Annotated in this window: 37 protein-coding genes (1 of these 37 running past the window's edge); 14 read left to right on the top strand and 23 right to left on the bottom strand. The window is 45.0% G+C overall.

Annotated elements, in window-relative coordinates:
* The 7 genes from BT112_RS16635 to BT112_RS16605 form a co-directional block, all read left to right on the top strand.
* On the top strand, positions 1-1072 hold the 3' end of the coding sequence (locus tag BT112_RS16635) for a glycosyltransferase family 117 protein (RefSeq protein WP_072318516.1). The gene continues 2177 nt to the left of window position 1, outside the view; the window shows 1072 of its 3249 coding nt (coding positions 2178-3249); the start codon falls outside the window, past its left edge; its stop codon occupies positions 1070-1072.
* 79 nt (positions 1073-1151) lie between these two features.
* Positions 1152-4418, top strand: a complete 3267-nt coding sequence (locus BT112_RS16630; RefSeq protein WP_072318515.1) for a glycosyltransferase family 117 protein — start codon at positions 1152-1154, stop codon at positions 4416-4418.
* Between the two features lie 105 nt (positions 4419-4523).
* On the top strand, positions 4524-4940 hold the full coding sequence (gene mscL / locus BT112_RS16625) for a large-conductance mechanosensitive channel protein MscL (RefSeq protein ID WP_072318514.1): 417 nt from the start codon (positions 4524-4526) through the stop codon (positions 4938-4940).
* 229 nt (positions 4941-5169) lie between these two features.
* Positions 5170-6162 carry an aspartate-semialdehyde dehydrogenase gene (locus tag BT112_RS16620; RefSeq protein ID WP_072318513.1) on the top strand — a complete coding sequence of 331 codons (993 nt, stop codon included), beginning with the start codon at positions 5170-5172 and terminating at the stop codon, positions 6160-6162.
* A gap of 725 nt (positions 6163-6887) precedes the next feature.
* Positions 6888-9302 (top strand): TonB-dependent receptor, encoded by a 2415-nt coding sequence (locus tag BT112_RS16615; protein ID WP_072318512.1) that lies wholly within the window; start codon positions 6888-6890, stop codon positions 9300-9302.
* Positions 9303-9321: 19 nt separating this feature from the next.
* Positions 9322-9942 carry a hypothetical protein gene (locus BT112_RS16610; RefSeq protein ID WP_072318511.1) on the top strand — a complete coding sequence of 207 codons (621 nt, stop codon included), beginning with the start codon at positions 9322-9324 and terminating at the stop codon, positions 9940-9942.
* 618 nt (positions 9943-10560) lie between these two features.
* Positions 10561-12708, top strand: coding sequence for a prolyl oligopeptidase family serine peptidase (locus BT112_RS16605; RefSeq protein WP_072318510.1), 2148 nt, complete (start codon positions 10561-10563; stop codon positions 12706-12708).
* A gap of 63 nt (positions 12709-12771) precedes the next feature.
* Here the strand turns inward: BT112_RS16605 and BT112_RS16600 are convergent, their stop codons facing one another.
* The 4 genes from BT112_RS16600 to BT112_RS16585 form a co-directional block, all read right to left on the bottom strand.
* Complete coding sequence (locus BT112_RS16600) at positions 12772-13068, bottom strand: thioredoxin family protein (protein WP_072318509.1); 297 nt, start codon at positions 13066-13068, stop codon at positions 12772-12774.
* A gap of 43 nt (positions 13069-13111) precedes the next feature.
* A complete protein-coding gene (locus tag BT112_RS16595; protein WP_072318508.1) occupies positions 13112-14341 on the bottom strand; it encodes a metallophosphoesterase in 1230 nt (409 codons plus the stop codon).
* A 135-nt stretch (positions 14342-14476) separates the two neighbouring features.
* Complete coding sequence (locus tag BT112_RS16590; protein WP_072318507.1) at positions 14477-16168, bottom strand: SusD/RagB family nutrient-binding outer membrane lipoprotein; 1692 nt, start codon at positions 16166-16168, stop codon at positions 14477-14479.
* 12 nt (positions 16169-16180) lie between these two features.
* A complete protein-coding gene (locus BT112_RS16585; RefSeq protein WP_072318506.1) occupies positions 16181-19276 on the bottom strand; it encodes a SusC/RagA family TonB-linked outer membrane protein in 3096 nt (1031 codons plus the stop codon).
* A gap of 369 nt (positions 19277-19645) precedes the next feature.
* Between BT112_RS16585 and BT112_RS16580 the strand changes: the two genes are divergently transcribed.
* The gene (locus tag BT112_RS16580; RefSeq protein WP_072318505.1) at positions 19646-20704 is read left to right on the top strand and encodes a sensor histidine kinase; all 1059 of its coding nucleotides are present in this window, start codon (positions 19646-19648) and stop codon (positions 20702-20704) included.
* A gap of 12 nt (positions 20705-20716) precedes the next feature.
* Here BT112_RS16580 and BT112_RS16575 read toward each other — a convergent pair whose 3' ends face one another.
* The 4 genes from BT112_RS16575 to BT112_RS16560 form a co-directional block, all read right to left on the bottom strand.
* Entirely contained in the window at positions 20717-21442 is a 726-nt protein-coding gene (locus BT112_RS16575; protein WP_072318504.1) for a copper homeostasis protein CutC, read from the bottom strand.
* Positions 21443-21562: 120 nt separating this feature from the next.
* Entirely contained in the window at positions 21563-23233 is a 1671-nt protein-coding gene (locus tag BT112_RS16570; RefSeq protein WP_072318503.1) for a beta-N-acetylhexosaminidase, read from the bottom strand.
* 225 nt (positions 23234-23458) lie between these two features.
* A complete protein-coding gene (locus BT112_RS16565; protein WP_072318502.1) occupies positions 23459-25762 on the bottom strand; it encodes an NADP-dependent malic enzyme in 2304 nt (767 codons plus the stop codon).
* Positions 25763-25885: 123 nt separating this feature from the next.
* Positions 25886-27688: a glycoside hydrolase family 15 protein gene (locus BT112_RS16560; RefSeq protein WP_072318501.1), complete on the bottom strand. Its 1803-nt coding sequence runs from the start codon at positions 27686-27688 to the stop codon at positions 25886-25888.
* A gap of 309 nt (positions 27689-27997) precedes the next feature.
* On the opposite strand from BT112_RS16560, the gene BT112_RS16555 reads away from it, so the two are divergent.
* Both BT112_RS16555 and BT112_RS16550 read left to right on the top strand, forming a co-directional pair.
* The gene (locus BT112_RS16555) at positions 27998-30205 is read left to right on the top strand and encodes a bifunctional alpha,alpha-trehalose-phosphate synthase (UDP-forming)/trehalose-phosphatase (protein ID WP_072318500.1); all 2208 of its coding nucleotides are present in this window, start codon (positions 27998-28000) and stop codon (positions 30203-30205) included.
* A 286-nt stretch (positions 30206-30491) separates the two neighbouring features.
* A complete protein-coding gene (locus tag BT112_RS16550; RefSeq protein WP_072318499.1) occupies positions 30492-31529 on the top strand; it encodes a LacI family DNA-binding transcriptional regulator in 1038 nt (345 codons plus the stop codon).
* Positions 31530-31531: 2 nt separating this feature from the next.
* Here BT112_RS16550 and queG read toward each other — a convergent pair whose 3' ends face one another.
* Both queG and ruvB read right to left on the bottom strand, forming a co-directional pair.
* Positions 31532-32467, bottom strand: a complete 936-nt coding sequence (gene queG, locus BT112_RS16545; protein WP_072318498.1) for a tRNA epoxyqueuosine(34) reductase QueG — start codon at positions 32465-32467, stop codon at positions 31532-31534.
* A 286-nt stretch (positions 32468-32753) separates the two neighbouring features.
* Entirely contained in the window at positions 32754-33776 is a 1023-nt protein-coding gene (gene ruvB, locus BT112_RS16540; protein WP_072318497.1) for a Holliday junction branch migration DNA helicase RuvB, read from the bottom strand.
* A 134-nt stretch (positions 33777-33910) separates the two neighbouring features.
* On the opposite strand from ruvB, the gene BT112_RS16535 reads away from it, so the two are divergent.
* On the top strand, positions 33911-36178 hold the full coding sequence (locus BT112_RS16535; protein ID WP_072318496.1) for an acyl-CoA dehydrogenase family protein: 2268 nt from the start codon (positions 33911-33913) through the stop codon (positions 36176-36178).
* A 48-nt stretch (positions 36179-36226) separates the two neighbouring features.
* On the opposite strand, the gene BT112_RS16530 is transcribed toward BT112_RS16535, so the two are convergent.
* The 8 genes from BT112_RS16530 to BT112_RS16495 form a co-directional block, all read right to left on the bottom strand.
* Positions 36227-38047: a cytochrome c oxidase subunit I gene (locus tag BT112_RS16530; protein WP_072318495.1), complete on the bottom strand. Its 1821-nt coding sequence runs from the start codon at positions 38045-38047 to the stop codon at positions 36227-36229.
* Positions 38048-38104: 57 nt separating this feature from the next.
* Positions 38105-39169 carry a cytochrome c oxidase subunit II gene (locus BT112_RS16525; protein WP_072318494.1) on the bottom strand — a complete coding sequence of 355 codons (1065 nt, stop codon included), beginning with the start codon at positions 39167-39169 and terminating at the stop codon, positions 38105-38107.
* 32 nt (positions 39170-39201) lie between these two features.
* A complete protein-coding gene (locus BT112_RS16520; protein ID WP_072318527.1) occupies positions 39202-40518 on the bottom strand; it encodes a quinol:cytochrome C oxidoreductase in 1317 nt (438 codons plus the stop codon).
* Between the two features lie 99 nt (positions 40519-40617).
* On the bottom strand, positions 40618-41181 hold the full coding sequence (locus tag BT112_RS16515; protein ID WP_072318493.1) for a c-type cytochrome: 564 nt from the start codon (positions 41179-41181) through the stop codon (positions 40618-40620).
* Positions 41182-41258: 77 nt separating this feature from the next.
* Complete coding sequence (locus tag BT112_RS16510; RefSeq protein WP_072318492.1) at positions 41259-41783, bottom strand: DUF3341 domain-containing protein; 525 nt, start codon at positions 41781-41783, stop codon at positions 41259-41261.
* Positions 41776-43167: an NrfD/PsrC family molybdoenzyme membrane anchor subunit gene (nrfD, locus tag BT112_RS16505; protein WP_072318491.1), complete on the bottom strand. Its 1392-nt coding sequence runs from the start codon at positions 43165-43167 to the stop codon at positions 41776-41778. Before nrfD ends, BT112_RS16510 begins: the two co-directional genes overlap by 8 nt.
* A 92-nt stretch (positions 43168-43259) precedes the next feature.
* The gene (locus BT112_RS16500) at positions 43260-46379 is read right to left on the bottom strand and encodes a TAT-variant-translocated molybdopterin oxidoreductase (RefSeq protein WP_072318490.1); all 3120 of its coding nucleotides are present in this window, start codon (positions 46377-46379) and stop codon (positions 43260-43262) included.
* A gap of 62 nt (positions 46380-46441) precedes the next feature.
* Entirely contained in the window at positions 46442-47722 is a 1281-nt protein-coding gene (locus BT112_RS16495; RefSeq protein ID WP_072318489.1) for a c-type cytochrome, read from the bottom strand.
* 200 nt (positions 47723-47922) lie between these two features.
* On the opposite strand from BT112_RS16495, the gene BT112_RS16490 reads away from it, so the two are divergent.
* Complete coding sequence (locus BT112_RS16490) at positions 47923-48324, top strand: SPOR domain-containing protein (protein WP_245777058.1); 402 nt, start codon at positions 47923-47925, stop codon at positions 48322-48324.
* Between the two features lie 150 nt (positions 48325-48474).
* Positions 48475-48972, top strand: a complete 498-nt coding sequence (locus BT112_RS16485) for an NRDE family protein (RefSeq protein ID WP_072318487.1) — start codon at positions 48475-48477, stop codon at positions 48970-48972.
* 320 nt (positions 48973-49292) lie between these two features.
* Here the strand turns inward: BT112_RS16485 and infB are convergent, their stop codons facing one another.
* The 4 genes from infB to aat all read right to left on the bottom strand — a co-directional run bounded on the left by infB (position 49293) and on the right by aat (position 55570).
* Entirely contained in the window at positions 49293-52172 is a 2880-nt protein-coding gene (infB, locus tag BT112_RS16480; protein WP_072318486.1) for a translation initiation factor IF-2, read from the bottom strand.
* A 156-nt stretch (positions 52173-52328) separates the two neighbouring features.
* Positions 52329-53561: a transcription termination factor NusA gene (nusA, locus tag BT112_RS16475; RefSeq protein ID WP_072318485.1), complete on the bottom strand. Its 1233-nt coding sequence runs from the start codon at positions 53559-53561 to the stop codon at positions 52329-52331.
* A 16-nt stretch (positions 53562-53577) separates the two neighbouring features.
* Complete coding sequence (gene rimP / locus BT112_RS16470; RefSeq protein ID WP_072318484.1) at positions 53578-54042, bottom strand: ribosome assembly cofactor RimP; 465 nt, start codon at positions 54040-54042, stop codon at positions 53578-53580.
* Between the two features lie 859 nt (positions 54043-54901).
* Positions 54902-55570 carry a leucyl/phenylalanyl-tRNA--protein transferase gene (aat, locus tag BT112_RS16465; RefSeq protein WP_072318526.1) on the bottom strand — a complete coding sequence of 223 codons (669 nt, stop codon included), beginning with the start codon at positions 55568-55570 and terminating at the stop codon, positions 54902-54904.
* Positions 55571-56205: 635 nt separating this feature from the next.
* On the opposite strand from aat, the gene BT112_RS16460 reads away from it, so the two are divergent.
* Complete coding sequence (locus BT112_RS16460; RefSeq protein WP_072318483.1) at positions 56206-57408, top strand: site-specific integrase; 1203 nt, start codon at positions 56206-56208, stop codon at positions 57406-57408.
* Between the two features lie 33 nt (positions 57409-57441).
* Here BT112_RS16460 and BT112_RS16455 read toward each other — a convergent pair.
* The coding region (locus tag BT112_RS16455) for an ATP-binding protein (RefSeq protein WP_175545815.1) at positions 57442-57671 on the bottom strand (230 nt) is incomplete at its 5' end.

The raw sequence follows: 57671 nt of genomic DNA, 5'->3' as shown, positions 1-57671 counted from the left end.
AAAAGCACACCAGAGCACCCCCATACCTTCGCAGATGACACATGCAAAATATGTATACGGAACGAGAGATGTGCTGTACCATCAGCCCCTGACAGAGGAACGCTGGGACATCAATCGTTTTATGGACTGGATTGCCAATGATGAACATACCGTAGCTAACCTCATCAAAAAACAGGGAGGTTCTTTAGACGAATATCCCGCTTCTTTCGCAGAAGCCATCTTCTACCCTACTTACAGGATCCGGGTCCCCGTGGATAAAGAAAAGGTTATACGGACCGGACTGGTAAACCCTGAAGACAAAGAATTTATTGCCGACCACATCGATATTGACCTACCCCGAGGCGGCATCACCAAAAGCCAGATGATGATGCTCGATATCCTGGCCAACAACCATTGGGAACGCCCACTCTATTTTACCGGGGGAAGTTTTGATCCCGCAGACTATCTCTGGCTCAGAGATTATATGCAACTGGATGGAATGGCCTACAAACTCGTACCTATACGCACCCCGGTAACCGAAGAGCATCCGTATGAGATGGGCAGGATAGACAGCGAACTCATGTACAACAAGGTCATGCAATGGGACTGGGGTAATTCCGATGAGGAAGGCATTTACCACGATTCCATAATCCGCAGACGGGCAATCTCCTACCGGATCAACATGGCACGGCTTGCCGAGACCTTATTGCAGGAAAACCAAAACGAAAAGGCCGTCAGAGTTATTGATCTGGCCATGCAAAAAATGCCCCTGGACGATTACGGGTATTACACCTTCCTCGAGCCGTTTATTACCGGGTATTACCAGGCCGGTGAAACCGCCAGGGCACGCGAACTCTTTTTGAGGACCAGCAAAAAATACCGGGAAAATATGGAATACTACCTCTCGGCCGGAGAACACCCGTTGACAGCTTCCGAAGACATCCTTTTCGGTATTCAGCGATACCGGGCACTGGTAGATATCGTTTCCGAAAATGACAGTAAACCTTTTGCAAAAACCCAAAGTGATATGTTCAACGGATACCTGGACCGGATGGAAAACCTCTATGCATCCAGGCAGGCCGGAAGGCTCTGAAAAGCTTTAAATGTGGATAAAAACAAGTTTTATATAGCGAATTATTATTAAATTCGCCCTTTTAGAGAAAATCAAGTTCATGACGACAGATATATTTAAACGATGGAATACCATTACCGGATGGATCGTGTTTGCCATCGCTTTACTGACTTATGTACTCACCGTTGAACCGACAGTGAGTTTCTGGGATTGCGGGGAATACATTTCCACTTCGGCACGGCTCGAAGTAGGGCACCCTCCCGGGGCGCCTCTTTTCCAGATGCTGGGCGCTTTCTTTGCCATGTTTGCCCCAAGTATGGAATATACGGCTTTGATGGTTAATTTCATGTCGGTACTTTCCAGTGCTTTTACCATATTATTCCTGTTTTGGACGATCACCAACCTGGCCGGAAAAATGATAGTCCGTGAAGGGGAAGTATCCTTTCCTACAGCTATCGCTATACTCGGCAGCGGTGCAGTGGGCGGATTGGCCTATACATTCTCCGACAGCTTCTGGTTCAGTGCAGTAGAAGCAGAGGTCTACGCCATGGCGAGTTTTCTCATGGCACTGCTGTTATGGCTCGGTCTGAGATGGGTAGACGAAATGCATTCTCCGAGAGGTAACCGCTGGCTGATCCTCATAGCTCTGGTCACCGGATTGACTTTCGGGGTCCAGTTTATGGGATTCCTGGCCATCCCTTCGATAGGGCTGCTTTATTACTTTAAAAAATACAGGACAACCACGATAAAGAACTTTTTGCTGGCCAATATCATCGTAGTGGTCGTGCTTCTGCTCGTCTATAAATTCTCCCTGACCTATATTCTTAAATTCTTCGGGTGGAGTGAGATTTTCTTTGTAAATACTATCGGGCTCCCGTTCAATTCCGGAACGATCATCATGGGGCTTATCTTTATTGCCGTCTTTTACTTTGCCCTGAACTATACCAGGAAAAATCAGTTGTACAAGGTCAATACCATCGTACTGTGTTTCCTGTTTATGTTTATCGGCTTTTCGTGCTGGTTAATGCTGCCCATAAGGGCTAATGCACATACCCCGATCAACGAAAACGATCCGGCCGACGCCCGGGCACTTCTCGCCTACTACAACCGGGAACAATACCCGGGAGTTGACAGCCCCGTTTACGGTGCGATGTATTCCGACATGTTTGCAGGTCAGGACCCGGATAATCCTTATAAAGATGACAAACCCAAATACGAGCAGGACAAAAAAACCGGGAAGTATGTTATCGTAAACCATTACGAAAACTCCATTCCCAACTCCAACAGTAAACATGTAGGGCTACTGCCCAGAATGTGGAGTACCGAGCACGCTGCAAACTATATGCGTTTTACCCGACCGCTCGATTTCCGTATCAAATCGGAATACATTTCCAATACCGAACTCAAAAGTGCCACCAATCAGTTCCGCAAAGACTTTTCCAACGGAAAAATCGATGAAGATGGTTATGTAAATTTCCTGCAACAATTCGGGCAGTACATCGAAGTCGACCCACCCACGTTATCAGACAATATACAATTTATGCTGCAATACCAGTTCGGTTATATGTACTGGCGGTATTTTATGTGGAATTTCGTAGGACGTCAGGATGACATCCAGGGCAAAATGGACAATCACGGTAACTGGCTGAGCGGTATAAAATTTATAGACGAATGGCACCTGGGGCCACAGGACAACCTGCCGTCGGACGAACTGAATAACAAGGGAAGAAACACCTATTACTTTCTACCCATGATCCTGGGGATTATCGGTCTTGTGTTCCAGATACGGAGAAACCCCAAACAATTCTGGGCACTCTTTGTTTTCTTCATGTTTACGGGAATAGCTATACAGTTTTATACTAACGTAAGACCTTTTGAACCCCGGGAACGCGACTATTCTCTCGTCGGGTCATTCTACATCTTTGCCATCTGGATAGGTATCGGTGTACTCGGTATTTACGAGGAACTGAAAAGACGGATAGCTCCGAAAATACTTGCCCCTGCCGCTACGCTGATATGCCTGCTGGCCGTTCCTACGGTTATGGCTTATCAGAACTGGGACGACCACGACCGCTCGGGCAGATATACCGCCGAAGCCATTGCGCGGAATTACCTGAATTCTATTCAGGAAGATGCCGGGGCCATTATATTTTCTATAGGTGATAATGACACCTTCGGTTTGTGGTACATCCAGGAGATCGAAGGGCACCGTACGGATGTACGCGTCATCAATTCAAGTCTCTTTGCTACGGATTGGTACATAGACCAGATGAAGCGAAAAGCATACGAAAGCGATCCTATTCCTTCTCAGCTCACGCATGCCCAGTACGCTTACGGGGTAAGGGATGCCATCTATTACCAGAAGCTTACCGAAGAACGCTGGGACATCAAACGGTTTATGGACTGGGTAGCCAATGACGACAACACCATAGGAAACCTGATCCGACGGCAGGGTGGCGATGTAAGGCAGTATCCGGAAAACACCAAGAGCACCATATTTTATCCTACCAATAAGATCAGGGTACCCGTGAATAAGGAAAATGTTCTTAAAAGCGGCCTGGTCAAAGCCAAAGACAGTGCGCTGATCGTTGATTATATCGATATAGACCTACCCCAAAATGCCATAGGTAAAAACCGGATGATGATGCTCGACATCCTCGCCAATAACGACTGGACACGTCCCATCTATTTTACCGGGGGAAGTTTCTCCGCAGCAGAATATCTGTGGATGAAAGACTATCTCCAACTGGATGGTATGGTTTATAAACTGGTACCTATAAAAACCCCGGTGGAGCAGGGCAATTTTGAAATGGGCCGTATCGACAGTGACCTGATGTACAGCATTGTCCAGAAATGGGCATGGGGTAATTCCGGTTCCGGCGACATCTATCACGATCCGGAAACACGCAAAAACAGTATTTCCTACCGAAGCAATCTGGCACGTCTCACCCAGGCACTCCTGGAAGAAGGTCAGGAAGGAAAGGCAAAAGAGATCATCGATCTTGTCATGGAGAAATTTCCGTTCGAATACTACGGCTATTATGTTTTCCTCGAACCTTTTGTCGATGGTTATTACAAAACGGGACAAACCGAAAAAGCACGGGAACTCTTCCTGAAGATCGCAGAGAAATACCAGGAAAACCTGTCCTACTATCTCTCTTCCGGAAAAGCCTTTACGTCACAGGACAATGTCATCTATGACATTCAGCGGTACCGAAGTGTTCTGGATGTAGTCGTCGATAACGACGAGGAAAGCTTTGGCAAGAAACAAACGGATACCTTCAACAGTTTCCTCGATCGTCTTGAGAAGTCATATAACGGCCCTGCCAATGATTCCCTGGAGATTATGGAAGAACCGGTAGAATAATCACAATTGTCGATTTTCAATATTATTCTGTTAATAAAATGACATTTTTGTATATTAGCACGATAACACCGTATTTCAAATTGTATAATTTATATTAGAACAGCTATGGGTTTTTTCAAAGATTTTAAATCGTTCTTACTGAAAGGAGATATCGTAAATCTGGCCACTGCGGTAATCGTAGCCGGGGCATTCGGTAAAATCGTATCTTCCTTTACCAATGATATCCTGATGCCTCCTATCGGATTGCTGTTGGGTAATGTCAACTTTTCGGATCTCAAAATCGAACTAAAAGACGCAGTAACCGATGCTTCGGGGGAAATAACCCAGGCAGCAGTGACGATCAATTACGGGAATTTCATACAGTTTATCATTGATTTCATCATCATAGGATTCTGTATCTTCATGATCCTTAAAACCTATGAAAGAACAAAGAAGAAAGAAAAACCGGCACCTGCAGCTCCAAAAGGGCCTACCCAGGAACAACTGCTTGCCGAAATCAGGGATTTGCTGAAGAAACAATAGACCGCTTCACTATATATTCTAAATTAAACCCTCCCGAAACGGAGGGTCTTTTTTTACCTGCAAACCGGGCTCCTACATCACTCCCTCAATCAGCGAAAACAATGAAATGTTTCAAATAAAACATTTTGTTTTAAAATTATATTTCTTTTGTAAAGAACTTGCCTGTACGGTTTTTATACCTACTTTTGCTAACTCAAAATTGTTTAACCATTATTGTTGATATAAGCGTATGAAAATCGCAGTCGTAGGAGCCACCGGAATGGTAGGCGAAGTCATGTTACAGGTGCTTGCAGAGCGCCGTTTCCCGGTAACCGAGTTGTTGCCCGTAGCCTCGGAGAGGTCCGTAGGAAAAGAAATTCTTTTCCAGGGAAAAACCTATAAGGTCATCAGCCTTGCCGATGCCGTAGCTGCCAAACCTGCGATTGCACTATTCTCCGCAGGCGGCGCTACTTCTCTGGAATGGGCCCCGAAATTTGCTACTGCCGGAACTATTGTTGTCGATAATTCTTCGGCGTGGCGGATGGACCCTGGTAAAAAGCTTGTTGTTCCGGAGATCAACGCCTCCGAAATCACCGCAGACGATAAAATTATCGCCAACCCCAATTGCTCCACCATACAAATGGTCATGGCTCTGGCTCCTTTGCATTCCAGGTACGGGATCAAAAGGGTGGTAGTATCTACCTACCAGTCTATCACAGGTACCGGTGTTAAAGCCGTACGCCAACTCGAAAACGAATACGAAGGCGTACAGGGCGATATGGCTTATCCATACCCCATTCACCGCAACGCATTACCCCATTGCGACGTTTTTGAAGAAAACGGGTACACCAAAGAAGAAATGAAACTCGTTCGGGAGACTCGGAAAATACTAAACGACGACAGCATAGCCGTGACCTCAACGGCCATTCGGATACCTGTAGTTGGCGGACACAGCGAATCGGTAAACCTGCAATTCGAAAACGACTTCGAAGTCGAGGATATTCGCCGTATTCTCAACGAAACTCCCGGAGTAACCGTACAGGACAACCCCGACACCAACACCTACCCGATGCCCATATATGCACAAGGGAAAGACGATGTGTTCGTAGGGCGCATACGCCGGGACCACTCTCAACCCAATAGCCTGAATATGTGGATCGTTGCTGACAACCTCAGAAAAGGAGCTGCAACCAATGCTGTCCAGGTCGCAGAGTACCTGCTTGCCAACGGGCTTGCCAAATAATCTCAAGATTTTCCGACCATGATAAAAAAGTGTGCTGGACCCCGGTTCAGTACACTTTTTACATCATATAGCACCGTGGTTTTCGCCTGCACTTCGTAAGAATAACACGGAACTTTCCAAGATTTTGTTAAAGGCAGCTTCAGGTCTGTTTTGTTTTTTATACTTTTGCCTCGGATGAAGGCATTTAAGGCACATATCAGTTTTTCTATTGTTGCCGCAGTATTATTCGCAATACTGTTTCAGGCTTATCACATTATAGATCACGCTGCCGAAACATCTTCTTCTTCACCAGATAAACATAGTTCCATTACCGCTTCGGTAACGAAATGTCCGCTATGTGAATTTAAGTTCTCTGCATTTGATACGCCGGAAATTATAAGTTGTACCCCGGTAGATCCAGTTTGCTACGCCACTTACAATAACACTTACACCCCTGTTTTCTTTACAGCAACCAGGGACGTGCGATCTTTAAGGGCTCCTCCCTTAGCTTAAGCGGCACGTCCGGATCTTCTATTCACTATTTTATACTGATTACAGTATCGCAGGCTATTACGTCCATACTGCGAATAGTAGTCTGTTCCAGACCACAGCGAGATACCATTAACCCGATCTCTGACGATCCGGTCACGTTACCTTCCAGATCAGGAAGCCGCATTACCCCTTCTTAGCGAGGACAGTTTTCTTTTCCCCGCACCCACATCTAATTTAAAATCCGTTAAAGGCTTATGAAGTTTCCATTTCCTTTAATCCTGTTGTTATTCGTGTTCGGAAACACAGGAATTTTATGCTCGCAGAACTGTCAATCCGGCTTTTCGGGAACTGTTGTAGATTTTCACGACGGTACACCGTTAGAGAACGCCATGGTTCACATCCTGGGTACCGATAACATTACGGTTACCGATATCGACGGGAAGTTTGCCATGCAGAACATCTGCCCGGGCAGCTATGAGGTCGAGATCTCTCATGAATCCTGTACTACACGGATCATGCGCATCGAAATTTCCGGCAACACCGAACAACGCATTACGCTGGAGCATCACCTTGAAGAACTCAAGGAAGTTGTCGTACAGGGCGACAGGAACCATCCGGTGACCAATTCCGGTACCGAACAGGTCCTTCATGAGCAGATCATTGAAAAATACAGCAGTGCTTCGCTCGGGGATGCCCTCAAGGAAATAAGCGGTGTTTCTTCCCTGAATACAGGTAGCGCTATAGTAAAGCCTGTGATACAGGGATTACACAGCAGCCGGATTATCACTATGAACAACGGCGTAAGGTTACAGGACCAGGAATGGGGTATGGAACACGCTCCCAATCTCGACCTGAATGCAGCCGGGAGCCTCACGGTGGTAAAAGGTGCTGCAGCGCTTCAATACGGAGGAGACGCCATAGGAGGTGTTATCATTGCAGACCCGATGAGAATCCCGGTCAAAGACACTCTTTACGGTAAAACACTGGTATCGGGTGCCACTAACGGTCGCGGGGGATCTTTAATGTCTTCTCTGACCAAAAGCTACGAAAACGGATGGTACTGGTCTGCGCAGGGAACGGCAAAGCGTTTCGGCGATTTTAAGGCGCCGGACTACTCCCTGACCAATACCGGATATGCACAGCAGGCTTTTACCACTTCCTTCGGGCTCAATAAGTTCACACACGGATTCGATGTGTATTACAGCTTTTATCGTAACGAGATCGGTATCCTGAGGTCTTCCCACATCGGTAGCCAGGAAGATCTGCTCAATGCGATCAACAGCAGACAACCTTATGTGGTAGAGCCTTTTTCGTACGATATCAATGCGCCTAAACAGGAGGTAACCCATCACCTTGCCAAAATCCGCTATTTTCAGCGTTTCGAAAAATTGGGAAGGCTGAACGTGCAATACGATTTTCAGCACAACAACCGCCAGGAATACGACATCCGAAGAGGAAGCCTAAAGGGCGTCCCTGCCATGGATATGGAGCTGACTACCCATACGCTGTCTTCCGACTTTAAGTTCGATGCCCATAGCGGCCGGAAGATCAATGCCGGGATACTGCTTCGTTACCAGAATAACATCCCCGATCCGGAAACCGGTGTACGAAGGCTTATCCCCGATTACAAAAGATACGAGGCCGGGGCTTTTGCCTCCATATCCCAGTATCTCAACGATGCGCTCGTACTCGATGCCGGTATCCGGTACGATTATTCCCATCTCGATGCCAAAAAGTACTATCGCAAAAACCGCTGGGAACAACAGGGCTATGATGAAGATTTCGGAGACATCATTACAGAGGATTACGGAGACCAATGGCTGACCAATCCGGTATTTGATTTTCACAATATCTCCGGAACCGCAGGTCTGCATTATAAAACAGGAAATAACGATATCCTTTTCAACTATGCACTGGCCAGCAGAGCTCCCAATCCGGCAGAACTCTTCAGTGACGGACTACATCATTCCGCTGCGGCTATAGAACTCGGGGATTTGCGTATGAATCCGGAAGTCTCACACAAGTTTTCCTTTTCTTTTTCGAGAAACAACGAAAAACTACATGTTACCGTCGTTCCTTATGCCAATTACATACACGACTTTATCTTACTGGAACCTTCGGGGGGAGAACTCACCATACGGGGAGCTTTTCCGGTCTGGCAATACAAACAGGTCAACGCGCGCTTCTTCGGAATTGATTTCGACTTCAGCTATCATCTTTCCGAAAACTGGACGTACACCAATAAATCGGCATACGTTCACGCCAGGGATGTTACCCGGGACAGACCACTTATAGACATCCCCCCGGCCAATACATCAAACAGGATCACCTTTTCCAAACCGGAATGGAAGAACCTGCAACTCACAGTCCGAAGCGACTATGTATTCAGACAAAACGAATATCCGGACAATAACTTTGACCTTCGGGTTGTAGAGAACGGAGCTTATGTAGACCGTGAAGTGGATATCAGTACACCTCCCGGGGCTTATCACCTGCTGGGGGTCGATGCTTCCGCAAGTTTTCCTTTTGTAAAAAAATCGGAAATAACCTTCGGGCTTTCCGCAAATAACATTTTCAATACAAGCTACAGGGATTATCTGAACAAACTCCGGTTTTTCTCGGATGACCTGGGGCGGAACTTTCAATTACAGATCAAGATTAATTATTAATTTATAAACCATTTTCACTATGAAAGCAATCAAATTACTTGCCTTATTCTTTACAGGAATATTAGTTTTCGCTTCCTGTTCCAGCGATGACGACAATCCCGCTCCGGTCAACGAGGAAGAACTCATTACATCGGTTACCATCACCTTACGGGCAGAAGGCGAAGAAGATGTGACCATGACATATTCCGATGAAAGCGGTTTGGGCCATGATCACGACCACGAAGGAGAATCGGACGACGAGGATGACCATGACCATGAAGGTGTCCAGGGTGTCGTATCCGGTGCTTTGAAACCTAACGTTACCTATACAGGCGCTATCGTATTATTGAATGAGTCGGTATCTCCCGTTGAGAATATCACAGCGGAAATCGAAGAAGAAGCCGATGAACACCAGTTTTTCTTCCAACCCATAGGAAGTGAGCTGAGCATCACCGCAACATATGCGGATACGGAAAACGACTACTTATCTAACGGATCGGACAACCCTGTAGGACTTAAATTTTCGTTGACCACAGGTGCAGAGGGCCATGGAGATTTCCGTGTCATCCTTCGCCATCAACCGAAAAAACCCAATACAGGGCTTGATGATGCCGGTGGGGAAACCGATATGGACATCAGCTTTCACGTGCATGTAGAGTAGAAATAAAGCGCTATTTATTGCAATACCCTATAAACATAAAAAAACAGGCTATTTTTCACAGCCTGTTTTTTTTGTATAATCCACAAAGGAGGGTGACAGCATACATTGCTTATCCTGAACACCACCCCTTTGTGGTCCCCCTAAAACCTGAAAATCTTTATATATAAGCACAAATTAAATACGGTAACATAACACCTCAAAATATTAAAAGCTACTTGCAAATGCCTCTTTTTTCAGACAGGGTAAAAGTAAAATGTTCGATTCATCCCTGCAACAAGTTGTAGCGTGGATTTATGAATTGAGGGTTATAATTCTTTAATTCGGACTACATCAAAAACAAGTTAAAAAACTGATTAATAAAACATTAAAAAAGAACTTATTGTTAAAATCGGTGCTTTTGTATATATCAGGTAAAAGAGTGATTTTCTCCGAAAAAATCTCTCCATATCAGCTGATTTCAGCCCATATACTATTTCCACCTCCAGACCAAACAATTTTTCACCACTCATTTCACATAGATTTAACAACTATAATCTTCAAAAGCATCCGTATGGTTTTCTTTTACCTCTCATTTTACCTTATTTTTGAAATTCAAAGACTACATTAACTACAAACGAAATGAGAAAATTAGTAATACTGACTATCGCAGCGCCGCTCCTTTGGTGTTCCTGTGAAGAAAAAGAAGAGAATAAAACCATGAAGTTGACGTATCCCGAAACCAAAAAAACCGATGTTTCCGATGTGTATTTCAATACGGAAATAAAAGATCCCTACCGCTGGCTGGAAGACGATCGATCTGAGGAAACTGCCGGGTGGGTAAAAGCAGAAAACAAACTCACTCATGAATTTCTGGAGAAAATCCCGTTCCGCCAGCAACTCAAAGAACGCCTTGAAGAACTATGGGATTACGAAAAAATATCAGCCCCACGAAAAGAAGGTGATTACACCTATTATTACAAAAATGACGGACTACAGGACCAATCCGTATTGTACCGTAAAAATGATGATGGCAAGGAAGAAGTTTTCCTCGATCCCAACACCTTCTCCGAAGACGGTACGGTTTCGCTCGGTGAAACCGATTTTTCCAAAGACGGAAGTCTTTTTGCCTATTCTATATCTGAAGGAGGAAGCGACTGGAGAAAGGTTATCATAATGGATGCCGTTTCCAAAGAGATTAAAGAAGATACACTGGTGAATATTAAGTTCAGTGGAATATCCTGGAGGAACAATGAAGGGATCTACTACTCCAGTTACGACAAACCGGACGGCAGCGAACTCTCGGCAAAAACCGATCAGCACAAACTGTACTTTCACAAACTGGGAACTCCGCAAAGTGAAGACACTGTAGTTTTCGGAGGTACCCCGGAACAAAAAAACCGTTACGTAGGGGGCGGCATGTCCGAAGATCAGCGCTATCTTATCATATCCGCTGCAAACGCCACGTCTGGTAATAAGCTTTTTATTATGGACATGGAAGCAGCTAAGCCGGAACTTACTACCATCACCGATACGGAAGACAGCGACTCGTATATCCTGGACAATAACGGCTCCCAGCTGTACATCGTTACCAACCTCAATGCACCTAACAAAAAAGTAGTTACTGTCGATGCAGCCGATCCGAAACCGGAAAACTGGAAAGACCTCATTCCCGAAACCGAGCATGTGCTGAATATTACCAAATGTGGGGGGTATCTGTTTACCAATTATATGGTCGATGCAATCTCCAGGGTGTACCAATACGATTATGAAGGCCAACAGGTACGCGAAATGGAATTACCGGGAATAGGCACTATAGGTATTTACGGAGGTAAAGAAGACCAGGAAAAACTCTATTATTCTTTTACCAATTACAACGTTCCTGCCACATTGTACACCTACAGCATCGAAAACGGCTCATCTGAACTGTATTGGGAACCCAAAATCAATTTTAATCCGGATGATTACATATCCGAACAGGTCTTTTACAACTCCAAAGACGGCACCCGTGTTCCCATGATCATCACCTACAAGAGAGGGATAGAATTCAACGGTAAGAACCCGACCATACTTTATGGTTACGGAGGGTTTAACGTAAGCCTGCAGCCCGGCTTCAGTACTCCCAATGCCATCTGGCTGGAACAGGGCGGTATTTATGCGGTTCCCAACCTTAGGGGTGGTGGTGAATATGGCAAAAAGTGGCATGATGCAGGGACGAAGATGCAAAAACAGAATGTATTTGACGACTTTATAGCTGCTGCCGAATACCTCATCAAAAACCAGTACACTTCACCCGATTACCTGGCTATACGGGGAGGTTCCAATGGCGGACTGCTGGTCGGTGCAACCATGACACAGCGCCCTGACCTCATGAAAGTAGCATTACCTGCCGTAGGAGTTCTGGATATGCTCCGTTACCATACCTTTACGGCGGGGGCCGGATGGGCTTATGATTACGGGACTTCCGAAGACAACGAAGCCATGTTCAAATACCTAATGGGGTATTCTCCGCTGCACAACATCAAGGAAGATACCGAATATCCGGCAACGCTGATCACTACTGCAGATCATGATGACCGGGTAGTGCCGGCACACAGTTTTAAGTTTGCAGCGACGTTACAGGAGAAACAAAAAGGAGACAACCCTATACTCATCCGTATAGAGACCGATGCCGGTCACGGTGCCGGAACACCGATAAGCAAGACAATAGAGCAGACCGCGGATGTCTTTGGTTTTACACTGTATGAAATGGGGTATAGAAAACTGCCCTCCGACACGGAACAACAATAGAAGAAAAGATCAAAAAGCTATTATTTTCCTCTCCGTTACTTTCAGGCGGAGAGGATTTTTTTTTCAGATATGTCCCTGCAACAGTCCTATCAGGGTATTGGCATCCTGCTCGCCACTATGGCGCCAGACCATCTCCCCTCCTTTGTAGATCATAAGAGTGGGCAGGCCTTTTACACGAAGTGCATTAGCCAGTTCCTGGTTTTTATCGACATCGATCTTAATGATCTTTGCCTTATCTCCCATCGCAGCAGCCACGTCGCGAAGCACGGGATGCATAGCCGTAGATGACTCATTCCAATCGGTATAAAAATCCAACAAGACCGGAACATTGATATCTATTAATTCACCGAATTTTGACATTTTAATACGGAATTAGTAATACAAATGTAATATTTTATATGAATTATGCGGTTTTTCCGGCTTTTTTTAGTTCTATTACTGTAATTTCCGGCCATATTCCAAATCTCCCGGGATACCCGAGGTATCCCAATCCGCGGTTTACGTTGATATACTGTCCCATCTCTTTATAGATACCTGCCCAGTATTTATAGCGCCATTTTATAGGGCTCCATTTTATCCAGCCCGGAATTTCTACCCCAAACTGCATACCGTGTGTATGTCCGCTTAAGGTGAGGTGATAGTGGTACGGATGATCTATAACCTCCTGCTCCCAATGCGAAGGATCGTGGCTCATCAGGATTTTAAAGGCATCTTTATCGACGCCTTTTACAGCTTTGTCGAGATCTCCCGCCTTTTTAAATCCCCCGGCTCCCCAATTCTCCACACCGATAAGCGATATATGGTCTTTTCCTTTACTGATTTGCCTGCTCTCATTCAGCAAAAGATCAAAACCGAGCTGTCTCTGCAACTTTTTGAGCTGCTCCATATTCGCTTCTTTCTCCGCATCACTGTCCCATTGTGCATAATCTCCGTAATCGTGATTGCCCAAAACGGAATACAAACCGTCCCTGGCTTCCAAACGGGAAAATATATCCATCCACGGCAATAATTCTTCAGATTTGTTATTGACGATATCTCCGGTAAACAACAACAGATCCGATTCCTGACCATTGATCAGGTCTATAGCATAGGCCACCTTTTCCTTATCGTCAAAACTTCCGCTGTGGATATCGGAGATCTGGGTTATCCGGTAACCGTCGAATGCTTCCGGAAGGTCATCGAATTCCAGGGTATGACGAAGCACCTGAAAATCGTACTTCCCCTTGTACATCCCGTATAACAATCCGGCAAAAGGTATGGATGCCACTCCCAGGGCTACAGCACTGAGAAATTTTCTCCTTGAAGGAACAACTGCTCCGGAAGGTTTGCCCATCCACTTGCGAAAACCGCCTATAATCAGCCGGGCCAGGTCTTCTCCCAGTAAGAAAATAATAACGATAAGCTGAAACACCATTAGTATCAACAGATAGGCCAGGGCATAACTCCGGTCGCCACTAATCCCTTTTTCGCCCTGATAGAAAGCGAAGTGATACATAAAATTGACCACAACCACTAATGTCAGTACAACATAAGCCAGGAGAATATAAGGACTCCGGGTAAAAACCCGTATGGCCTGAAAAGCATAAAATCCTGTCAGCACATAAATAAAAACAAAGAGAATCCAATTCCACATGGGCAACTTATTAGTTTATAAGGGTATAAAAGTAATGTATTAAAACACTATCCGTTGTTAGCGGAATGTTAAAGAAAAACGGGGATGTGGCAGCATCCCCGTATATTACTATTACAAAATATCGCTGTAGTCCTGTTATTTGGCCCACCAGAGTTTTGTTCGCTGTTCATCCGGTCCCTGTGCCTGATTGGCCATTTCGGTATTGGCCCCATTGGTATTATAAGCCCCGGTGCCGTATCGCATTCTTTGCGGGTATGCCCCGTTGAGGGTTCCTGCACTGTAGATATCATAGTCGGAAACTCCCTGGTATAATTCCGAAGGGTACCCACTATCCCGTACGATAGCCCAGGCTTCGAAACCATCGGTATAAGCAGCTATCCATCGCTGAGTAGCTATTTTCTCCAGGTTTTCCGTTGTAGAACCATTGAGCAAAGCCATCTCTTCGGTGGCCAGGAAATTTTCTATCTCGGCCGGATCTACTTCCCAGACCAGCATAGCCTGCCTGATCCCTTCCTGATACAACGACTGTGCATCGCCGGAAGCCAGGCCTTTGACAATAGCTTCGGCTTGTAAAAAATTGCCTTCGGCAGCCGTAAACACAATTTCGGAAAATATAGGTAATCCCTGATTTTTCGGATTGATAATGATTTCAGCCGGGCGGCAAAAAAGTGCTTCTTTGACATGTGTATAAATATCGGCATTCAGCCTTGTGGGCTGTCCAACATAATAAGTACCTTCGGTTATGGTAACCGTAATTGTGCCATCTCCATCAACCCTGGTATAGGGTACTCCGGCATCATCCAGCTGTTCCATGATAAAAGCTACATGCTTATCGAACAATGCTGCTCCCTGCCCGGCGGACGGCTTCGTAAATACCACTTCCCCTCCGTCTATAGGTTGTGCATACTTAAAAAGCCTCGGATCGTTATTATTCCGCAGGTTATCAATGAGCGTCTTCCCTACCGTCCAGTTAGATCCGACATCAAAATTATACCATACATCCCCGTATGCGGCATTCTGAAACTGATCGATTTCCGTATCTTTTTCCATAAGCACGTTATCACCGGAAGTCGTCAGTAATTCGTTCTGCAAAGCCGTAGTAATGGCACTTTCGGCAAACGAAGCTCCCGGGGCGCCCTGTGCGCGTAATCCCATTCGCAATTTCAGACTATTAGCCAGTTTCTTCCACTGTTGAAGATCCCCGTTAAAGAAAAGATCGTTTTCTGCAAGCAATTCCACCCCCTGTCCGGTATCTGCAGCATCTCCTATGATAGTCATGGCTTCGTCGAGCTCGGCTATGACACCGGCATAAATCTCGGCCTGACTGTCGTATTTCGGCGTAATGATATCGGGATTCAGTGCTTCCGAATAGGATACCATTCCGAAAATATCCGTATACATCTGGTAATACATACCTTTCATGATCAGCCCTATGGCATAATACTTGTCGTTCTCGAGTTCTCCGCCTTCCTGAACAAAATTCATATAAGCACTGAGCTTTACAATATAGCCGGCGATCCAGTCATAGGCCGCATCGGTATAACCGATATCATACGTATAGCACAAACCATCATTCCACCAGCAACCGTTAAAACCAAAGGTAAACTGCCCCGCATAACGGTCGGCATGGATGAGTTGGGCCCTCCAGTACGGATAGCGGTTGGGTGCATAAAGCTCGATCTGAAGCCCGGTCAGAAAGAATTTGGCACTGACTTCATCGGACGGAAACTGATCCGGCCTGTCATTAATCTCTTCAAAGTCGGAACATCCTGCAGACAACAATAAGGTAAACAGGATGATATATATCTTGGTAATGACCTTTTTCATGATATTTTCTTTTTAAAATTTAAGATTCAGATTGATCCCGAGACTCCTTACCGTGGGCACGTTGTTCAAGGAAATCCCTTGCCCGCTCAAACCGGTTCCCAATGCGGCATCCGGATCTATATCTTTGGCCTTTTTGTACAGAAAGAAAAGGTTTCTGCCTATCAACCCTACCGAAGCCCCGTTGATCCCCAATTTCTGTGTAAAACTTCCGGGAATGGTATAACTCAGTGCAAATTCGCGTAACCTGATATTGGTCTGATCATAAATATAATGTGCCGCAATCCCCGAGTAGTTACTCCAGTATTCCTGGGCTGTGATACTCTCCGTATTCTGGGCTCCGGTACCTTCGTTAATGGCGTCGATAACCACACCTTCTTCGCGGTACAGCAAACTCCTTTCGGAAACCCCGTTATTGTCGAGTGCCGAAGAAGTAGCCGAGTAGATCTCTCCGCCTATACGTGCGTCTATAAGAAAGCGGAAAGAAAGGTTTTTGTACGTAAAGGTATTCATGAGTCCTCCTGTCCAGTCGGGCTGGGAGTTACCGAGATATTCCTGTCCGGTAGACTGTATCGGCCGCCCTTCTGCATTTACCAGCAGGTTTCCGCTTTCGTCCCTTTTCCAGGTGGTACCGTAAATATCTCCGATACCTCCGCCCACCTGGGCCCGTATAGATACATTTCCGCTGTTGCTCCTGTTGAACTCATAAGATTCGAGTCCTTCAATCAGCTCGTTCAGCCTGTTCCTGTTCCTGGCGAAGTTAAAAGACACGTCCCAGCTAAAGTTTTCAGTTTTCACGGGGATTCCTCCCAGGAGGAGCTCAACCCCTTTATTTTCGGTTTCTCCGATATTCTCCCGATAGAAATTGTATCCGGTTGCCGGATTTACGGGAACATCAAAGATCAGATCGTTGGTGGTGATTCGATATATCGAGGCATCGAAATACAAACGGTTTTTCAGCAACCTGGCCTCTATACCGAATTCCATAGACGTTACACTCTCCGGTTTCAGGTTTTCATTGGCTTTGACATTCGGAGGATCCAATACGGTTAATCCCAAATACCCCTGCTGACTGATACTGAACGTTTGCATCAATTGATACGGGTCGGTATCGTTACCTACTTCAGCCCAGCCCGCACGTACTTTCAGCATATCAAATGTGTTTTTTCCGGGATCGAGGAATTTATCGGCCAGCACGGAAAGGCTCGCAGAAGGATAGAAGAAAGACCTGTTGTCTTTGGGAAGTGTGGACGACCAGTCATTCCTCGCGGTCAGATCCAGGTACATAAAATCGTCATATGCAAAACTCATGGAACCGTATAACGAATTTACCTTTTTCACCGCCATAGGATTATGTACACTCGTCTGTACAGAAGTATTTGCGAGTAAGGCTCTGGTAGGGATCTTAAATTGTCTTCCCGATACCGTCATGCTTTCGGTAGTTCTTTTGGAAAGGTTCCCTCCCAGGTTTGCAGACAGGTTAAACTTTTCCCCGAGATCTTTTTGAGCAGACAACAGGAAATCGGCATTGAGCTCGGTATTTTTCGCTGTTCCGAAAGACAGGTATCCGTACCTGTTGAAATGATGCCCCACCTGGTTAACCATATCGGTATTAATATTGGTAATGTCGCTCCCGACCCTGACGAAAGCCGTCAGCCAATCGTTGAACTTATAATTGACTTTAGCAAATCCGAGGAACCTTGCCCTGCGCTCATCGTTCGTGTCTTTATAGAGCATCCAGTACGGGTTTCCCGTACTCTTACCCTGTCCGGCATAGCTAATCACATCATAATCACTGACACCATTTTTCGGATCATATACACTCGGATTAGCCATCTGGTAGTTTTTCAACCCCTTCACCCGTATATTTCTGGGCATATAATAAACATAAGCCAGCACCCCTTCGGAGCCGAGAGACACCCTGTTGTTGAGTTCCTGGGTAAAATAGGTCGCCTTTCCGTCAAAACTCCACTTATCCGACAAATCCACCAGGGCCCTGAGATTAAAGCTATGACTGTGTAATTTGGAATTGGGAATTACCGAGGTCGTACTATTGTTGGTGTACGAAAAGCGGACACTATAATTTTCTCCCCCTTTATCGATAGACAGGGAATTGATACTTTTTATACCTGTCTCAAAGAAATCTCTCACATTATCGGGTTGTGCCGTATAAGGCATCTGTTCGCCCGTGTAATAGAGCTGATCCGAACCGTCCAGTCGTCCTCCCCATGATGCTCCTGCCATGTCACTCAAATCGGGATATGGGGCTCCATCCCTTCCCTGTCCGTAAGTATTCTGGTAATCCGGTAAAAACATGACATCCTCCAGGGTGATGTTGGAATTCAGGGAGATCCCGAGGCCTCTGCCCCTGCTTCCTTTTTTAGTCGTTATCAGCAGCACTCCGTTACCAGCTCTGGAGCCGTAAAGTGCTGCAGCATTGGGGCCTTTCAGTACGGAGATCGATTCTATATCTTCCGGGTTGATATCCGTGATCCCTCCTCCGGTAACCGTACTGCTGTACACATCACCTCCGGAGTTGGACCCGTTGGCATCTATGGGAATCCCATCCACGACAATGAGAGCCTGGTTATTACCGGTAAGGCTGTTGTTTCCACGGATGGTGATCCTGGATCCCGAACCTATTCCTCCGGACTGGTTTACTACAACTCCCGCTACCTTTCCGACGAGGGAATTTGCAGCGTTATGATCTTTAATCGTATTAATCTCTTCCGATTTCAGTTCCGTCACCGCATAACCCAATGCTTTTTTCTCCCTGGAAATCCCCAGTGCAGTTACAACAACCTCATCGAGTTTTGAAGTGTCTTCCTGTAGACTAACGTTTATCACATTCCCCGAACCGACAGTGATGGTCTGCGCAACAAAACCCATATAGGAAAACTGTAGTTGCTGCCCCTCTGAAACCACGATAGTGTAATTTCCGTCAAAATCGGTTGTTGTACCGGTGGATGCACCTGCAACCAGGATATTCACCCCGGGCAATGGTACTTGATCTGCCTCTGATGTCACCGTCCCGGTGACCGTCTTTTCCTGGACATAGCCAAATACGGACACAGACATGAAGCACAGGCACAATACTAAAATTCTCTTCATTTGTTTTGGTTTTTAGTTTGACAAAGAACACCGCATTGCAAAATCATAGCGTTACACGGCCACTCCGGGGCTTTAAATGAGCGTTAAGAACAATCCGCCTGAACCTTACAATGAATGACTTATTTTTATTGGTGATCCTAATCTATATATATTAAATTTTTGTTAAAAATTATTTATATCAACGACATCACTTCGACAACATACAACATGATTTCACATATAAATAACTTAAAAAATTACAATAAACCACATATTAACATAAATAAGTGTACTTTTATCACATAAAAACAAAACGACAGACTCCATGCAAATGTTAAATATAACTTAAAAATTATATTATATTTTAGCGCTTTAAAACCTGGTCCCAGCATGAATACAACACCCGGCCCTATTACCTATAATTATAAGATCCCTTTGAAATTTCACCTGTTGTTCTGGCTCGTTTACTATATATTCAATACGGTCCGCTGGGGTGGTTATTTTGACGACTACCTCTATTCGGCCAAATCCAATCTGGTTAGTTTTTTCGTGAGTATCCTCTTCTGTTACTGGCACATCTACGTGTTGATCCCCACCTATGTTTTAAAGAAAAGGGTACTCCCGTATATTATGTGGATTATCGTATCATCTGTGTTTTTTTATTTTCTCAAAACCGGGATGATATATGTCTTTATCGACAAAACGATATGGCCCGAAGCACCGGTAGGACAGACAGCTCCGGGCTTTAATCACTTCACAACCGTAGTACTGGGAGAGTGGTATGTAGTAGCCTTCGTATCGGCCATCAAGCTTACGGTAGACTGGATATCCATAAAAAATCAGCGAGACGAATTACAGCACTTACAATTACAGACAGAGATTAAATATTTAAGATCCCAGATACAGCCTCATTTTTTCTTTAACACACTGAACAGCTTGTATGCACTGACCTTGCAAAAATCGGACAATGCGCCTAAGGTTGTGGTTAAGCTGTCGGAAATTATGCGGTATGTGCTTTATGAAGTCCAGGAATCGGAAATACAACTTACCAGGGAGATCCGGTATATCAATAGCTATATCAACCTGGAAGAGTTACGGTGCGATCATATCCAATTTTCTTTGAACATCATCGGAAACATAGAAGATATCCGAACACCTCCTTTATTATTTCTTCCCTTTATAGAAAACTGCTTTAAACACGGTGGAAGTACCGGGGAGGGCGTACAGATCGATATTACATTAAAATCACTCCCAGGAGACAACAGTCTGCATTTTCTGGTCAGGAATACGATAAATCCCGAGGACAGGTCTATTACCGCAAAAGGAGGAATTGGTTTACAAAATGTAAAAAGAAGACTGTATTTGCTTTATCAAAACAATTTTACGCTGCAAACGGGCATCAGAAGAGGTTGCTTCGTCGCTTATCTTAAAATCCCGGTTGCAGCATAAAACACATAAATACTAACGTATTTTTTTTATGATAGCCTCTATTTTGGCCTTATCCGCATATGCTACCATGGTTTCATCCTGAAATTTCAGGCTGTTCATGGAGATCCGAGGAGTTTTGCCTAAAACCTGGAGAAATGTTGTAGCAGAAAAGTGAACTTCCGTAAACCCATGTTTTGCGAAATCACTGATATTATCCGGATTTATTCCACCACCAGGCATAATTATGGGATCTCCCTTACCATGTTCATGCAGCGCCTTCAGGGTTTCTAAACCTTCCGCAGCATTGCTTTTTTGTCCGGATGTAAGAATCCTCTTTACACCAAGTGCAGCTAAGCGTCGGGTGGTCTCAAAAGGGTCAGACACCCAATCGAAAGCACGGTGAAAGGTAAATGGCATTGTACCTGAAATCTCCACGAGCTTTCCGGTTTTATCTTCATCCAGCACATTGCCGGGAGTCAATACCCCGGAGACAATACCGGCACAGCCGGCCTCTCCGCAAAATTCGATATCACGTTTCATAATATCGAGTTCTGCTTCATCATAGCAAAAACTTCCGCTTCTCGGGCGGATCAATACATATACCGGAATATCCAATTCTTCCGTTACTTTTTTCACAAGACCGTGAGAAGGTGTTATTCCTCCTACTCCGAGCTCCGTACAAAGCTCGATACGATCTGCTCCGGCGAGCCGGGCATTGCGGGCAGACTCATAAGAGTTCGCACAAATTTCTACAAGCATATCACTACTCTTTAATTATCGATCGGATGTATTGCGGCAATAAAATCAGTAGGGCACCTTGATACCAAAGTGCCCTGTATGATACATAACCCTGAAAAGGCCGTATGCCAAAAAATATATTTACTTAGCCTCCGGAAGCGGTTCCCCGTCTTCATTTTTGTCTCCGTAGTTCACTCCCATGGCGTCCAGTCTTCGCAGAACGGGCTCCAGTCGGTACAGAAAATCGTCAAAATCCTTTCTCTCCTTCGCACTCCAGGCTACTTCTCCCATAGCAATAGCACGCGGATACTCCATGTATTCCACTTTCTCGGGCGAATCGATGTATTCTGTCCATAGGTTTACCTGGCTTCCCAACACGTATTTGGCTTCTTCCGCCGTCAGTTCTTCGGGTATGGGCTCAAAGCTGTAAACTTTCTTCATGGGCAGATACCCACCGATAGCCAATGGCTCTTTCTTTTCTTTATCTTCTTTGTACTGATAGTAATCCAGATAGCAATAAGCAGTAGGGGTCATGATCACATCATGATGTTGTTTTGCGGCTTCGACCGCACCTTCTGTACCTCTCCAGGACATTACGGTAGCGTTGGGAGCAAGCCCGCCTTCCAGGATTTCATCCCAGCCTATGATCTCTCTTCCCTTACTATTCAGGTATTTTTCGATACGCTGGATAAAATAGCTTTGCAGTTCGTGCTCATCGGCAAGACCTTCACTTCGTATGAGCGCCTGGCACACATCACATTGTTCCCATTTATCTTTAGGTGCCTCATCGCCTCCTATATGGATATACTTGCTCGGAAACAACGCCATGACTTCATCCAGAACGCCTTCGAGGAACGTAAAAGTTTCCTCTTTCGTACAGTATATATTGCTGTGTATGCCCCAGATACCCTGCACCTGGTAAGGCCCACCTGTACATCCCAGTTCGGGATAAGAAGCCAGTGCGGCTTCGGAGTGCCCCGGCATTTCTATTTCGGGAATCACCGTAACATAACGTTCCTGCGCATACTTAACAACCTCTTTAACTTCTTCCTGGGTATAAAAACCACCATACTTCCTGGTATCCCATTCTCTGGGTTCGTCATAGTAATGCCCGATGATCGTACTATCGCGATACGCTCCTACCTCCGTAAGCTTCGGATACTTTTTAATCTCTATGCGCCACCCCTGATCTTCGGTGAGATGCCAATGAAATTTATTGAATTTGAACATCGACATCAGATCTATATATTTTTTGATAAACTCCACGGGAAAAAAATGCCTCCCCACATCGAGCATCTGACCGCGATAAGCAAAACGCGGCTCATCATATACTTCTACCGTAGGAATCGAGATCTCCTTATCGCCGTCTTCCTTATAATTTCCCTCTTCGAGGGCCACCGGCATGAGCTGACGTAGACTTTGCACCGCATAAAAAGCCCCTTTCGGAGACGATGCCGAGATTATTATTTTTTTGGGTTGCACACTCAGTTTATAGCCCTCTTCATTATCTATACTGCTATCTTCCTTAAAAACTATAGTATTCTTTGCATCTTCCGGGGTTTTCTCCATCCGTATCGCCGAAAGGTTAGCTACGTAATCGGAGAAAAAGCCGGCTACCCGGGCAAAAGATTCCGGATATGAAATTTTGGTGTCTTCGTCCATGACAAAGACATCATTTTTGAATTCCATCTCCACAGGTTGTGGGATTATACCTACTTTTTCAACATTCCTCTTTTCCTTTCCGCAAGCGGAATAGAGAAGAACCAATGTCATTAGTAGGCAAAACCGGGTCGTTGGTCTAAAGATACGCATAAAGGTTATTTTTTGTTATTAAAATGCTTTAAATCAAATATATAAAAATACATTAAATAAACCTGGAAAATCTTTTTCCGGAGAGTGTTAACGATACCATCTCACAATCATCCTCCGATATTTCAGGGCCGAAACACGGAGATATAAAAACAGCCGGAATATCGTAATGATGATCTTCCGGCTGTAACATTATTCCTAATGGTTTTCGGTCATCTCCCTACGGTTTCAGATTTCCGCAGCGAGTTGTTTTTCTCTTCTTTCTTTTTCCTGGGCATCAACTACGGTGATCGCGGCTATATTCACCATTTCTTCGACACTTGCACCTAATTGTAAAATGTGTACCGGTTTTCGCATTCCCATTAATATCGGTCCTATGGAGTCGGCTTTATAAAGTTCCTTCATAAGTTTGTATGTAATATTAGCGGCATCGAGGTTAGGGAATATCAACGTATTCACTTTTTTACCGGCCAGCTTGGAGAACGGAAATTTATCCTGAAGCATGTCTTTATTCAACGCAAAGTCTGCCTGTAATTCACCATCTACGATAATATCCGGATAATACTTGTGCAGATAACTCACTGCTTCGCGCACTTTGGAGGCTTCCGGGAAGCCCGATGAGCCAAAGTTCCCATAGGAAAGCATAGCTATGGCCGGTTCAAAACCGAACATTTTTACCGTATGGGCGGTCATTTGTGCTATTTTGGCCAGTTCTTTTCCGGTGGGGTTGATATTTATGGAGGTATCGGAAAGGAACATGGGTCCTCTTTCCGTGACCATAAGGTTCATTGCGGCTACTTTTGTAGTGCCTTTTGCTTTGCCGATAAGTTCCAGCATGGGTTTTACTACAGACGGATAACTTCTCGAATATCCGGTAATGAGGCCGTCAGCATCTCCTTCATTGACCATCATGGCCGCGAAGTAGTTACGTTCCCTCATTTTCTTCTCCGCTTCATACAGGGTTATTCCGCTGCGTTGCCTGCTTTCCCAGTAACGCCGTGCGTAATGGTTTTTCTGATCGTTGTACTCATCTGTTTTCGGGTCTATGATCGGAACATCAGCATCGAATTCCAATTCCTTTTTCAGGTCCCGGATAATATCTTCCCGGCCCAACAGGATCGGGTGTGCTATTCCTTCTTCATAAACGATCTGGGCAGCCTTCATTACATCGAGCTGGTCGGCTTCGGCAAAAACCACGCGTTTCGGATTGGTTTTGGCCCTGTTATGGAGCAGACGAACAATTTTATTGTCGTTGCCCAATCGCTGCATCAGTTCTTCTTCATATTTTGCCCAATCGTCTATAGGTTCGGTAGCTACCCCACTTTCCATAGCAGCTTTTGCAACTGCCGGAGGCACCTTGGCGATCAGTCTGGGATCGAACGGCTTCGGAATAATATATTCCCGTCCGAAATTGAGCCTTGTTTCTCCATAAGCGATGTTCACCTGTTCCGGAACATTCTCCTTGGCCAGTTCAGCAAGGGCTACTACGGCAGCCTTTTTCATTTCTTCATTGATCTTGGTGGCCCTTACGTCCAGCGCACCACGGAAAATAAACGGAAAACCGAGAACGTTGTTCACCTGATTAGGATGATCGGAACGTCCCGTAGCCATAATAATGTCTTTACGGGTGGCAACGGCCAGGTCATAAGAAATTTCCGGATTCGGGTTGGCCATAGCAAAAACAATGGGGTTATCTGCCATGGAGAGCAGCATTTCCGGAGTTACGATATCTGCAATGGAGAGTCCGATGAAGACATCGGCATTTACCATAGCCTCTTCCAGAGTATCGATCTTTCTGGCGGAAGCAAACTCCAGTTTCTCCAGAGAGAGATTTTCACGGTCTTTACGGATTACACCTTTGCTGTCGAGCATCACAATGTTCTCGGCCCGGGCGCCAAAAGATTTGTAGAGTCGCGTACAGGACACCGCTGCGGCACCTGCACCACTTACCACGATACGTGTTTCCTCTATATTCTTACCCGAAATTTCCAGGGCATTCAGCAAAGCAGCAGCCGAAATAATGGCTGTTCCGTGCTGGTCATCGTGCATTACGGGAATATCGAGTTCTTCTTTCAGCCTTCGTTCTATTTCGAAAGCTTCCGGAGCTTTTATATCTTCAAGATTGATCCCTCCGAAAGTAGGAGCGATATTCTTTACCGTATCAATAAATTTATCTACATCTTTCGTATCGACTTCAATATCAAAAACATCGATATCGGCAAAGATTTTAAAGAGCAGGCCCTTTCCTTCCATCACAGGTTTGGCAGCACTGGGACCTATATCTCCAAGTCCCAGTACAGCTGTTCCGTTAGAGATTACAGCTACCAGGTTACCTTTGGACGTGTATTTGTATGCATTACGATCGTTCTTTTCTATTTCCAGGCAGGGTTCTGCCACGCCGGGTGAGTAGGCCAGCGCCAGATCGCGCTGTGTCGCATATCGCTTTGTCGGGACTACTTTGATTTTACCCGGCTGGGGTTTTGCATGATAAACCAAAGCCTCTCTTCTGAGCTTGTTGTTCTTTTTAGTCATGTCCAGTATTTTATAGGAAATACAAAGTTAAAAGGAAAATTAACTGAGGGGGTATGAATTCGTTAAAATTGAAGTGCCGGATCACGAAAATCCGGCACGGTGTGATAATTATGTTTTTTGGCCTTAGCGCACCGCCACTTTGATCTCTTCTTCTTCGGTGATGACATTAGACAGATTGATCGCTGTTTCTATCAGCGCCAGGTGAGAATATGCCTGTGGAAAGTTCCCGAGCAGCCTCTTGGTCTTAAAATCGATATCTTCACTGAACAGTCCGAGATGGTTGCTGTACGAAAGCAGTTTTTTGAACATCTTTATGGCCTTTTTGTGCTCCCCGATCTTGTACAGACTATTTATAAACCAGAATGTACAGATCGTAAACGAAGAGGTAGGCAAACCGAAATCGTCCTTGTTTTTATAGCGGTAAAGTAACCCTTCGTGGCACAATTCCTTTTCGATTGCTTTTACGGTTTTGATATATTTGGGATCGTTGGCCTTTACAAAACCGTAGGGTTCCATAAGCAGTACCGACGCGTCGAGGTCATCACTGCCATAAGCCTGGGTAAATGCCTGTACTTTCTCACTCCAGGCTCCATCGAGAATATCTTCACGAATCTGCCTTTCCAGATCGATCCACTTGGTCACATGCTGTGCCTTACCAAGAATATGAGCCACTTTTATCGCCCTGTCAATAGCTACCCAGCACAGTACTTTAGAGAAGGTAAAATGCCGTTCTTCCGTCCGGAACTCCCAGATTCCCTTATCGGGTTCCTCCCAGTGCTCACGGACTACCCATACAATCCCCTTGGTTATGGTCCACAACTCTTCGCAATTGTCGAGTGAGGTCTCGAATTTGACAATCTGCTGGTGGATGACATCCATCAGTATTCCATAGATGTCATTCTGTCGCTGTTCGTAAGCGGCATTGCCGATACGTACGGGTTTGGACCCTCCGTAGCCCTTGAGATGATCCAGGGTCTTTTCTTCCAGGATCTTTTCTTTGTTGATCCCGTACATTATCTGGAGTTTCTCATCTTTATCAGGAATGATATCTATGATAAACTGCAGGTATTTCTTTGCCACATCCACATGCCCGAGCGCAGAGACCACCTTGATCACCATAGAAGCGTCCCTGATCCAGCAAAAACGATAATCCCAGTTTCGCACTTCCCCTATGGTCTCAGGCAGTGAGGTTGTCGCTGCAGCCAGTACCGCCCCCGTACGGTTATGGCTCAGAAGTTTCAGGGTAAGAGCACTCCTGGTAATCTCTTCGTTATATTTCTTATACGACGGTGTCCTGTCCGTCCAGTTGAGCCAGTACACTTTGGTACGCTGCATATCCAGGTAGGCCTGCCGGGTATGCTGCCGGAATATCTTTTCGTTATAGCTGAGCAGAAAAAACTCGTCCCGCTCCAGTGTTATTTCTTCCCCGTCAAGCACCATTTTTTTATCCATGCTGCTATAGAGATAAAGGGAGTCATATTTCCCCTCCTGGGTAACGCTCACAATGTAGTCGGGTTTTATCTTGGTGGAAGTATCGGCTATAGCGTATTCCAGCTTAGGATCATATCTGACCCTGAACACGGGTTTTCCGGATACGTGTTGTATGTAACGTATAATATCGGGCGGCGCATAATGCCCCCCGCTTTCCAGTTTATACCTCGGCATAAAATCGTACAGCTCAAATACATTAGCTCCTTCCGAAAACCGGGTCATCAGGATATTGGTATTCGGGATGTATTCCTGTTCGATATGATAGTCCTCACCGACGAGGATTTCAAAACTGCCTCCTATCTCATCATCCAGTAGCTTGGCAAAAACCGAAGAAGAATCGAATTCGGGAAGACAGCACCAGTCCAGGGAGCCGGTTTTGGAGATCAACGCTGCACTTTTACAATTTCCTATAATTCCGTAATCGAGATTGTCCATTAATTTCAAATATGGTTTAAGTGATTTGCATTCAAGGGGACACCACTTCGGGGGGGGGGGGGGGGACTGCTCCGATGATACATAATTTTCCCGAAGCCCCTGCTCCAAACCGGTATCCGCCATTTAATAATATGGTCTATGACCTTAAAATTCGAATAAAATCCTTAAATTAACGAAAAAAAGATCGCTTAATTTAACTTTTGCGAAATAATTAAAATAAAAGGAGGCCAGTCATGGAATGAAAAAAAAACAGCCCATCTGAATATGAAAAAGAAAACAGTATGCGAACCGCATTAAAACAAAAAATCAATGAACAAAACCATAATCGTTTCTAACAGACTTCCTTTACAAATATCCATCCACAACAATAATCTCGCAGTTAACCCGAGTGTAGGCGGACTCGCCACCGGGATGAAATCCGTACATGAAGGAGGTGAAAGCCTTTGGATAGGATGGTCCGGGCTGAAAGAAGAAGAACTGGATGCCGGTCTCAAGAAAAAGGTAGATGCTGCTATAGCACAGGAAAACTGTGCAGCCGTAGGGCTTACCGGAAAGGATCTGGACAATTTTTATTACGGTTTCAGCAACAATACCCTCTGGCCCATGTTCCATTATTTCATGGAATACACTACTTTCGAAGGTGAGCATTGGGAGTCCTACAAAGAGGTCAACCGTAAATTTGCGGAAACCGTACTCCAACATACGGATGACGGTGATACGATCTGGGTACACGACTACCAGTTATTACTTCTCCCGGAACTTATTAAAAAGGAGCGCCCCAATACCTCCATCGGTTTTTTTCTTCACATCCCATTCCCTTCATACGAAGTATTCCGGACCCTTCCCTGGAGAGAAGAGTTACTCAATGGTATGCTCGGAGCTGATCTGCTCGGTTTTCACACGTACGACTACGAGCGGCATTTTCTGAGCTCGGTAAGGCGTATTCTGCGTGTGGACACACATTTCAACGAGATCTCCTATCAGGGACGGACCCTTCGTGTGGACTCTTTCCCTATGGGTATTGACTACAACAAGTTTCGCAATGCAGCCATTACCCATTACAAAAAAGAAGAAGCACAGAAATCCGATCTGCAAAAGCGGCTCGATGCACACTTACAATCTGCCCCGGGGGCCAAGATGATCCTTTCCATCGACCGTCTCGATTACACCAAAGGTATCCCCAACCGCCTGAGGGCTTTTGAATATTTCCTCGACAAATATCCGCAATTCCGGGAGAAAGTTCGTTTTATCCTCCTTGCAGTGCCGTCACGCTCCAATGTACCACAGTACCAACGCCTGAAAAAGGATACGGACGAACTCGTAGGCCGAATCAACGGAAAATTCTCTACGGTAAGCTGGACCCCGATATGGTATTTTTACCGCTCCATGCCTTTTGAAAACCTTATCGACCTGTATACGTCCTGTGAAGTTGCCCTTATAACACCGGTTAGAGATGGCATGAACCTGGTAGCCAAAGAATATATAGCCACACGGGTAGATAAGGACGGGGTTCTGGTACTTAGCGAAATGGCAGGAGCTTCAAAAGAAATGAACGAAGCCCTGCTCATCAATCCCAACAATTTTGAGCAGATCGCCGACACGCTGAAAAAGGCCCTGGAAATGCCCGTAGAAGAACAGATCGAAAGAAATACATTCCTTCAACAACGTCTGGAAAGGTACAGCGTAGAGAAATGGGCTAAAGAATTTATGAAGGCGCTTCAGGCCACCAAGCAGCAACATCATGTCATTGTCTCGAAAAAGATTACACCACAAATAGAACAGCAGTTATTCGACCATTACAAAAAGGCAAAACGAAAGCTTATCCTGCTGGATTATGATGGCACACTGGTTAATTTTACCAATATCCCCAAAGATGCCCGGCCTGATGAAGAGCTTTACCACATCCTCGACACCCTTCATGAACAGGAAAATACAGACCTTGTCATTATCAGCGGGCGCGACCGGGAGACCTTCACCAAATGGTTCGGGGACCGGGGCTATACACTTATCGTAGAACACGGGGTATGGCTGAAACAAAAAGACAAAGACTGGCAGGCACTGGAAAAACTCAAAAAAGACTGGATGAACAACCTGAAACCTATCATCGAGACCTTTGTAGACCGTACACCGGGAACATTTATCGAAGAAAAGAACTTCTCCCTGGCCTGGCATTTCCGAAAAGCCGATCCGGAACTGGCACAGAATCGTGCCACCGAATTGAAAACCGTACTGACCAGTCTTATTTCCAACCACGAGCTCAGCGTCCTGGAAGGCAATAAAGTTATAGAGATCAAAAGCAGTAATGTAAACAAAGGACGGGCATCATCCCGCTTGCTCGCCGAAAACGAATACGATTTCATCTTTGCTATCGGAGACGACTGGACGGATGAATACATGTTTCGCGAACTCCCGGAAGAAGCCTTTACCGTCAAGGTAGGGCTCAAAGAAACCAGTGCAAAGTATTATGTGGAAGACACAACAAGCGTCAGAGCATTGCTCAACGGATTTTTGAGCTGATTCCGGAAACTGAGATTTCTCTTATAAAAATCCTGTAAAGGATAAAATAAATCATTTCAGATACTCCCGGTACTGTAATTTGCTTTAGACAGTACCGGGAGTATCTATTTTATTCGGAACCGGAACTCCCTCAAAATAAAAAATATAACATTTTTTGAATATCGGAAGGTATATTTTATTGAATATCTATTTTTTAGATATCAAAAAATGTATTTCTTTTGTATAATGGCTCCTTATGCATGCCGTAAGAGATTTGTGTTGAAAGTAGCTCTGTAATGAGAATTTTATGAGTCAAGTTACCTTAAAAGATATAGCTTCCATACTCGGGGTCTCTGTGACCACGGTATCCAAAGCACTCAAAGATTATCCGGATATCAGTGATGATACCAAGCACGCCGTAAAGCTTCTGGCGGAAAAGCTGAACTACAAACCCAACATTCACGCGGTTACGCTGCGAAGCAACCAATCGAAAACTATCGGGGTAATCCTCCCTAAAATCGATCACCAGTTTTTTGCAGAGACCATTACCGGTATTATTTCCGAAGCTAATGTACACGGATATCAGGTTATTGTCTTATTTTCGGATGAGTCCATGTCCACGGAAGAAAAACAGGTAGATCTGCTTCTGGAAAAAAGGGTAGATGGCATATTGATGTCGCTGGCTAACGAAACCAACCGTTATGAGCATTTACACAAAGTAGTAAGAAACCAGGTTCCGCTGGTCCTGTTTGATAAGATCACCCGGCAGGTAAACTGCTCCAAAGTGATTATCGATGATGAAAAAGCAGCTTTTAAAGCTGTTGAGCACCTTATAAAAACCGGTTGCCGCAAAATTGCCCTTTTCGGAGGCCCGCAATTCCCGAGCAACTACAATTCCCGACAAAAAGGATATACCAAAGCTCTGGAAAAACACGGAATCACTCCGGATGAATCGCTGATCTATATTTGTGAAGATCTCAGCATAGCCGAGGGAATGGATAATGCGAAAGCGCTGCTGAAGACACATCCCGATACGGATGGTATATTTTGCATTACGGACCATATCGCTTTAGGAGCCGTATCGTACCTGAACGATGCGCAAATTCCCATTCCGGAACAGATTTCTATTATGGGTTTCAGTAACTGGCTGATAACCCCTTATATAAAACCGCATCTCTCTACGGTAGACCAACCCAGTGTACAGATAGGAAAAGAATCCGCTTCTCTGCTCATCGACGAGATCGATCGGAAAAACAAAAAATTACCGGTAGAATTTTACGAAATCAAATTACAGACCCATCTGGTACTGAGGGAAACAACCAAAGCGGTTGTGGCAGGCAAATAAAATCAGTATTTCCCGAGGAATTTGATATTGCGTTTGAGCCCCTCGTATTTGGTGCGCTTCACTGCTGACTTGCGGAACACTTCGCGAAATACATCTTCTGTGATATCTTCCCAGTCTTTCTTATTCATCCCCAGAAGATCCGGATGCGGATCGAGCAAAGGTTCACGGTGAGGTTTGGAAAAGCGGTTCCACGGGCACACATCCTGACAGACATCGCAACCAAACATCCAGTCATCGAATTTACCTTCGAATTCCGATGGGATATTACCTTTCAGTTCTATGGTAAAATACGAAATACACTTACTCCCGTCCACGACCATTGGCTCTACTATGGCTTGTGTGGGACAGGCATCGATACAGGCGGTACAACTCCCGCAGTGATCCGTGGCTGTGGGATGGTCGTATTCGAGTTCGAGGTCTATAATGAGTTCGGCAATAAAGAAAAAAGAGCCTACCTGTTTGGTGATGAGGTTACTGTTTTTGCCGATCCAGCCCAAACCGCTCCTGGTTGCCCAGGCCCTGTCCAGTACCGGAGCGGAATCTACAAAAGCCCGTCCGCCCACTTCCCCGATATGTTCCTGTATGGATCCGAGCAACTCTTTAAGTTTTTCCTTGATCACAAAGTGGTAGTCCTTACCGTAGGCATATTTGGAAATTTTAGGGCTGTCGGTATCTTCCTGTACTTTTTCGGGAAAATAATTCAGCGTAAGGGATATAACACTTTGGGCGCCATCGACAAGCAGGCGGGGATCGAGACGCTTATCGAAATGGTTTTCCATATATCCCATTTCCCCGTGCATGTTTTGTTCGAGCCAGCGTTCCAGCCGGGGAGCTTCCGATTCCAGAAACTCCGCTTTGGAAATGCCACAGGCCATAAAACCGAGGCGTTTGGCTTCGGTCTTAATGTATTCTGTATATCTGCGCTTTACATCGATCATACGGCAACGTCCTTTGCGAACAGGGCAAAGATAATGACTTCACGACAATATCCGAAATGTACATAGCGGGTATAATCCGACGGAAAGTTTTCCGGCAGCGGACCTGATTAAACCATTATGGACTTGATGCCCATAGATTTCGACAAGCAATAAAATCGTTATCCTCGCTACTCGTTATCGGGATATTGAGGTAACAACCCGATACCTCCCCATTCGGACTATACCTTTTTTCAGAAGCTCAGGTGAGATGCAATAAAGTACATAGGTGTGACTTCGAATGAGCTTCCTAAAACAGTTCACTCTGGAAACCGCCCCTGGCCCTGCCAAGATGCTTGTACGCGGCTTCCGTAACCTCACGTCCGCGAGGTGTCCGGACGATAAATCCCTGTTGAATAAGAAAAGGCTCATATACTTCCTCGATCGTATCGGCACTCTCCGACACTGCTGTGGCCAGTGTAGTTATCCCTACGGGGCCTCCCTTGAATTTATCGATGATGGTAGAGAGTATTTTATTGTCCATCTCATCCAGTCCGTGTGCATCTACATTGAGAGCTTTCAGACCAAAACGGGCAATCTCGATATCAATGCGCCCATTGCCCTTGATCTGGGCAAAATCGCGTATCCGACGCAACAAGGCATTGGCAATCCTCGGTGTTCCCCTGCTCCGGCCTGCAATTTCTATGGCGGCCTCGAGGGTGATCGGTGTTTTGAGTATATGGGAGCTTCGTTCTACAATGGTAGAAAGCAATTCGGTAGTATAATACTGCAACCTGCTCGATATACCAAAACGGGCACGCATGGGTGAGGTGAGCAACCCGGAACGGGTCGTCGCTCCGATAAGGGTAAACGGATTGAGATTGATCTGTACGGTACGTGCATTAGGCCCGCTCTCGATCATAATATCGATTTTGTAATCCTCCATAGCCGAATACAGGTATTCCTCTACTACGGGACTCAGCCGATGGATCTCATCGATAAATAGCACATCCCTTTCTTCGAGGTTGGTGAGTAGTCCGGCGAGGTCTCCCGGCTTATCCAGCACAGGCCCTGAAGTAACCTTTATTCCTGCTCCGAGCTCATTGGCCAGAATATGTGCGAGGGTTGTTTTTCCCAGTCCCGGAGGACCGTGAAATAAGGTATGATCCAGGGCATCGCCACGTAGATTGGCGGCCTTTACAAAGATCTTAAGGTTTTCCAATACCTGGTCCTGTCCGGCAAAATCATCAAAGGAAAGCGGCCGAAGCGTTTTTTCTATATCGATCTCTTCCGGAGAAAAATGATCGCCTGTTGGATCCAGATACTCGTTCATACCCGCAAAGATAGCAGAAATGAAGAAGAAAAGAATTTATCTTGCTTTCTAAATTGTTTAACTCCTGTTAATCTTCTCCGGTTTAGTCATAAAAATCGTAACTTCCGGTAATAATTGAAAAAAGATTTTAGTTTATGGACACCAGAACATATTCGCCCCATATCGTAAAATATATTCCTTTCTTATACGTGGTCTGGGCAGATGATCTCCTGTCGGCCTCCGAAATCTCGGTATTCAAAAAGGCCGTAACGGAAGATCATTTATCCCCCGAAGAAAAAAAACTGATAACATCCTGGCTAAATCCCAAAACCCCGCCTGCGGATGAAGTTATCACTTCCTGGAAACACCTCATAGACAAATCGGGGGTTAAACTTGTGGAAAGCGAAACCTACCCACTCACATCGTTCAGCATGAAAATGTCACTTCCAGGGCATGGTGAAGAAGAACTGTCCGATGAAAAGTTGAAATTTATAGAGATCAATCTCGGAATACAGCCCAATCATTACCGGCATCTCTTTGACGTGGAAACCCAACAGGTACCCAAAGCCAATTTTTATGATCCGGCAAAGATCGATGCCGTACTTAAAGGTCCTCATGCATCTTATATCGATACGTTCAGGGAATTTTTATCCGATCCTGCTTTTCAATGGAAGATATCACGCGACAAGGATACGTTTCGCCCCAGGGTCCTGGAACAGGTAAAGCTACTGGCATCCGCCGGTTACGGAGCCATGGCATACGAAAGCCGGTACGGTGGTATCGACAATATGCCGGCTTATGCAGGTATTTTTGAAAACCTCATGTTTATCGACGGTAGTCTAACCATAAAATTCGGTGTACAGTTCGGACTTTTCGGGGGTAGTATACAAAACCTCGGAACCAAAAAACACCACGACCAATGGCTGAAAGCTACCGGTGAAGGTACGTTACTCGGATGTTTTGCCATGACGGAGACCCGGCACGGCTCTAATGTTCGCGGTATCAAGACTACCGCTACTTACGTGAGAGAAACCGACTCTATCGTTATAGACACGCCAGGTGAAAATGACAATAAAGAATATATAGGAAATGCCCTGCACTCCACTATGGCAACCGTTTTTGCCCAGCTTATTGTCAACGGTACAAACCAGGGTGTGCATGCCATAGTAGTCCGGGTACGTGATGACGACGGAAACCTTATACCTGGTGTACGCATCGAAGACAACGGGTACAAACTCGGTCTTAACGGTGTGGACAATGGTAAAATATGGTTTAAAAATGTCAGTGTCCCGAGAGAAAATCTTCTCAACCGTTTCGGGGATATCGACAAGGACGGCAATTACACCTCACGGATCAGCAATCCCAACAAACGCTTTTTTACCATGCTGGGTACTCTCGTAGGAGGGCGTATTTGTGTAGCCAAAGGTGCTGTGGGGGGAGCCAAACTGGCTTTGGCCACAGCCGTAAAATACGCATTACATCGCAGACAGTTCAACAGTGGAGAAAAGATACAGGAAGACCTTATCATGGACTATCCTTCGCACCAGCTACGGCTGATCACTCCGATTGCACAGACGTATGTGTACCATGTTACCCTGGAGCACATGATCCGGCAGTACACCGATGCCTCCGAAACATCTCGCCGAAAAATAGAGACCCAGGTCGCCGCTTTAAAAGCACTGATTACGGACTTTTCCAATAAAACGATACAGGAATGTCGTGAAGCCTGCGGGGGTAAAGGATATCTTCTGGAAAACCGTATCGGAGACCTTAAAAACGACGTGGATATCTTCACCACTTTCGAAGGGGACAATACTGTCCTCCTGCAACTTGCAGCCAAGGGAGTACTTACGGATTTTAAATCGGAATTCAACAGTGACAGCTACGGAGACATTCTGAAACTTGTGGGGACACAACTCGGGGACCGGCTCACTACTTTCAACCCGCTTTTTACCGGCAATACGGATAAAGAGCATTTGTTTGACCCGGACTTTCACCTCGAAACCTTTCAGTACCATGTACGAAGACTCACCTTTACTGCAGCGTCGCGTATACGGCGTTATGTAAAAAAAGGTATCCCACCCCAACAGGTATCACTGAATATTCAAACACATTTACTCGCTCTTGGCCGGGCATACGGTGTTATGCTTTCTTACGAGATCTTCTCCGGTTTTGTAAAAACCCTGGAAGACGAGAAAATGCAGTTTATCTTCAGAAAACTGGGGGCATTATACGCTCTCCATCATATTCGTGAACACGCAGCATGGTACCTCGAACACGGCTATATCAGCGGTGCCAAATCCAAAGCAATACGTCAGCGCGTAGAACGGCTGTGCACGGAGCTGAGACCTCACGTGGTCTCTCTGGTAGACGGCTTCGGCATACCCGAACACTGTATGACAGCACCTATCAGCACTAACTAAAAAAAGGCCCTTGTCCAGGGCCCTTTTTATATATTTAGTTTAAGGATCTTAGTGATTGAGTTCTTCCTCACCTTCCTGTAACGGCACGGTCTGCGGAACGAAGTCCTGTCCGGGGATCACATACTCTCCATTGTCATTGGTCTTACTGTAATCGTAAGCCCAACGGTGTACTTCAGGGATAGCTCCCGGCCAGTTTCCATGGATATGCTCTACCGGGGTTGTCCATTCCAATGTATTGGATTTCCATGGGTTTTTAGGCGCCTTTTCTCCATAGAAAATACTGTAGAAGAAGTTATAGAGAAATACCAGTTGTACTGCTCCTGCAATCAGGGCGAATACGGTCATCACGACATTGATATCCATCAGGTCATCGAATATCGGGAAGTTGGTATTGGTATAATAACGTCTCGGTAAACCAGCCATTCCCTGGAAGTGCATCGGGAAGAAAATACCGTATGCACAAACAGCAGTGACCCAGAAGTGTACATACCCGAGGTTTTTGTTCAACATTCTTCCGAACATTTTAGGGAACCAGTGATATACTCCTGCAAGGAATCCGTAAATAGCGGAGATCCCCATTACAAGGTGGAAGTGTGCCACTACAAAATAGGTGTCATGTACGTTGATATCCAGCGTACTGTCTCCGAGAATAATCCCGGTAAGACCTCCGGTAATAAAAGTAGATACCAGACCTATAGAGAAAAGCATCGCAGGGTTCATCTGCAGATTTCCTTTCCACAGTGTAGTAATATAGTTAAATGCCTTTACCGCAGAAGGTATCGCGATAAGTAGTGTTGTAAATGTAAATACCGATCCCAGGAATGGGTTCATTCCGGAAACGAACATGTGGTGTCCCCATACGATAGTAGACAGGAATGCAATAGCAAGTATAGAGGCCACCATCGCGCGATAACCGAATATAGGCTTACGTGCGTTTGTGGCTATGATTTCGGAAGTAATTCCGAGTGCGGGTAACAATACGATATACACTTCGGGGTGTCCCAGGAACCAGAACAGGTGTTCGAAAAGAACAGGCGATCCTCCCTGATGGTGTAACACCTCTCCCTGGATAAAGATATCCGAAAGGAAAAACGACGTACCGAAACTACGGTCAAAAATAAGCAATAATGCAGCCGAAAGTAACACCGGGAAAGACACCACACCGATAACAGCCGTGATGAACAGGGCCCACATCGTAAGAGGCAGCCTGGTCATAGACATTCCTTTTGTTCTCAGGTTTAACACAGTAACGATATAGTTCAGTGAACCAAGAAGCGATGATGCGATAAAGATTGCCATGGAAACCAGCCAAAGCGTCATTCCGAGACCTGAACCACCCTGTGCCTGTGGCAGAGCACTCAACGGAGGATAAATAGTCCACCCTGCAGCTGCAGGACCTGCTTCGACGAAAATGGAAATCACCATAATAACACTGGAAACAAAAAACAACCAGTACGAGATCATGTTCATAAATCCGGAAGCCATATCACGTGCACCGATCTGCAACGGGATCAACAGGTTACTGAATGTTCCACTCAATCCGGCAGTCAATACGAAGAATACCATGATCGTTCCGTGGATGGTAACCAGAGCCAGGTAGATATTAGGATCCATTACACCCTCGGGAGCCCATTTGCCCAGCAATACTTCAAATATCTTAAAAGACTCCGAAGGCCATGCAAGTTGCATACGGAATAACAGAGACATCAGGATACCGATGAATCCCATAACCAAACCTGTAATCAGGTATTGCTTGGAGATCATCTTGTGATCATAACTGAAAACATACTTTGAAATAAAGGTCTCTTTATGATGATGTCCGTGATCGTGCGCCTGATCCCCTGCGTGTGCTGTAGCTGTTGCTGACATAATCTTTATATAAAATCGTTATTGTTACTTTTTATTTTCGATATACTCCGGTCCTTACTATCGATCGGTCCCGGCCACTGTTTCTTCGAAGGTTTTCTGTTCCTTCATCCATGCGTTAAATTCTTCTTCACTCTCCACAACAATTTTCATCTGCATGTTATAGTGCGAAGTTCCGCAAATTTTATTACACAGTAAAAGATAATCAAACTCCCAGTCGTCCAGGTCCTCTCCTTTGGCTCTTCTCTCGGCACGAAGTTCGTTAATGTGCTTTACTTTATCCTGTATATCCTGTTCCTGACGCATTTCTGCAGTAGTGATGGTAGGCGTAAAGGAAAACTGTGTTATCATTCCCGGAACACAGTTCATCTGTGCCCTGAAGTGCGGCATGTATGCAGAGTGTAATACATCCTGCGAACGCATTTTAAACACGACCTTACGGTTCACCGGTAGGTGGATCTCGGTAGTCGATACGACATCATCCATACCATTGGGATCAGAAGCATCGATACCTACGATATTCTGCCCGTCAAAATCGTTGAGGAACCTTACGTTAGCATCGCCGAGCACATTATCGTCTCCGGCATATCTGGCTTTCCAGTTGAACTGCTGTGCGTAGAGTTCTATGACCAGCGGATCATCCTCATCATTAATATCCATAATAGTTGTCCAGGTGTATAGTCCGTAAAGGATAAGCCCGGCCAGCGTTATTACGGGAATAATAGTCCAGATAAACTCCAGTTTGTCATTATCCGCATAGAACAATGCCTTTCTGCCCTTTGCACCCCGGTATTTATACGCGAAGAAATACAGCAGCGTTTGTGTGATCAACTGTACGGTAAAGATTAATACCATTGAAACAGCCATCAGGGTGTCGTAGTCACCACCATGCTCGGAAGCAGACTTGGGAAGCAATACGCGTCCCCATTTCCACAAACTGAAAATGGTGAGTACGTAAAGGAATCCCAGGAAAGCAAACATCAAGTATCCATTCAGCTTGTTATCCTTGTCATTGGCGATCTGGGCATCTTTGATTCCTATCTGAGAGAATTCAAATATCTTCGTCATTTGCCAAATGGCAATGGCAATGAGTATCAGTACAATTATGGTCAAAAAAGCAGTCATCTTACTATTTCCTGTTTACTTTAGTTTCTGAATTAATAATGAAAGTGTTTGCTCTCTTCGATAAACGGGTTACGTTTCGGCAACAACGGTGCCTTGGTAAGTGCAGTAAACACTATAAAAATAAACAACCCGAGGAAGAACAGCACACCTCCTACTTCACCGATCCCGATAAACCATTGATCTCCGACTGTAGCAGGCATTATCATGTTATATATATCGAGATAGTGCCCTAAGAGGATCATTATCCCTGTCATTACCACAAACCAGTTCAGTCGCTTGTAATCACTATTCATTAAAACAAGCAGCGGGAACACGAAGTTAAGCACCACCATTCCGAAGAACGGAAGCTTATAATCTTCGATACGCGTCACGAAATACGTAACTTCTTCCGGAATGTTGGAATACCAGATAAGCATAAACTGGGAAAACCAAAGATATGTCCAGAAAATACTGATACCAAACATGAACTTTGCAAGGTCATGAATATGACTGTTATTTACTTCTTCCAGGTATCCTCTCGATTTCAGATAGATAGTGATCAGTGCTATAACGGTGATCCCGGAAACAAACATACTGGCAAATACATACCATCCGAAGAGGGTACTGTACCAGTGCGGATCAACACTCATAATCCAATCCCAGGACATCATAGACTCCGATACCAGGAAGAACACGAGGAATCCGGCAGATATTTTAAAGTTTCTTTTAAAATAACTATGATCATCGGCAGTATCCTGTGCTATAGAGAATTTTCTGGAGAAATGACGGTAAGCTGCCCATCCTGCTATATATATCACCGCTCTGATAAGAAAGAACGGAACATTGAGATAGCCTGTTTTTCCCTGTATAAGCTCGTCATGTGCCACGACTTCAGGATCCATCCATATAAAAAGATGGTTCATATGAACACCGGATAATACCAGTATAACAAAAACGAGTATTGCGCCCGGAAGCAGATATGCTGTGATCCCCTCCATTACTCTGAAAAGCAAAGGTGACCAACCGGCCTGGGACACCCTCTGAATGGCGTAAAAAGCAAGCACCCCGAGAGATATCATCATAAAGAAAAATGCAGCTACATAAAGTCCTGCCCAGGGTTTATTCTGTAATTGATGCAACAAATGCTCATCGTGGGATGTATCGTGTGTTGCATGCTCTTCATTATGTGTTCCATGTGCATCATGGGTAGCCACTTCTTCGTGCCCTCCACCGTGATGTGCATCTGCCACCATAGCTTTTGCTTCTTCTACAGTGCCCGGCGCAGCGAGAAAACCATAGCCCAGACCGAGAACACCAACGATCATTAGAACAAATGCAGACAGTCTTAACTTGTTTGAAAACGTGTACATATCCTGAAAATTCTCTTTATTGTATTTTGTAATTCTGTACTTCGGCAAGGTCTTGTTTTACATCTCGTATCTCCCGACACCTCTGTACCTCATTGAATATTACTTGGTCAAATCCTTTTTTAGCTGCTCCACGTACATGGTCACCTGCCAGCGTTCTTTCTCATTGAGTTGTGCAGCGTAAGATCCCATAGAGTTCAATCCGTAATAAATGACGTGATAAATACTGCCTTCGGTAATCTCCCTGTCCGCATAGCTGGGAACACCGAGGAATTTCTCCCGTTTTACCAGTACACCCTGTCCGTCACCTTTTCCACCATGACAAACGGCACAATAGATATCATACAATTCCTTTCCGTCTCCCAGGTTAGCTTCTGTAGACGTACTATCCGCCTCCAACGGATTTTTCAATTCCGCTTTGGCCAGTTCTTTACCTTCTGGCGTATTCTCGTAATCATAAGGCATCCACCCTCTGTTGATCGTATTTTCAGCAGGTAACTGGGCTTCCACACCGTTCTTAAAAGCATCCGACTCCTGGTAGGTTTCATAACCTACAGATTCATACATATTAGGCATAAATTGGTAGTTGGGCTTTGACTTGTTGAAACACGAAGTCATGATCGCTGCCGTACCAAGCACTATTCCTATTTTTATAAAGCTCTTCATTTAAACAGTATTTACGTTGTTGGGTTTTCGGCTTTCGGAATCCGGCAGTCACCGTATTCTTCTTACCGATCCGCTATCTAATGCTTTTCTGAAACTTTTACTTCAACTGCTCCGGTTTCCTGCAAAAAGGCAGATAAAGCCTCTATATTGCCACTTGCTGAAACTTCCATAAGGAAGTGATCATCCGTCGTTCTTACATCCGGATTCTCTGCCTCCTTAAAGGGCCACAATTTACTTCTGAGATAAAAAGTGATCACCATAAGGTGCGCGGCAAAAAATACGGTTAATTCAAACATGATCGGCACAAAAGCGGGCATATTATCCAAAAAGGAAAAACTCGGTTTCCCTCCGATATTCTGAGGCCAGTCTTCGATCATAATATAATTCATCATCGCAACAGCTACACAAAGCCCGATACATCCGTAAATAAACGATGCGATGGCTATTCTCGTAGGAGCAAGCCCCATGGCTTTATCCAGACCGTGTACGGGAAACGGTGTATATATTTCCTCGATATGATGATGTGCAGCCCTCACTTTCTTTACTGCGGCCAATAATACATCGTCATCGGCATAAATGGCTTGAATTACTTTATTACTCATGGTCGCCGTCTCTTAATTTTTTATACTTTTCTCCTGATGATTTCATAATGGTTTTCACCTCTGCCTGTGCTATTACCGGGAAAGTCCTGGAGTACAGCAAGAACAGAACAAAGAAGAACCCTATAGTTCCAACGAAGATCCCTATATCGATAAACGTCGGGGAGAACATGGTCCAGGAAGAAGGAAGGTAATCCCTGTGAAGTGAAGTAACGATAATTACAAATCGCTCAAACCACATTCCTATGTTTACCACAATCGAAATGATAAAGGAGAACATAATACTTGTTCTGAGTTTCTTGAACCACATAAACTGCGGGGAGAACACGTTACAGGTCATCATACACCAGTATGCCCATGCGTAAGGACCGGTAGCCCTGTTCAGGAATGCATATTGCTCGTATTCCACTCCGGAATACCATGCGATAAACAGCTCCGTGATATAAGCACAACCTACGATAGACCCCGTAATCATGATTACGATGTTCATCAACTCTATGTGTTGTAATGTAATATAATCTTCCAGGCTTACTACTTTTCTCATAATAATAAGCAGGGTATTTACCATCGCAAATCCGGAGAATACTGCACCTGCAACGAAGTAAGGAGGGAAGATCGTGGTATGCCATCCCGGTATTACTGAAGTCGCAAAGTCAAAAGATACGATAGTGTGTACAGAAAGTACCAGCGGGGTAGCCAAACCGGCAAGTACCAGTGACACTTCTTCAAAACGCTGCCAGTCTTTTGCCCGTCCGCTCCATCCGAAACTCAGCAGACTGTATATTTTTTTCTGGAAAGGCTTTACCGCCCTGTCCCTGATCATTGCAAAGTCGGGAAGCAGACCCGTCCACCAGAACACCAGAGATACGGACAAATAGGTAGATATCGCAAATACGTCCCACAGCAGGGGTGAGTTAAAGTTAACCCAAAGCGAACCGAACTGGTTAGGAATAGGAACCACCCAATATCCAAGCCATGGACGTCCCATGTGAATCAAAGGGAACAATCCGGCCTGAACAACCGAAAATATCGTCATAGCCTCTGCCGAACGGTTAATGGCCATTCTCCACTTTTGACGGAACAGCAAGAGTACCGCAGAGATCAACGTTCCTGCGTGACCGATACCAACCCACCAAACGAAGTTAGTAATATCCCAGGCCCAACCTACGGTTTTATTCAATCCCCAAGAGCCTATTCCTGTTGCAATGGTATAAATTATACACCCTATTCCCCAAAGAAACGCTACCAGGGCAATGGAGAAAACAATCCACCACTGCTTGTTTGCCTTGCCCTCCACGGGTCTGGCTACATCTACGGAAACATCGTGATAGCTCTTATCTCCGATTACCAGGGGTTTACGTATAGGTGCTTCGTAATGCGACGCCATTTTATAATTTTATATTTAATTACTCCTTTTATATTCTATGGTATAAACCGCTTTACCTCCACTATCATGCGGGAGTTCTCCGGTCTACCGCTCTATGCTTCCTCGGTATTCCTCACTTTTACATGGTAGAACACATTAGGCTTAGTCCCTACGTGCTCTAACAGGTGATACATCCTGTCGCTCTTCTTAAGAGCAAACACTTCATCCTCCTCATTATTCACATCCCCGAATACCATTGCACCACTGGAGCAGGCAGCCGAACATGCCGTCTGGAACTCATCTTTACGTACTTTTCTACCATCTCTTTTGGCATCGAGAATAGTTTTCTGGGTCATCTGGATACACATAGAACATTTTTCCATAACCCCTCTGGACCTTACTACGACATCCGGATTGAGTACCATTTTTCCGATATCATCATTCATATGAAAATCGAACTCGTCGTTGTTATTGTAAAGGAACCAGTTGAAGCGACGTACTTTGTACGGACAGTTGTTTGCGCAGTAACGTGTTCCCACGCAACGGTTATAAGCCATGTGGTTTTGCCCCTGACGTCCGTGAGAAGTAGCCGCTACCGGACATACTGTTTCACAAGGTGCGTGGTTACAATGCTGGCACATCACAGGCTGGAAAGCTACCTGAGGGTTCTCCGAAGCTTTTTCCATCTCTCCGAAAGTCGTCAGAGAGTCTCCCAAACCGGAAATAGACTCTACCACTTCGTTATCACCTTCGAAGCTTTCTTCGGAAGAATAATAGCGGTCTATACGCAACCAGTGCATATCTCTTGACCGACGCACTTCCGACTTTCCTACGACAGGAACGTTGTTTTCTGCGTGACAGGCAATAACACAGGCCCCGCAACCGGTACATGCATTCAGGTCTATCGACAGATTGAAATGATGCCCTACGGAGGTATCGAATTCTGCCCAGAGGTCTACGGACGTAGCCTCTACTTCATTATGATTAAGGGATACCTTCGGAGTTACATTCCACTCCTTGGCGTTCTTGGTATTAAATATCTCGAGACTGGTTTCCTTCAGGATATCACCACGCCCCATCAGCGTATTATGAAGCTGAACACAAGCAAACTCGTGTTCTCCGGCAACTTTCTCTACACTTACGGACTGTATTGCATTGAACCCGGCATATAAAGCATAAGCATTAACCCCGGTCTGCATTTCGGTTTTCACCCCTTCTTTCTTACCATAACCGAAAGAAAGTCCGACAGATCCCCTGGCCTGTCCCGGCTGAATAAGCACAGGTACACGATCCAGCGTAACGCCGTTTACGGTCACCTTGGCATAGCTACCATTAAGACCTCCGTTAGCCACATGCCTGTTTGTAAAGCCTAAAGCTTCTGCATCAGCTTTGGAAACAGTCAGGTAATTATCCCAGGACACTCTTGTGATCGGATCAGGAAACTCCTGCAACCACGGGTTATTGGCCTGTTGACCGTCACCCATACCGGTTTTAGGGTAAAGCACCAATTCCAGCCCGTCTGCTTTTGCAGCCGCAAGTTTCCTTGCCATGCCCGCAGCATTCCCGGCAGGAACCGCTGTTGAAGCCTCTGTAGCCTCTGCATCGTCCTGTTGATTATCCGCAATACCCGCTACAGCTACAGGAGCCGAGGCCACGAATACACCATCGTGCAGTGCTTTATTCCAGGAACCACTTCCAAGCAGCGAAGTGCTCCAGAAATCTTTTATATAATCGTAATACGTCTTATCACTTCCGATCCACTTTAAAAGAGAATCCTGAAATTGCCGGGTATCAAACAACGGGCGGATCGTAGGCTGCATAAGCCCGTAATATCCCTGTTTCATTTCCACATCTCCCCAAGATTCCAGGTAGTGCGGCGCCGCGGCAACATACTGTGTAGCAATCGCCGTCTCATCCTCTTTCATAGAAAAAGTAACGGACAGACTTACACTTTTCAGCGCCTCGGTAAATTCGGCAGCACCAGGCATAGTATACGCCGGGTTCACTCCGCTCATAATGATCGCACCCACTCTTCCCGACTTCATATCGGAAACCAGTTTATTTACTCCTTCCACATCTCCCTGACGCAGTAATCTCGGCGCTTTCACATCGAACGCAGCACTTTGCAACATTTCGTTGATAGCCAGGGCCAGTCCTTGCGCATCCACATCATCAATACCGGTCACTACAACCGCACCCCTACCAGCTTTACGCAACTGAGAAGCCGCATTTTTCACAGCAGCATCCACATGTTCCGGCAGTTCGCCGGAAACCGAAGAACCACTCAGATACCCATACAACTTGGCAAGCGCCACTTTTTGCTGTGAAGGCGTTACAGGCACACGCTTATCGGCATTCGCACCGGAAAGCGACATATTCCCTTCAAACTGGATATGGCGTGACATTTTCCCATTAGAGGGCACTCTTTTCTTAGCATACCCGCTATCAAAACCACCGCCATGCCAATCCCCGAGAAAATCAGCAGCAAAAGAAACAATAAGATCCGCTTTGGAGAAATCATAATCCGGAAGCGCTCTCTTACCATACTTTTGTTCAAATGCAGTCAGCGTCGCATCTTCGGAAATGGCATCGTATTGTACGTGTTGCACATTACCGAACTTCTCAGCGAAGTCAGCAATCAGTTTTGTCGTTGACGGACTGGCATATGTCTGCGTCAGCAACACGATAGCCTTACCACCTGCTTTTGCAGCATTCAGCTTAGCCACCACATCGGCATCGAGGTCTTCCCAGGTAATATAATCACCTCCGGATTTAGGCCCCTGCACCCTTTTACTATCATACAAGGATAACACAGAAGCATTAACCCTTGCATTAGCCGAGCCGTTAACTTTGGCTTCGGCATTATTCTCTATCTTAATAGGACGACCTTCCCTGGTCTTTACCAACACACTGGCAAAGTCATAACCATCGGCAATAGTCGTCGCATAATAATTTGCTACTCCGGGACGGATCTGCTCCGGTTGTACAACGTAAGGAATCGCCTTTTTCACAGGTCCTTCACATGCCGCCAATGTTACGGCAGCCGTACTAAACCCTACATATTTAAGAAAGTCCCTCCGGGAAGTTGAAGACGCTTCCAGGTTCTCCTTATCCCCCAAAAACTCATCTACCGGAATTTCCTCAACAAACTCATTCTGTTTAAGTGTCTTCACTACGGAGTTGCTCGGATCCAGCTCCTCAACACTTTTCCAGTATTTTTTGTTTGACGCCATGTTTTATATAAAATTAGCTCTTTTTAACAATGCAGGCGCACATGCATGCGCCTTAGATTTTATTAATAGTGACACTTACCGCACTCCAACGCTCCCATCTGTGCAGCCGTAAGTTGCTCTACTCCGTATTTCTTGGATAATTCCTCGTGTATCTTCTCGTAATACTCGTTCCCTTCCATTTTCACATTGGTTGTCCTGTGACAATCTATACACCACCCCATAGTTAACGGAGAAAACTGTCTTACCACTTCCATCTCCTCAATAGGACCATGACATTGCTGACAAGCCACACCTGCCACAGTTACGTGCTGTGAGTGATTGAAATAAGCAAAATCCGGAAGATTGTGAATTCTAACCCATTTCACAGGCTTGGTTTCACCGGTATAAGACTGGCTTTCCGCATCCCATCCTACCGCAGCATACAATTTCTTGATCTCACCATCGTAGAATTCTTTGGAATGCTCGGCAGTTGCAGTTTCAGGCGCAACTTCCATGATATTTTTATGACAATTCATACATACATTCAGGGAAGGAATACCGGAAGTCTTGGAAACTCTCGCAGAAGAGTGACAGTATTTACAATCGATCTCATTATCCCCGGCATGTATTCTGTGCGAAAAATGTATAGGCTGCACAGGCTCGTACCCCTGATCCACACCTACCTGCATCATATAACCATAAACGAAGAAGGCAGACACCAGCAACAATACGATCACAGAAACAAAAACAAGGAACTGATTTTTCACAAAAGCCTTCCATAACGGCAGTCTCTTTGCTTTTTCTTCCGGAAGCACGATACCTTTTGCATCTGCAATACGCATCAGTGTCCTGTTCACCAGGATCAGCATAATAGCCAACATCGCAAAAACCAACACCAATGCCCCCAACACTACTTCGTTAGGAACACCGGAAGGTTCCGCGGCTACAACCTGCCCGGCACCTGCCCCACCAGCCGCAGCAGCAGAAGCCGGCGGATTCTCGGTGTAAGCAAGGATATCATCGATATCCTGCTCGGACAATTGCGGGAAAGTATTCATAACCGCCCCGTTAAACTCTTCATAAATCGCAATCGCCTCCGCATCTCCGGATTTTCTCAACGCAACGTTATTCTTAATCCATTTATGCAACCATTCCCGGTCGCGCTTATCCGTAACACCGGCAAGCGCAGGCCCGGTCATTTTTTGATCTAACTTATGACAAGCTGCACAATTGGAATTGAATAACTGCTTCCCTCTGTCAGGGTCGCCTTCTTGTCCAAAAAGAGTTGTAGAAAACGCCAGCAGAATCGCCAGACTAATACTTAGAATTCCTGAAACAGAATTGCGGTGTATCACCTCTTTCATATCAATATTATGTGTTATCTCTCCTTAATTTGGCATGATTTTTTCGTCGGATAACAACAAAAAAAACACAGGTTCTTTAAATCCGTGCACAAAAATACGATATAGACTTCATTTGGGAAATGTTGACAAAGCGTTAATAATTAATTTATAACAATTCTAAATAAATTTTAACGTTATGATTTCAAGCTAATAAATTACTTTTGCACAAAACAGTATTCATTATGAGATTTTTAAGCACACCCCGTATTTTTTTACTTTTGTTTTTCCTACTTTCCGCCACTTTACAAAGCCAGGCACAGGAAGGAAAAATTAACATTCAACAGGATGTTAAAGTAGAAAAACTCCTCGCTGCAAAAACAGAATTAAACAAAGATGACAGTGGTTCTGACAGATACCGTATCCAAATATACAATGGCTCCTTAGAGGGTGCTACGAAAGAACAGGCAAATTTCAGGAACAACTTTGAATTTCCTTGTGATATTGCATTTAAAACACCTACATACCGGGTATATGCAGGCAAATTCCGTACAAAGCTCGAAGCAGACAAGCATTTGATGGAAGTTAAAAAACAATACCCCAGTGCGTTTATCATAAATCCGTAATCTCCGCAACGGTCTGAACAGACCTGCACATACGAAATTCCAAACCCAAAACAGGTCCTTCATCTCCTGACCGGGAGGACCTGTAACCCTGCCGGCCCGCACACTCACCCCGACAACATCTCAGCATCCATTGTTTAGCCTTCTATACTCATGTGCACAGTTACCTTTGTCCATACCGAAGAACAGGTTATTCTCACCTCCAACAGAGACGAAAGCATACACCGCTCCGCAGCCCTTCCTCCGCATATCTACACCATCAACCACAAAAGGCTGGCTTTTCCTAAAGACGGACGCTCGGGCGGAAGCTGGTTTGCTACCGACAGCAATGGTATTACAGCTATCGTACTCAACGGCGCGGAAGCCCCACATACACCGCAAGGCCCGTACCGGAAAAGCCGCGGACTCCTGTTACTCGACATCATCAGCCACAAAGACCCAATAACCGCCTGGGAAGCCATTGCACCAGACCGTATCGAACCGTTTACGATACTCCTCTTCAGAGCCCCTGACCTTACGGTATTACAATGGAACGGCACCTATAAAAAACAGCCCCGGTCGCAGCAAGAACACCTTACATCCTATCTTCTTCCACCTTATACACCGAAGCCCAGCAGGAACACAAAAAACAACGTTTTAACGACTTTCTGACAAGTCATAGTAACATTACGCCGGATGACCTATTGCAGTTCCATCAAACGGTTAAAACAGAAGACACCGGTAGTCGGCTCCCCAAGAATCCGGAAGTTCCGGTAGCCACATTAAGTATCACCCAATGTATCCTGAAAAAGAATGAAAAACAGATGCGCTACCTGCAGCTTTTCCCCGAAAAGAAAAACCATACGCTATCTTTTTGAACCCAATAAGAAACCCTAAGACAATTATCCCGGCCACGGAACAGAAGTTATCCAACGAAAATAAGCCCCGGACCTTAACGGACCGGGGCTTATTATCTGGTATTTGCCAAGATATTATTTCAGCTTTTTCTTCACTTCCACTTCGCGGAATGCTTCTATGATATCTCCTTCTTTGATGTCGTTGTAGTTCTTCACCTGCATACCACAGTCATAACCTTTGGAAACTTCTTTAACATCATCCTTAAATCGTTTCAACGAAGCTAACTCTCCGGTAAATATAACCACCCCATCACGTATGAGACGGATACCGGCACTCCTGTATATCTTACCGTCCGTAACCATACATCCGGCAATAGTTCCGACTTTAGAAATTTTAAAGGTCTCCCTGATCTCCGCAGTACCTGTGATCTCCTCTTTCATTTCCGGAGACAACATACCTTCCATCGCATCTTTGAGGTCATTGATCGCATCGTAGATGATAGAGTAAGTACGGATATCTATTTCCTCTTTGTCAGCCACAGTCCTCGCATTACCCATAGGTCTTACGTTAAATCCTATGATAATCGCATCGGATGCGGAGGCCAGCAACACATCGGATTCCGTGATCGGCCCGACGGCTTTGTGTATGATATTGATCTGTATTTCGTCGGTAGACAATTTCTGGAACGAATCGGTCAGGGCTTCTACAGAACCATCCACATCCCCTTTGAGGATAATGTTAAGCTCTTTAAAGTCACCCAGTGCAATACGTCGTCCGATCTCATCCAGGGTAATGTGCCGCTGCGTACGAACGGATTGTTCCCGCTGCAGTTGCGTACGTTTTGCCGCGATTTGCTTGGCTTCTTTTTCATCTTCGAAGACATGGAACTTATCTCCTGCCTGCGGCGCACCGTCCAGCCCCAGAATAGATATTGGGGTTGAAGGACCTGCTTCCTTGACCAGCTTACCACGCTCATCCTGCATAGCTTTTACCTTACCACTGTGTCTTCCTGCAAGCACATAATCTCCGATACGGAGCGTACCTCCCTGCACCAGTATGGTAGCCACATATCCGCGTCCTTTATCGAGGAATGCCTCTACTACAGTACCGTTTGCCACCTTGTCCGGATTAGCCTGAAGCTCGAGTATTTCGGCTTCCAGAAGCACTTTTTCCAACAGTTCGGGCACTCCGGCTCCGGTTTTGGCAGAAATATCCTGAGATTGTATTTTACCTCCCCAGTCCTCTACCAGGAGGTTCATGGATGCAAGGCGTTCTTTTATCTTATCCGGATTAGCCGTAGGCTTATCCACTTTGTTAATCGCAAATACGATCGGCACCCCGGCTGCCTGAGCGTGACTGATCGCCTCCTTGGTTTGCGGCATCACGTCATCGTCTGCAGCAATCACGATAATCGCAAGGTCGGTAACCTGTGCTCCACGGGCACGCATTGCAGTAAACGCTTCGTGACCTGGTGTATCGAGGAACGTGATCTTTTGTCCGTCCGGAAGACTTACTCCATAGGCACCGATGTGCTGGGTAATACCACCGCTTTCTCCGGCAATAACGTTTTCTTCACGGATATAATCCAGCAATGATGTTTTACCGTGGTCTACGTGTCCCATCACTGTAACGATCGGCGCTCTACCCTTGAGGTCTTCAGGATTATCTTCCTGCTCTACGATAGACTCTTCGATATCTGCAGTTACAAATTCCACTTCATAACCGAATTCTTCGGCTACGATAGACAGGGTTTCCGCATCCAGACGCTGGTTCATGGTTACCATGATCCCTAAAGACATACAAGCTGAAATAACACTGGTCGTAGGAACGTTCATCATGGTTGCCACTTCCGCTACGGTAACAAACTCCGTAACTTTGAGCACCTTGCTTTCCAGTTCCTGTTGTGCGATATCTTCCTCCGACTTCTGACGGTGAAAGTCCCGTTTCTCTCTTCGGTATTTCGCTCCTTTGGACTTACTGGATTTACCCTGCAATTTCTCCAGGGTTTCACGCACCTGTTTTTGCACTTCTTCGTCGGTAGGCTCCACCTTGTTTACTATCGGCTTTTTACCACCGACACCAGGTTTTCCCCGTTTACGGAAGTCTCCCCCACCCTGTCTGTTCTGGGTAAAGTTACCACCGGAACCGTCTTTGCTTATACGCTTGCGCTTGCGTTTCCTATCTTTATTATTATTGTTGTTATTACTCCCCTGCTTATCGTCGGCAGGTTTCTTTTTCTTGGGCTTTTCAAACTGGGACAGATCGATCTTTTCTCCGGTCATTTTAGGTCCGGAAAGTTTCTGATACTGGGTTTTCAGTTTTTCGCTCTCAACCTCCTCGTCCTGTATAATTACTTTACGAGTTTCTTTGGGTTCTTTTGGAGCCGGTTTTTCTTTCTCCACTGCCTTTTCCTGCTTTACTTCTTTTTCTTTTCCGGGAGCTTCCGGAGCTTTCTGCTCTTTTTCAGCCTTACCGGTAGTTTCTGCAGGTATTTGTTTTTCAACAGTTTCCTTTTTCTCCTCTGGCTTCTCTTTCTCCTCCACCTTTTTCACTTCGGGTGCCTGAGGAGTTTCGGGGGTCTTTGTTGTTGTTTCCTCTTTCGGAGCTGCAACTTCTTTTTCCTCCGGTTTTTCTTCGGGTATACTTTCTTCGGCTTTTTTAGGGTCCAGATCTATCTTTCCAACGGTCTTCGGCCCGGACAGGTTGGCTTTTGCCTTGATCACCTCCTGCTGCTCCTGGGCTTTTCGTTTTATCTCCTGCTCCCTTTCCAGTTCCTGGCGTATCGCTTCCTTCTCTTTCCGCTTCTCCTCTCCTACTTCCTTGGAAGCCACTTTTTTGCTTTTATCCGTCTGAAACTCTTCCAAAAGAACCTTGTACACTTCATGGGATATTTTGGTCGTGGGTCTGGCCTCCACGTCATATCCTTTGGAAGACAGGTGTTCTACTGCCCTGTCCAATGAAATGTTCAGTTCTCTCAGCACTTTATTAAGCCTCAATGTTGCGTTTTCAGCCATAAATATTTTTTTAATCCTCTAAAATTTTATTCTGAACTCTATGATGGTCTTTTCACCTTTTTCAAACGGGAAACGGTATTGCTTTTACGCCAGGGTACTCCCGTTGTACAACCAGATATTTCCTGTACAACGTTTAGGGGTGATACCCGCTGTCTCTTAGTCTTCGAACTCTTCCTTCAGTATTCGCTTTACTTCCAGAATCGTTTCTTCTTCGAGATCGGTACGTTTTATAAGGTCCTCCACATCCTGGTCGAGTACGCTTCTCGCGGTGTCCAGTCCAATCTTTTTAAATTCTTCTATAATCCATTCTTCTATCTCATCCGAGAATTCGGTGAGCTCCACGTCTTCTTCTACTCCTTCACGGAATACATCGATCTCGTACCCGGTAAGGAACCCGGCAAGCCGGATGTTATAACCACCTTTTCCGATAGCTTTGGATACTTCTTCCGGTTTCAGGATCACTTCGGCCCTTTTGGTCTCTTCGTCTATGGAGATAGAAGTTACTCTTGCCGGACTCAGCGCCCTGCTAATGAACAGTTGGGGATTGTTTGTGAAATTGATCACATCGATATTTTCGTTCCCAAGTTCACGTACGATACCGTGAATCCTCGAACCTTTCATACCGACACATGCACCGACCGGGTCGATCCTGTCGTCGTAAGAGTCGACAGCTACTTTGGCTTTTTCCCCCGGTATCCGTACAACTTTCTTTATAGTAATCAATCCGTCAAACACTTCAGGAATTTCCTGCTCAAAGAGTTTCTCCAGGAAGTCCGGAGATGTTCTCGACATTATAATGGCAGGTTTATTTCCTTTCAGTTCCACGCTTTCAATGATACCCCGTACGTTTTCTCCTTTACGGAAAAAGTCGGACGGAATCTGTTTTTCTTTAGGAAGAACTATTTCATTTCCTTCATCGTCCAGCAAAATAACAGCTTTATGTCGAATATGATGCACTTCTGCCGTATAAATTTCACCTATAAGGTCTTTAAACTGCTTGTAGATGGTCGTATTGTCGTGTTCGTGTATCTTAGATATAAGGTTTTGACGCAGCGCTAAAATAGCTCTTCTTCCCAAATCTATCAACTTTACTTCTTCGGAAACATCTTCACCCACTTCAAAATCGGGCTCTATTTTCCGGGCATCAGACAGTGAAATTTCCTGGTTGGGGTCTTCCACCTCATCATCGGCAACCACGATCCTGTTTCTCCATATCTCAAGGTCTCCCTTATCAGGGTTGATGATGATATCGAAGTTGTCGTCAGAACCGAATTTCTTTTTCAGCGCATTTCTGAAAACTTCTTCCAAAATCGCCATCAGTGTTACACGATCTATAAGTTTATCATCTTTAAACTCCGAAAATGAATCGATCAATGCAAGATTTTCCATGTCAAAAACTTAATAATTAAAATACTATCATCACTTTAGCTTCGGCTATATCCGAAAAAAGGATTTCTTTTTCTATGGTTACTGTTCTTTTTCCTTTGCCCACGGGCTTTGGCTCCCGCTGTTTCCATTCCAGCGTTACACCTTCTTCACTAACTGCTACCAGGTTACCTTCTACGGTCTCCCCCCCGGTGGTTTTTACCTGCAATTTCCTCCCTACGTTCTTATTGTACTGTCTGGGGTGCACTATCGGCTCGGCAGCTCCCGGAGAGGTCACCTCGAGGGAAAAGTCAGTCTCATCCCTGTCGAGCTGATGCTCCACATGTCTGCTCACCAATATACAATCGTTCAGAGAAACGCCGGCATCACCATCGATAATCACTTTTATCTTATTGTCGGGAGACACAGAAAAATCTATCAAAAAAAGGGACTCGTTCTCGGCAAATACCTCGGTAAGAAGCTCTTCAACTCTTTCCTTTAACATCAGTAATTTTTATAAAAAGAGGGGACTTAAGTCCCCTCCGAAATAGTTTTTCTCTTTCTTCGGCGCAAATATACGACTTTTGCCTTACAAATAACAATTGAAACCCAATAAATTACCCCGTTTAAACCGGGAATGCGCAAAAAAATGGCCTTTTGTCCATTTTTTCACCCTTAGCATCTTCAAAGCCGTGTAGTACAACCATTGCTCTCCATCTGCATATCACTGTTTTCTCTGGCAGACTTCACCCTGTTGCACCTATACAAGCAAAGCACTCCGGCACCGCCACCTCTCAGTTATCAACCAACTTCATAGCACCTTCGGAATACCGGCTTCCCTGCATATCAACCTCATTCGAAAGACCATGATGACACACCTTTCCCTCCCTGACCAATGCCGCCATGCCCCCATAGTGTCTTCTACCGGAGTTTCAGCATTCACATAATGGCTGCAATACAGATCTATAACTTCGGTTTTTAAGCCTTTTAAGACGCCCCTCGCAGACCTGTATCCCATACCGGGGGATGACCGTAAGAATAAGTGTCCGTACCTTTATCGCGTTGCAGGAACCCGCATTTGGCAAGTATAAAAGCCGGTTGCGCTGAGGCAGCAGGATCTCAACGATCCGTTTTTCGTTGAGCCCCATGCCATACACATCTGCAGTATCCCGGAATTTTCACCCCACATTAAGCGGTTTTCGAAACACTTTCAAAGATTATTTGTCGTTTATCTTGCCATACTCATCCCCAAACCTCCCAGTCCGATCGCCGAGAGTTTTTCGCCCGTATTTCCAGGCGTCCTGTACTTCATTCTACACCTGTTCTCCTATGGCGTTCCAAACCCGGAAACACATTAAAACCCTTTAAACCACAGACCCGGAACGAGGGGGTGCGCCTTCACCTTGTAACAACCGCATAAACACATCACGCGGTATTTCCCTCGCTCCAAGACTGGCCAGGTGTGCCGTATGCACCTGACAATCGACCAGCTTATGACCGGCTGCCTTTAATTTTTGCACAAGGGCTATAAACCCTGCTTTCGAGGCATTACTCACCCTGGCAAACATGCTTTCTCCGCAAAATACATGCCCGAGATCTATACCATAAAGTCCACCGACCAGCATTTCGTCCTGCCACACTTCTACCGACTTGGCATACCCGAGACGGTGCAAACGGACATAGGCAGCAATCATCTCTTCGGTAATCCAGGTACCTTCCTGCCCGGGACGTTTCGTAGCCGCGCACGCCCTGATAACGGCATCGAAGTTATTGTTGAATGTAATGCTGAAAACCTCCCGGCTTATCACCTTACGCATACTGGCAGAAATCTTAAGTTCGTCAGGAAAAAGCACCATACGCGGATCGGGGCTCCACCACAATATCGAACTATCGTCGTCGAACCATGGAAAGATGCCGCTTCGATAAGCCAGCATAAGGCGTTCCGGCGAGAGGTCGCCACCAATAGCCAACACTCCTTCTGGTGAGGCCACGGAGACAGGCGGAAATACGATATGTTCGTCAAGGAGGATCATATAAAAACGATTGGGTAAAAAATTTATTGGATAAAAAAATAAAAACCTTTTTGTTATTACAAAATTTTTATCCATATTTGTCATGTCTTTGTGAACATTTATTTTTCATCATTGCTTTTTGAGTTTGTCACAAAGGCAAAACCTAAAACCACAACATTAAGTCCCGATTCAACCTGTCGGGACTTTTTCTTTACACAAAAGTCAGCCCTTATAACAAGAAGCCATTAATTACACCCGGTTTTTCATACCGATATTTTTTTGTATTTAGAATTCTTTTGTTTCGGACATAATCTACAAAATGGACTCCGGCTAAATGAAAAACAGATTACAAATACAGAATATCAATCCATAAACTCATTAAGCAGGCTCACCGTATCGAGGGAATTATTGCAATGAACCAAAAGATGCTCATTTTCAAACAAAAAACCCTGTAAAACAATCGTTTCACAGGGTTTTTCCGTACCTCGGGTGGGAATACCAATTTTTTTAATCACACTTAAACTCTTTTAATCACTTACATATCTTATAAATAGCATGTTAGTTTTTTAATTTTATTGTCGTTGAAATCATTTTTAACATAAAAATGTAGCCCTATTTGTTGCCCCTTTTTTATCTTTATATCAAATTAGAGAATTATGAAAGTTTCATTTCATTTAAGAAGGGATAAATTTGATAAGGAAGGCTATGCCCCAATAAGGATGTTGATCTCTGCAAATGGATTTAAAGTCTTTAAATCAATACCCGGCGTTAGAAGTAAGGAGAAGTATTGGGATGAAAAGAAAGAAAGGATTAAACCCTCTAAACCCAAAGAAAATTATAATTTCCATATAGAATACAACAGGAAGTTGGATGAGAAAGAGACTCAAATAAAGGGTTTATTTAGATATATGTTACTTAATGACATAATTCCTACCAAAGATTTCATCCAGTCCAAATTGAAGGAAGATCTAAATGGTCTTAACGTTGTGCACAAATTTTTCCCTTCCTTTCAGGAATTTATTGATACCAACAAATCCGTGAAGTCGGAGCGAACGATAAAGGGTTACGTTACCAATAAGAACTTTTTGACAGATTTCGAGACATTTACCGGATATAAGCTGCATTTTGGAAGTATCGACAGGGAGTTTTATGAGAAACTAAGGGATTATGCCTTTGAAGAAAGAGAAGCGAGGAATAACTATTTTTTCAAGATCATATCGGTGCTCAAAACCTTTATGAATTGGGCCTATGAAAGGGGCTATCACGAGAACCTGGCTTATCAGAGATTTAAGCGACAGGAAGATGAAACGGAAGTCATTTATTTAACAATGGATGAATTAATGACGTTGTATAACCATGAGTTCGAATCCAAACGTTTGGAGCATGTAAGGGATGTATATTGTTTTGGTTGTTTTACCGGGTTGCGATACAGCGATATAAAACAATTAAGGGCATCCAATATATTCGACAATCACCTCCGTATTAATGTGCAAAAGACGAGAACCATAGATCATAAAATACCGCTAAATGTTTACTCCAAAGCCATATTAGATAAATACAGGGACACTGTTTATGAACCTCTTCCCGTAATTTCCGGACAAAAGTTCAATAAATACATAAAAGAATGTTGTGAAGAAGTAGAAATAAACACTCCCACAACCATTACCCGGTATATCGGCCAAAAACGTATTGATAAAACCTTTCCGAAGCACGAGTTGATTACAAGCCATACTGCACGAAAGACTTTTGTTACCAATAGCCTTATTTTGGGAATGAAAGAAATGATTGTCCGGGATATAACTGGAAAGAACGGACAAAGTGAGCCACCTAAAACGGATAAAAGTGAGCAGTGTAAATGAAGTGTTTAAAATCGATTCATTCTTGGTGTAAAGTTAGCTTTTATTTCTTAGTTTTTTCCGCATAGATTCTCCCTTAATATTAATCCGGTGTGCGGTATGTACCAGGCGATCTAAAATAGCGTCCGCAATAGTCTGTTCCCCGATGGTTTGATGCCAGGCCTCTATAGGAAGCTGGGAAGCCATAATGGTGGAGCGTTTTCCGTGCCTGTCTTCGATAATTTCCATCAACGTTTGCCTATTGATATGATCTAAGCCTTTTAATC

It is taken from the genome of Sinomicrobium oceani, from assembly GCF_900119185.1.
Taxonomy (GTDB): domain Bacteria; phylum Bacteroidota; class Bacteroidia; order Flavobacteriales; family Flavobacteriaceae; genus Sinomicrobium; species Sinomicrobium oceani.
Note: the sequence above shows the minus strand (reverse complement) of the source record. Positions and strands in the feature narration are given on the sequence as shown.

Bases quoted from the DNA above. Each gene is read 5' to 3' on its own strand.
- BT112_RS16515 (WP_072318493.1), bottom strand. From the start codon at position 41,181: ATGAAGAGCTTTATAAAAATAGGAATAGTGCTTGGTACGGCAGCGATC.
- BT112_RS16630 (WP_072318515.1), top strand. From the start codon at position 1,152: ATGACGACAGATATATTTAAACGATGGAATACCATTACCGGATGGATC.
- nrfD (WP_072318491.1), bottom strand. From the start codon at position 43,167: ATGGCGTCGCATTACGAAGCACCTATACGTAAACCCCTGGTAATCGGA.
- BT112_RS16615 (WP_072318512.1), top strand. From the start codon at position 6,888: ATGAAGTTTCCATTTCCTTTAATCCTGTTGTTATTCGTGTTCGGAAAC.
- infB (WP_072318486.1), bottom strand. From the start codon at position 52,172: ATGGCTGAAAACGCAACATTGAGGCTTAATAAAGTGCTGAGAGAACTG.
- BT112_RS16595 (WP_072318508.1), bottom strand. From the start codon at position 14,341: ATGTGGAATTGGATTCTCTTTGTTTTTATTTATGTGCTGACAGGATTT.
- BT112_RS16510 (WP_072318492.1), bottom strand. From the start codon at position 41,783: ATGAGTAATAAAGTAATTCAAGCCATTTATGCCGATGACGATGTATTA.
- aat (WP_072318526.1), bottom strand. From the start codon at position 55,570: ATGATCCTCCTTGACGAACATATCGTATTTCCGCCTGTCTCCGTGGCC.
- BT112_RS16555 (WP_072318500.1), top strand. From the start codon at position 27,998: ATGAACAAAACCATAATCGTTTCTAACAGACTTCCTTTACAAATATCC.
- BT112_RS16585 (WP_072318506.1), bottom strand. From the start codon at position 19,276: ATGAAGAGAATTTTAGTATTGTGCCTGTGCTTCATGTCTGTGTCCGTA.
- BT112_RS16495 (WP_072318489.1), bottom strand. From the start codon at position 47,722: ATGAAAGAGGTGATACACCGCAATTCTGTTTCAGGAATTCTAAGTATT.
- BT112_RS16500 (WP_072318490.1), bottom strand. From the start codon at position 46,379: ATGGCGTCAAACAAAAAATACTGGAAAAGTGTTGAGGAGCTGGATCCG.
- nusA (WP_072318485.1), bottom strand. From the start codon at position 53,561: ATGGAAAATCTTGCATTGATCGATTCATTTTCGGAGTTTAAAGATGAT.
- BT112_RS16605 (WP_072318510.1), top strand. From the start codon at position 10,561: ATGAGAAAATTAGTAATACTGACTATCGCAGCGCCGCTCCTTTGGTGT.
- BT112_RS16520 (WP_072318527.1), bottom strand. From the start codon at position 40,518: ATGTACACGTTTTCAAACAAGTTAAGACTGTCTGCATTTGTTCTAATG.
- BT112_RS16550 (WP_072318499.1), top strand. From the start codon at position 30,492: ATGAGTCAAGTTACCTTAAAAGATATAGCTTCCATACTCGGGGTCTCT.
- BT112_RS16565 (WP_072318502.1), bottom strand. From the start codon at position 25,762: ATGACTAAAAAGAACAACAAGCTCAGAAGAGAGGCTTTGGTTTATCAT.
- BT112_RS16485 (WP_072318487.1), top strand. From the start codon at position 48,475: ATGTGCACAGTTACCTTTGTCCATACCGAAGAACAGGTTATTCTCACC.
- BT112_RS16575 (WP_072318504.1), bottom strand. From the start codon at position 21,442: ATGCTTGTAGAAATTTGTGCGAACTCTTATGAGTCTGCCCGCAATGCC.
- BT112_RS16525 (WP_072318494.1), bottom strand. From the start codon at position 39,169: ATGACTGCTTTTTTGACCATAATTGTACTGATACTCATTGCCATTGCC.
- BT112_RS16600 (WP_072318509.1), bottom strand. From the start codon at position 13,068: ATGTCAAAATTCGGTGAATTAATAGATATCAATGTTCCGGTCTTGTTG.
- BT112_RS16580 (WP_072318505.1), top strand. From the start codon at position 19,646: ATGAATACAACACCCGGCCCTATTACCTATAATTATAAGATCCCTTTG.
- rimP (WP_072318484.1), bottom strand. From the start codon at position 54,042: ATGTTAAAGGAAAGAGTTGAAGAGCTTCTTACCGAGGTATTTGCCGAG.
- BT112_RS16560 (WP_072318501.1), bottom strand. From the start codon at position 27,688: ATGGACAATCTCGATTACGGAATTATAGGAAATTGTAAAAGTGCAGCG.
- ruvB (WP_072318497.1), bottom strand. From the start codon at position 33,776: ATGAACGAGTATCTGGATCCAACAGGCGATCATTTTTCTCCGGAAGAG.
- BT112_RS16460 (WP_072318483.1), top strand. From the start codon at position 56,206: ATGAAAGTTTCATTTCATTTAAGAAGGGATAAATTTGATAAGGAAGGC.
- mscL (WP_072318514.1), top strand. From the start codon at position 4,524: ATGGGTTTTTTCAAAGATTTTAAATCGTTCTTACTGAAAGGAGATATC.
- BT112_RS16610 (WP_072318511.1), top strand. From the start codon at position 9,322: ATGAAAGCAATCAAATTACTTGCCTTATTCTTTACAGGAATATTAGTT.
- BT112_RS16570 (WP_072318503.1), bottom strand. From the start codon at position 23,233: ATGCGTATCTTTAGACCAACGACCCGGTTTTGCCTACTAATGACATTG.
- BT112_RS16590 (WP_072318507.1), bottom strand. From the start codon at position 16,168: ATGAAAAAGGTCATTACCAAGATATATATCATCCTGTTTACCTTATTG.
- BT112_RS16535 (WP_072318496.1), top strand. From the start codon at position 33,911: ATGGACACCAGAACATATTCGCCCCATATCGTAAAATATATTCCTTTC.
- queG (WP_072318498.1), bottom strand. From the start codon at position 32,467: ATGATCGATGTAAAGCGCAGATATACAGAATACATTAAGACCGAAGCC.
- BT112_RS16620 (WP_072318513.1), top strand. From the start codon at position 5,170: ATGAAAATCGCAGTCGTAGGAGCCACCGGAATGGTAGGCGAAGTCATG.
- BT112_RS16530 (WP_072318495.1), bottom strand. From the start codon at position 38,047: ATGTCAGCAACAGCTACAGCACACGCAGGGGATCAGGCGCACGATCAC.